Genomic DNA, 52,313 nt, shown 5'->3' with positions numbered 1-52,313 from the left:
CCAGTTGGTAATAAATTTGTTACCAAGTAGCTGAATAGATATGCCGTTGTGGCGGAATTGGCAGACGCGCTGGACTCAAAATCCAGTTCCTTCACGGGAGTGTGGGTTCGACCCCCACCGACGGCATAATGTAGAAAAGATTGAAGCGCCTTCAAGGATGGTTCAATCTTTTTTCTTTTAAAATTAATTAGTAACCTAGTATTGACAAGCATAGAAGGTATGTTTTATAATAATATGGTTATTGATATTATGATGGTATAGCCAAGTGGTAAGGCATGGGTCTGCAACACCCTGATCGTCGGTTCGAATCCGATTACCATCTTTAAAATCTGTTGAAAGGACTCAAGTTGATTAGTTAGATAGACTAATCTGTTGGGTTCTTTTTTAGTAAAATGGAGTAAAAGGGGTGAGGCAAATGATTAAAATGATTGCAACAGATATGGATGGAACTTTTTTGCGTGATAATAAAGATTATGATGTTCAACGATTTAGAGAACAATTAGCATATATGCAACAACATGATATTCGCTTTGTGGCTGCTAGTGGTAATCCGTATCGCCAACTTGTACGTTATTTTGAACCAATTCTAGATGAATTTTCAATTGATTTTGTCGCTGATAATGGTGCGCGAATTTATCAGCATGATACTATGATTTTTGATGCACCTATTACGAATAATCAATTAGCTAAGGTAATTGATTGGAATGCAAATAATCCAGCAAGTATTGATAACATGATTATCTTATCTGGGTTAAAAGGCACGTATGTAAGTAATCATGCAACTGGAACAACGCTAGCCGAGGTTAAAAATTTTTATACACCATTATTTCAAGTTGAAAAGTTATTAGAAATTGATGACATTATTTTTAAAATTACTTTTGTTTGGCCAAGTAAGCAAGTAAGCCCATATGTTACTAGTCTTCGTTCAATGTTTAGCGATGAGCTTCACGCAACTGGATCAGGGTTTGGGAGTGTTGACATTTTAGCTCAAGGTGTAAATAAAGCTACGGGGTTACAGATTTTACAACGTCAATATGGAATTGATAAAAGTGAAATTATGGCCTTTGGTGATAATGAAAATGATTTAGAAATGCTTAAATATGTTGGCCAAGGAATTTTAATGCCTAATGCATATGATGCCATGCAGTCGCAGATTCCTTTAAAAGCTGTGGCAGATAATAATCACGATGGAGTATTGGCTACAATTGACAGTTTGTTGGAGAATTTATAATGAAAATATTATTGTATTTTGAAGGACAAAAGTTGATTGCTAATTCTGGAATCGGTCATGCTATGCATCACCAAATGAAAGCCTTGGCTGCTAATGGTGTTGAATATACACTAGATCCAAATGATGATTATGATGTCTTGCACATTAATACGTATGGTATTAATAGTTGGAGAGTTATTCGCGATGCTAAACGTAAGCATAAACCCGTCATTTATCATGCTCATTCAACAGAGGAAGACTTTCGAAATTCATTTATTGGTTCGAACTTACTTGCACCATTTTATCGGCGTTATTTAGTTAGCCTATATCGACAAGCAGATGTTTTAATTACCCCAACCCCATATTCTAAAAAATTAATTGCTGGCTACGGATTAAAACAACCCATTTATCCGATTTCAAATGGGATTGAGTTAATGAAATACGAGCCAAAACTAGAAAAAGAACAAGCTTTTCGAACGCATTTTAATTTAGATGATGACACACAAGTCGTAATTAGTGTTGGGTTGTTATTTGCTCGGAAAGGGATTGTTGATTTTGTTGAGATTGCGCGGTTAAACCCTGAAATTAAGTTCATTTGGTTTGGCCATATTAATTTAGCGGCAATTCCAGCAAGTATTCGGCGGATTGTTAAAGAAGATCACCCAGATAATGTTATTTTTCCAGGCTATATTACTGGTGATGTAATTGAAGGGGCCTATAGTAGTGCCAATGCCTTCTTATTCCCATCGTATGAAGAGACGGAGGGGATTGTCGTATTAGAAGCCTTAGCATCGCAACAAAATGTGATTGTCCGTGATATTCCAGTATATGATGGGTGGTTAAAAGATGGGCAGAATGTTTTAAAAGCAAGTAATGTTCATGAATTTAATCAGCAATTACAGCGGGTATTAACCACTGATATGAGCACAATTGTTCATGCTGGATATCAAACGGCCATAGAGCGCGATTTAAAAGCTGTAGGAGCACAATTAAAACAAGTCTATGAGCAAGTGTTATAATGATAATACTTAAAGTAAATGTGTTTTAAAATCGCTCTGATAGTGTTTAGCTATCTTGAGGTATAAAAGTAAATACTATACTTTGCAAAAGCTGTAATAATATTTGGGAATATAACAATAGCCTCCTTGAAAAGATTTTCAAGGAGGCTATTGTTATATTGTGCATTTTAAACTTAATGTTGTTGTAAGAAAATAACTAGTACTGTTAACATTTGTAAACCAAAATATAATGGAACTTGTAAATTAATATCAAGCTCCAGATTGAAAAGAATCAACCATGAGCCAGCAACAATAATGATTGCCAAAAATGTCCATAGATTAAAGGGTAATAGCATGATGTTAATTAAAAGTGCAATACCAAATACTAAACTACTAATAGTTCGTAACTTTGAATGTGGGATAAATAACGGAATTAAAAAATATAAATAGCTAAAAATTAGTGGAATTAATGTAATAATAAATTTGCTTGTAACATAGTTATTTTGTAGATAAAAAATAGCAAGCGGAATAGTAAAAGCCGCTAATATTGCTAAACCAACTAAACCAATAATTGATTTTAGACGGATCCATTTTATTTGAAGAATTATAAGGTAACTCGTTAAAAGTAGTAATAGGCAGAAAACTTCAAAACTACCTTTAATAAGACTTGAAAATGTGACAACACCACTTAATATACACAATAACATGGCCCAAAATGAATGAAATTTTGAGCTGAAAATAAAATGCATTGCAAGAGCAATCAAGAAAGAATAAACGACAAGTATAAAACTACCGGCTGGTAATTGCCCATTAAGATGTTTACTGTAAATCAATGGGTAGGTCCACCAAATAATATTTTGACTTAAAATAGTTATAAATCCTAAGATAAGATGTTTTTGGACTACCGGTTGTTTTAGTTTTTCAATTAAATTAACCCCGTTTTGAGTACGGTGTAATGGCTGTGAAGTGAACGTATGCTTTTCCATTGGTTAACCTCCAAATTAATATATTACGTCTAATTCTAACAATCATCTTTGCATTTAACAACATAAGTGATATACTATTTAAGTATCATTCTTCATTGAGAGTGCGTGAGGGACTTGCCCGATGATCGCACACCAACCTACAACCATAGTTGCAAGGTGGTAAAACAAGATTTCCGATGAAGATAGTTGATTATTGAATTCTTTCAATGCGACTATCCGAGTCAAGGATGGTCGCATTTTTTTAAGGGAGAGAATCATGTCACAAGAATTTAACAAAGAACCACACCTATTTACTTCAGAAGCCGTATCAGAAGGTCATCCAGATAAAATTGCTGATCAAATCAGTGATGCTATTTTAGATGCCGTACTAACTCAAGACAAAGACGCACGAGTGGCAGTAGAAACATCAGTAACGACAGGGTTAGTTTTAGTATTTGGTGAATTGTCTACAACTGCTTACGTTGATATTAATAAAGTTGTGCGTGATAAAATTAAAGAAATTGGTTATAATCATGCTGAATTTGGATTTGACGGCGACAATACTGGTGTAATGATTGCCATTGATGAGCAATCACCTGACATCGCCCAAGGGGTTGATACCGCCATTGAAAATCGTGAAGATGGTGGGATTGATCCACTTGATCAAATCGGAGCTGGTGACCAAGGTTTGATGTATGGATACGCCACTGATGAAACAAGCACATATATGCCATTAGCGCATGCTTTAAGCCAACAATTAATGCTTAAACAAGCACAATTACGTAAATCAGAAGAACTGGCATATTTACGACCAGATGCTAAAGCTCAAGTAACAGTTGAATTAGATGAAAATAACAAGCCATTCCGTGTTGATACGGTTGTATTTTCAACGCAACATGATGCGGAAGTTTCATTAGATCAGATTCGTAAAGACGTTAAGGCACAAATTATCGAAAAAGTTATCCCAGCTGAATTACTCGATGAAAATACTAAGTACTTCATTAACCCAACTGGCCGCTTTGTTATTGGTGGTCCGCAAGGGGATGCTGGTTTAACTGGTCGGAAAATCATTGTTGATACTTACGGTGGAGCGGCCCGTCACGGTGGTGGGGCCTTCTCTGGTAAGGATGCAACCAAAGTTGACCGTTCAGCTTCTTATGCTGCTCGTTATATTGCTAAAAACATCGTTGCTGCTGGCTTAGCTAATAAAATTGAAATTCAATTAGCCTATGCAATTGGGGTGGCCCAACCGGTTTCAATCGCAGTAGAAACTTTTGGAACTGGTAAAGTTGATGATCAATTATTAGTTGCGGCCATTCGTCAATTATTTGACTTACGACCAGCTGGAATTATTAAAATGCTTGATTTACAACGCCCAATTTACGCTAAAACGGCTGCTTATGGTCACTTTGGCCGGACTGATCTTGATTTACCATGGGAAGCATTGGATAAAGTTGAAGCTCTCAAAGCATACTTCGCTTAAGCTTAAAATTAGTATTAGCTAACAAGTTTAAAATACACAAAAAAATCCCAGGAAAATTAATTTTCCTGGGATTTTTATTGCATTTGGGGCGAAAGACACCGTTTTTCAAAGCCGTGATGAAAGTCCTATTTTTAATTTTTGAAAGTATCTATTAACGTTTTTGAATTGCGATAATATATGGTGGTTGGTTGACTTGATTAATAAATTGATATTGCAAAACATGGTAGGCTTTTTGTGGTAATGCTTGTGCGAAATTTAGTAGTTGGTTAACTTCGTCTTGGCCACCTGGATGTCCATAGTAGACTACTAAGACAATTAAACCATTCTTTTTTAAGTGGGGGAGCATGCCATTAATTGCGGCTAAGGTTGTTTCACCTTGGGTAATAACATCTTTATCTGCCCCAGGTAAGTAGCCAAGGTTAAAAATTGCTCCTCCGACCGTTTGATTGGCTGGCAAATATTGGGTAACATTTTCGTGACCGGCTAAAATAAGTTCGGTATTAGTGATACCATCATCCTTTAATCGGGTTGTGGCTGAATTAATTGCGGCAACTTGAACATCAAAACCAAGAACATGGCCTTTGGGACCAACTAGTTGGCTTAAAAATTCGGTATCGTGACCATTACCGACCGTCGCATCAATTACATAATCGCCACGTTCGACAGTTGCGGCTAAGAGGGTATGACTATATGTAAGGGCATTTGCTAGTTTCATGAATTACCTCGATAATTTACTTTATTTAAGGGTTTAATTTAATTGCTATTAATTATAGCACGGTAAAGGGTTGTTCAAATGGTCATTAGTTGTTAAAATAAATGCATATACATTTTGCACTTAGTTAAAGTAGTAGTTAAAAAGACATGCGCAGAGAGTGAGTGGTTGCTGTAAATTCACGTTGTCATTTAATGAACTTGTTAGCTGAATCATTGAGTGCCGGGTTTGTTCTCCGATACAGAACACACGAGATACCAATTTTGGTATGAATTTCGGGTGGTACCACGACTTTATCGTCCCGTAACGTAGCTAATGAGTTACGTTACGGGGCTTTTTTATTTTATATATACAAAAGGGAGAACACTATGAGTTATCAACATAAAGATATCGAACAAAAATGGCAAAATTTCTGGGCCAAAAACGACACTTTCAAAACAGGTGAAGATACTTCCAAGCCTAAATTTTATGCTTTGGATATGTTTCCGTTTCCATCAGGTCAAGGCCTTCACGTTGGGCATCCTGAAGGTTACACGGCTACAGATATTGTTTCACGGATGAAACGTTCACAAGGGTTTAACGTTTTGCACCCAATGGGATTTGATGCTTTTGGATTACCAACTGAACAATATGCGATGAAGACCGGCCGTTTCCCAGCTGATATTACTAAGGAAAATGTGGCTAACTTCCGCAAACAAATGCAAACCCTTGGTCTTTCATATGACTGGGATCGTGAAATTAATACAACTGATCCTAAGTATTACAAATGGACGCAATGGATTTTTGAACAACTTTACAAAAAAGGTTTGGCTTACGAAGATAAAATTATGGTTAACTGGGCCCCTGATTTGATGGGTGGAACTGTGGTTGCCAACGAAGAAGTTATCGATGGTAAGACTGAACGTGGTGGGTTCCCAGTTTACCGGGTGCCAATGCGTCAATGGGTGCTTAAAATTACGGCGTATGCTGATCGTTTGATTGATGATTTGGAAGGCCTTGACTGGCCAGAATCAATTAAGGAACAACAACGTAACTGGATTGGTCGTTCAATTGGCGCGAGTGTCTTCTTTGATGTTGAAAACGCCCAAGACAAGATTGAAGTCTTCACAACCCGCCCTGATACTTTATTTGGAGCTAGTTATGTGGTGCTTTCACCTGAACATGCGTTGGTTGACCAAATTGCGACTGACGATAATAAAGACGCGATTGAAGCATACCGCAAAGAAATCGCTTCTAAATCTGATTTGGAACGGACGGACCTTAACAAAGATAAGTCAGGAATCTTCACGGGAGCATACGCAATTAACCCGGTAAATGGAGAAAAATTACCTATCTGGATTGCCGATTATGTGCTTGCTTCATACGGTACTGGGGCGATTATGGCCGTGCCAGCTCATGACACGCGTGACTTTGAGTTTGCTGAAAAATTTGCTTTAACAATTAAGCCCGTTATTGAAGGCGGTAATGGTGAAGAAGCCTACACTGGTGATGGCACCCACATTAACTCAGGGTTCCTTGATGGTATGGATAAAACTACTGCCATTGCAACGATGATTGAGTGGTTAGAAGAACATGACCGTGGTCACAAGAAAGTTAATTTCCGTTTGCGTGACTGGATTTTCTCACGTCAACGTTACTGGGGTGAACCAATTCCAGTTATTCACTGGGAAGATGGCGAAGCAACTTTAGTCCCTGAAGAGCAACTACCATTGCAATTACCATACATGGAAGATATTAAACCTTCTGGAAATGGTGAATCACCATTGGCTAACGCAACTGACTGGTTACAAGTTGAAGATGAAAATGGCCGTAAAGGATTACGTGAAACTAATACGATGCCACAATGGGCTGGCTCATCATGGTACTTCTTACGTTACATCGATCCTACTAACGACGAAGCCCTTGCCTCACCAGAAAAATTAAACTACTGGGGTAATGTTGACTTGTACATCGGTGGTCAAGAACACGCCGTCTTACACTTGTTGTACGCGCGTTTCTGGCACAAATTCTTGTACGATTTAGGTGTTGTTCCTACCAGCGAACCATTCCAAAAGTTAGTTAACCAAGGAATGATTTTAGGTGAAAACCACGAAAAAATGTCTAAATCAAAAGGTAACGTGGTTAACCCTGATGATATCGTTAACGAATACGGGGCGGATACTTTACGGATGTATGAAATGTTCATGGGACCATTGGAACAATCAATTGCTTGGTCTGAAGATGGTCTTTCAGGTTCACGGCGTTGGTTAGATCGTGTTTGGCGCATGATTGTTGATGAAGATGGTCACCTTAATGCAAACATCACGACTGAAAATGATGGTACTCTTACTAAGAGTTACCACCAAACAGTTAAGAAGGTAACCAATGACTTTGAAGGTCTTCGCTTTAACACGGCGATTTCACAATTGATGGTCTTTGTTAACGACGCTTATAAGGCTGAAAAGTTACCACTTGAATATATTAAAGGCTTTGTTCAATTACTTGCACCAGTGGCACCGCACATGGGTGAAGAATTATGGCAAATCCTTGGTGGTACAGACACAATTTCATTTGTTGCTTGGCCAACCTATGATGAAAGCCAATTAGTTGAAAATGAAATCGAAGTTGTCTTGCAAGTTAACGGTAAAGTTCGTAGCAAAATTACGGTACCAGCAGATATTGCTGGGGATGAACTTGAAAAATTAGCCTTGGCTGATGAAGCAATTCAAAAGCAAGTTGCGGATTTAACTGTACGTAAAGTAATTAATATTAAAGGTAAGTTAATTAATATTGTAGCTAACTAGATGAGGGATATTTTATCCAAATTTATAAGGAATAAGTTATAATAAAGACGATCAATTCGGAAATTGAATTGATCGTCTTTATTGATTAAAACAATAATTTAAGGCTAGTTTAAACTATTTGATGTAACAATATAGAATACTGTTTAATATTCGTGAAAATAGCTATTTTTTAGTAAAAAAATTCACAGAATACGGAGTTTAAGGCTTAAAAAGTGTATCATTAAAGAAGAAATTTAAAAGAAAGTTGGATGATAAAAGTGCCGATTTTAGATATTACCGATAAAGATGCAGTTTCACGGTTCCAAAATTTTGTACGTGGCTCAAAGTATGGTCAAATTACACAAGATTTAGGTTGGGCAGCCGTTAAAGATAATTGGGAACAATTCCATGCATACATTGAAGAAGAAGGTCAAATTGTTGCTGCTATTTCAATTTTGATGACTAAATTAGCAAACGGCTCACGATTTGCTTATGCATCAAAAGGCCCAGTTATGGACGTCCATAATTTAGACTTATTAGATCGTTTGGTAGCGGAAGTTAAACCTACTTTGCTTGAAAAAAATGTTTATGTTTTACGGATGGATCCAGAAGTGGCTTACGATGAAGCTTTTGATGCGCAAATTAAAGCACATGGTTACGAAACTCGCAATGTTCAAGCAGAAGGCCTTCATGGGACCATTCAACCACGAATTAATATTGTGGTTGACTTAGAAGGTAAGCATACACAAGATGAAATATTAGCTGGCTTTTCAAGTCGTGTCCGAACTAAAATTCGTAAAGGCTGGCGTGATGGTGTTACCACCCGCTACAGCAATGATGAAGCAGATTTAAAAATTTTCTATGATATCTATGAGGAAATGGCTCATCGGCATGATATTTCATACCGACCATATGACTACTTCCAAAGAATGTTAACAACATTTGGCCCCGATGATATCATGCGTATCTATGTTGCTGAAAAAGATGGTGCAACTTTAGCTGTCGGTTTAGGCTTTGCCTTTGGGGATAAAGTTTGGTACATGTATGCTGGTTCAATTTCAGGACCAATTTTTGAAGCACCACGGGTAATTCAAGTGGCCATGATGGAATGGGCCGTAGCTGAAGGTAAATCTGCCTACGATCTTGGTGGGGTTGGAGCAGCTGATCCAGAAGATAGTCTTTACCGCTTCAAGAGTGGTTTCTTAGGTAAAGATGAAGGTCCTCGTGTTTATATTGGTGAAATTGATTGTGTCCTTGATGATGCGGTTTATGATCAATTAGTTCGTCAAAAGGATGCTAAACATTTAATTGATAGTGTGGGTAGTGCCGAATAGTTAAATACTATAAAAGGGAATGTGACAAAAGTCGGGTAATATTGAAAAATACTAACAAAAATCTCAGGAAAATGAATTTTCCCTGGGATTTTTGTGTATTTTTTTAATATATGAGGCTTTTAAAACATGTTTCAGCCGTAAATTACTACATAAATTAGCTATTTAATAGTTTCTTTATCCCATTTGATGAAGCTAATAATTATTAATTAATGCGATATTGTTATTCAAGTCAAAATTAGATAAAATTAAGGAATTGTATAGTAATGAAAGTAGGAAGTTAAAATGCCTGAAAAACCGCTTCAAGTGGAGCAACAAAACATTCAAAATAATAAAAAACAAATGTTACGGGGCTCATTTTGGTTAGTCGCAGGTAGCATTATGTCGCGAATCATTGGAGCCTTATACATTATTCCTTGGGCTGCAATGTTTGGTGAAATGCAATATCAAGGAAACGCATTGTTCTCAAAAGGTTATAATTTATATGCATTGGCATTAATGGCAGCAACAGCTGGAGTGCCATCAGCTGTATCTAAGTTAGTTGCGCGTTATAATGCAGAAGGTGAGCATAAGTTAGCCTTGAAATTATATCGAACCTCGTTAATCATTGGGTTAATTACTGGAGTCGTGGCTGCTGGTGGAATGTGGATTTTTGCACCAGAATTATCAGGTGGAGATTCTAATGTGATTCCCGTACTACACTCATTGGCACCTGCAATTTTGATTATTCCAATTCTTAGTATGACCCGTGGTTTTTTTCAAGGTAATAATCAAATGGCAGCATCATCATTTTCACAATTTATTGAACAAGTCTTACGAGTTGCCTATATGCTTTTTATGACTTGGTTTATTCTAGTTGCTAATCATGGTAAGTGGCAAAATGCGGTTGTCCAATCAACTTTTGCAGCCTTTATTGGGGCTTTGGGTGGAATTGCCGTTTTAATGTGGGTTTTGTATCGGCAACGTGCATATTTTCATGATTTAAGTTTGCAAAGTAAAAATGCTACGACTATTTCTAATAAACGAATCTTTGCACAAGTTATTTTTCAAGCGATACCATTTGTGGTGGTTGGATCAGCCATTCCAATTTTTCAAATTATTGACCAATATTCATTCTTTGATATTATGCAACGCTTTAGCAACTTTACGTACGCTGAATTAAACAGTCAATATGCAATTTTTGATTTTAATGCCAATAAATTAATTATGATTGTGATTTCATTAGCAGTTGCGATGGGGAGTACCACAATTCCATTATTAGCAGCTGCACATACGCGTAATGATAAGCAAGAAATTGCTTCACAAGTTCGGTTTACTTTAGAATTATTTGTGGTTGTCATGATTCCAGCAGCAATTGGGATGGCAGCAATTGCGCGCCCGCTTTACATTACCTTTTATGGCTTTGGCAACAACACGATTGCCACGATGGGAACATTAATTTTACAATTCTCATCGTACTTAGGAATTCTGTTTGGCTTATTCACAATTTTATCAACGGTAACGCAAGGCCTATCAAATAATGCCTTAGCATTAAAATCATTAGCAATTGGAATTATCGTAAAACTGATTTTACAAGTACCAGCAACCGCTTCATTGGGAGCTATGGGACCATTAGTGGCATCCTTTGTAGGTTTTGGTATTGCAAGTGTCGTAATTTTGTACAACCTTAAAGCCATGTATGAAATTAATTACAAAGCAATGATGCCAATGATCATTTATGTGATTATTAGTGCAATTGTGATGGGGCTTGTTGCACTAACCGTTGTTTATGGTTTAGGTACAATCTTGACATCAACTGGTCGGGTAACTCAATTTGTGTTAGCAATGTTGGGGATGGCCGTTGGTGGTAGCGTCTATATATTCTTAGTTTTAAAATCTAAATTCGTCGAACAACTTTTTGGTCAACGGATTGTTGGCCTTAAACGTAAATTAAAAATCAAATAATGAAGAGGGGCACAATATGCAACACCAAGTTTTATTTTTAGGTAGTGATGAAAGCATCTATGGCTCAGCCCGTGAAATTCATGAGGCCTATGGTGTTAAGTCAACTATTTTAGCTGCTGCTACTCCTATGACGGCGACACGCAACAGTGAGATTGTTGATATTCAATTGGTACCAGGAATTAATGATGATCCCATTTTTATTACGGAAATTACTAAAATTGGGCAAGCACTGAAAGCCGCCGGTAAATCAACGATTTTAGTTGGTTCTGGTGATAAATATGCCGCATTAATTGCCAAACATAAAACGGCACTTAGTGAATATTTTGTAGTGCCATATGTTGATTATGACCGCATGATTGAATTAAACCACAAAGAAACTTTTGAACCACTGGCCGCAGCTTATGGGTTAGATATGCCAGCCACACAACGAATTTCTGCCGCTGATGTGACGCGTGAAGTAGTCTCACCATGGGGCTATCCGGTGATTTTAAAATCAGATAACTCGGTTGAATGGATGGATTTATACTTCCCAGGTCACAAGAAAATTTATTTCATTGACTCAACGGCCGAATTAAATGAAGTCATCAAATTGGCTTATGAAAATGGTTATACTAGTACCTTTACGATGCAAGATATGATTCCAGGTGATGATTCATACGAACGGAATTTAACGGCCTATATTGATCAAAACCATAAAGTTCGCGTTATCTCAATGGGGCATGCATTAATTGAAGATCCTGGTCCTCAAGGTCGAGGTAATCATATGGCGATTATGCCTGATTACAATGAAGATATTTACCGGCAATATGTGGGGTTCTTGGAATCGCTTAATATTACTGGGTTTGCTAATTTTGATTTGAAGTATGATGAGCGTGATCATAAATTTAAAGTATTTGAAATGAATGTGCGCTTAGGTCGTTCAAATTTCTGGGCTAGTTTAAACGGGGTTAACTGGATGCGCTACTTGATTAGTGACTATGATGGCACCCTTGGGACGGCCCCAGTTGTGTTTGCTAATGCTGATCAAAGCAAGTGGCAGGTTTGGATGGCAATTACCCCACGATTATTTAAAAAATACGCACGTGCAAATGAAGCAACTGAGCTAGCTCTTAAATTAATTGATCAAGGTAAATATGGTTATACTTACAAGTATGCTCCAGATTGGAATTATCAACGATTTATGAATTATTGGCGAGCTAATCGTAATTTTGCCAAGTATTATGTAAAATATTTTAAACCATAATAAAAAAGCCAACTATTAGTTGGCTTTTTTATTATGGTTTTGCTGTGCAAAATGAGCCATCGTTGCAGGAAGACAGTCACTGATATGACTTGGTAAAACAACATATTGTTTAGCAGCTAATTTGTCGGCAATAGCACTATGTATGTAAAGTGCCGCCGCAACCGTTTTAGCAGTTGTTTTAAATTGGCCTAAAAAGATCCCGACTAGCCCAGCTAGTGTGTCACCCATTCCACCAGTGGCTTGATACGGACCGCCAACTATGATTTTTTGGGCTGGTAAATGAGGTGTATAAAGTTCAGAATGATGTTTTTTAACAATTACGATTGCATTTAAGTTATCAACTATGGCTTGATTGGTGATATCGTTTTGATCTGCGATTTTAATGCCACTAACACGTTGCCACTCCATTTGATGAGGTGTTAATACGGTTAATTTAGTTATTGGAAGTGAGAGTTGATTATTAGCAAATAAGGTTAATGCTGAGCCATCGATAACCAGACATTGGTTAGGGGTGATAATGGCAAAAATATTTTTTAATATTGTCAATGCCTGCGTAGAAGTACCTAAACCAGGACCGATAACCACGACATCTTGGTTAATAATTAATTTTTGATAATCATCTTGATAGCTAATGACCATCGCTTCTGGTAGATACATATTCAAAGCGGTGATTGCTTGTGAATCAGTAACAACAGTTACAAGTCCACTTCCGCCATAGACGGCTGCTTTACTAGCTAGCATAATCGCTCCATGGTAATGTTGTAACCCTCCAATTAACATCACTCGAGCATAAGTTCCTTTATGCGAATCTAAAGGGCGCGGAGTAATTATTTGTTCGACTAACGCTTCGTCAATTATTTGCATCTTTTAGGCCTCCTACTGGTTAATTTTTCGTTTGATAACAATTAACTACATTATATCAAACCAGATTGTGATAAAATAACTTTAACTTATTAAATGGAGGATTAACCGATGATTGACTGGAAAGCAGAAATTGCAACACGCCAAGAAGATTTTTTGAATGATTTACAAACTATGCTACGGATTGAAAGTGTCCGTGATGATGCCCTTGCGACGAAGGATGCCCCTGTGGGTCCTGGTCCTAAAGCGGCCTTAGAAAAGTTCTTGGAAATCGCTAAAGAAGCTGGTTTCCGGACAAAGAACATTGATAATATCGTTGGTTATGCTGAAATTGGCCCAGAAGATGCTGAAGAATCAGTTGCTGTTTTGGCGCACGTTGATGTAATGCCAGCTGGAGAAGGATGGGCTACTAATCCATTTGAACCAGTTATCAAAGATGGTAAATTATTTGCTCGTGGTGCTTCAGATGATAAAGGTCCAGGAATGGCGGCCTTTTACGGTATGAAGATCCTTAAAGATTCAGGTGCATCCTTAAAACGTCGAGTACGCTTCATTGTTGGGACTGATGAAGAAAATGATTGGAAAGATATGGATCGTTACTTTGAAGTTGAACCACAACCAACAATGGGCTTCTCACCAGACGCTGAATTTCCAGTAATTAATGGAGAAAAAGGAAATGTGACTTATGAAGTTAAGTTCACAGGAACTAATGAAGGTGAATTTGAATTGATTAAATTCGAATCAGGTTTACGTCCTAACATGGTACCAGGTAAGGCCGTTGCGTTAGTATCTTCACCAGATGCAAGTGTACTAATCGATGCCTTCAATAAATTTTTAGCAACTAACCCACAAGTAACAGGATCAGTTGACCCATTACCAGATGGTGTACAATTTACGATTAATGGTAAACAGGTTCACGGTGCTTCACCTGAAATTGGTGAAAATGCTGGAACATACTTAGCAAACTTCTTAGATCAATTTGCTTTTGGTGGCACAGCTAAGGGGTACATTCATTTCTTAGGTCAAGCTGTTCACAATGATGCACTAGCAACTAAGCTAGGAATTAACTTTACTGATGACATTATGGGACCACTCACAATGAATATTGGAATTCAACGTTTTGAAGCCGGACAACCTGGTTTTGTAAACTTAAACTTCCGTTACCCTAAAGGTGTTGATTTTGAAAATATTGGTCGCGGAATTGCAAATCACTTAGATAGCTTTGATGCTGAAGTTGAGATTCAAGGTCATCACATGGCCCCACACTTTGTACCTGAAGATGATGAAATTGTAAAAACATTAATTGATGTATATAATCGTCAAACTGGGTTAGAGGGTAAGCCTGAAGTTGTTGGTGGTGGTACTTATGGTCGCTTGATGGATCGTGGGGTTGCCTTTGGGGCATTGTTCCCAGGCGATCAAGATACAATGCACCAAGTTAATGAATTTATGACGATTGAATCTTTAACTAAAGCGGCTGCCATTTATGGTGAAGCAATTGAACGTCTAGCAACAAAATAAAAAATAATGACAATTTGCTTAAAAACTGCTAAACTTTTATTAATGAAAGTTTAGAGGTAAGTTAAGCATGAAATTTCAATTACAGACAAGCGAGAATAATAATCAAAAAAACACGATTAGCTGTGTTTCTTTTGCATATGTTATTTTCACTGATTGAAACTCATGGAGTTGTTAAATCTTGAAAGTAGACTTATGTAAGATACGTAAGCCTGCTTTTTTTATTTTTTTGATAAAGCCGAATGTTATGGATATATTTGCGTTTAAAGTTCATCTTTAAGTATGATGAGCAGCTTTATTCAATTAAATAATTGATTTAAATTAGATAAACCTTAACTTTGATTAAAATTAATGGCTTAGAGCCGGAGGAACTAAAATGACAGCAAAGGTATCCGTTAAAGATTTGCACAAAGCATATGGTGACAATGAAGTGCTTAAAGGAATTAATCTTGAGGTCCAAGAAAACGAAGTAGTTGTAATGATTGGTCCATCTGGATCAGGAAAGAGTACTTTCTTACGGACATTAAATAAATTGGAAGAACCATCAAGTGGAGAAATTTTAATTAATGGCTTCAATTTGGTCGATAAAAATACAGATATTAATAAAGTACGTGAGAATGTAGGAATGGTATTTCAACATTTTAACCTATTTCCGCATTTATCAGTTTTAGAAAATGTGACGCTTGCTCCAGTTGAATTAGGTAAACTATCAAAGGAAGAAGCTAAGACCTTAGGGATGCAGTTGTTAGCACAAGTTGGCTTAGCCGAAAAAGCGGATGCTAAACCAACTCAATTATCGGGTGGTCAAAAGCAACGGGTAGCAATTGCTCGTGCATTGGCAATGAAGCCAAGTATTATGTTATTTGATGAACCAACTTCAGCTTTGGATCCAGAAATGGTAGGAGATGTGTTACAAGTTATGCGTGATTTGGCTGAAGAGGGTATGACTATGATTGTCGTAACCCATGAAATGGGCTTTGCCAAGCAAGTTGCTGATCGGGTTGTTTTCTTTGCAGATGGTTATATTCGCGAACAAGGAACGCCAGAAGAGGTATTTAATAATCCTCAAGATCCACGGGCACAAGATTTCTTGAATAAAGTTTTAAATGTCTAAGGCAAGAAAGAGAGAGTATATGATGAAAAAACATACATGGCTTAAATATAGTTGGCTAATGGTCACAATGCTATTTGGAATGATTATTTTTAATACAACAACTGCACAGGCTGATACTAAAGAACCACATTATGTAATTGCAACAGATACAACGTATGCACCATTCGAATTTCAAGGTCAAAATGGCCAATACGTTGGAATTGATATGGATATGTTACGTGCGATTGCTAAGAAGGAACATTTTACTTATAAATTAGTCCCCATTGCTTTTAACTCTGGTGCACAAGGTGTACTTTCAGGACAGTTTGATGCCATTATCGCGGGGATGACAATTACTCCTGAACGGGAGCAAGTTTATGACTTTGGAACTCCATATTATAAAACTGGGATTATTGCAGCAGTTAGTCCAAAAAGTAATATTACTGATTTAAAACAATTACGTGGTAAAACGGTTGCTTTAAAGACAGGAACTGGTTCAGCACAATATGCATTATCAATTCAAAAGAAATATGGATTTAAAGTAACATATTTTAATGATTCAAATACAATGTATAATGCAGTTGCATTGGGGAATGCTGCGGCAGCATTTGAAGATGATCCGGTTATGAAATACGCCATTAAAAACGGAGTTAAATTAAAAATTATTACACAACCTGCAAATGGTGGTGAATACGGATTTGCTGTTAAAAAAGGCCAAAATAAAGAATTATTGGCTAAATTTAATGCGGGTTACGCAGCTATAAAAAAAGATGGAACATATGATAAAATTGTGGCTAAATACCTTGGATCTAATGAATCTAAATTTGCAGGTAGTGCCAAGGAAAATGACTCAATTCTAGGTTTATTAAAGCAAAATAAAGATCAATTTATCAGCGGAGTTATTAAAACCTTGCAATTAACAGTCTTTGGAATTATTTTTGCTACTATCTTTGGGGTTCTAATTGGGGTACTTGCTGTTGTACCAAATAAATTTGCATATGGCTTGTCAAGTACAATAATCTATATTTTCCGTGGTTTACCATTACTTGTTTTGGCATTCTTTATCTACATTGGGTTACCTTCATTAACTGGAACTAAGATTCCAGCAATTGTAGCTGGATTAATTACGTTAACTTTAAATGAAGGAGCTTATATTGCGGCCTTTGTTGCTGGTGGTTTAAAGAATGTTGATGCTGGCCAAATGGAAGCTGCTCGCTCATTAGGATTGCCATATTGGAAGGCAATGCGCAAAATTATCATGCCACAAGGGATTAAATTAATGATTCCATCATTTGTTAATCAATTTATTATTACATTAAAGGATACTTCAATATTATCAGCCATTGGGATTATTGAATTAACACAGACTGGAACAGTGATTATTTCACGCAATATGCAAGGCTTCCGTGTTTGGTTTATCGTAGCATTAATGTACTTGATTATAATTACACTATTAACATTCCTTGCTAAGTGGGTTGATAAAAAGTTTTCTTCAAACTAAAAACTAAAATTTTTTAATTAAAACTAATGACAAGATTGCTAGAAAATGATAGAATTTTAATAATCAAGAAATTAGGAAGTGCTTATCAATGATCATGTCTTTAGAAAATAATAATAATGCGCGAAATTTACCTAATCAATTAGGTTATTTGCGACGATTATTTTCTGAGACTGGTTTATCAGTTTAGTATCTTAGAAAGTAGACGACGCTTTAGTCAGTCTACTTTTTTTATGTTCAAAAATTAAGCGAACATTAAGTTGCATATTGATGATATTGTTCTTAATAATTTATGTTTTAATGAAAAAAAAGTAAATTAGTTTGTTTTCATTAGTGTAAGTGAGTATGAAGTTGATGTGGAGGTATCAAAATGGGTATAAAAGTTAAAGTTACTGATTTGCACAAAGCATATGGTGACAATGAAGTGCTTAAAGGAATTAATCTTGAGGTCCAAGAAAACGAAGTAGTTGTAATGATTGGTCCATCTGGATCAGGAAAGAGTACTTTTTTGCGAACATTAAATAAATTAGAAAATCCAACAACTGGAAGTATTGCAATTGATGGAATTGATTTAACAGCTAAGGAAACTAATTTAAATAAAGTACGTGAAAATATTGGTATGGTATTTCAACATTTTAACCTATTTCCGCATTTAACGGTTTTAGAAAATGTAACGCTTGCTCCAGTTGAATTAGGCAAAATATCAAAAGAAGAAGCTAAGACATTAGGGATGCAGTTGTTAGCACAAGTTGGCTTAGCCGACAAAGCAGATGCTAAACCAACTCAATTATCGGGTGGTCAAAAACAACGGGTAGCAATTGCTCGTGCATTGGCAATGAAGCCAAGTATTATGTTATTTGATGAACCAACTTCAGCTTTGGATCCAGAAATGGTCGGTGAAGTTCTAAAAGTGATGCGTGATTTAGCTCAAGAGGGTATGACTATGATTGTCGTAACTCACGAAATGGGTTTTGCTAAGCAAGTTGCTGATCGGGTTGTATTTTTTGCTGATGGATACATTCGTGAAGAAGGTACTCCAGAGGAAGTCTTTGGCAATCCTCAAGATCCGCGAGCAAAAGATTTCTTGAATAAAGTATTAAATGTTTAAAAGAGAGTAGGGAGTAAGAAGATGGATAAAAAAGCTTGGATAAAGTATTTGATGTTAACCTTAACCGTTGTTTTAGGTATCATTGCTACTAATACCAAATTTGCAGCTGCAAGTGAAGAACCACACTATGTAATTACAACGGACACCACATATCCACCTTTTGAACTTCAAGATAAGAATGGTAAGTATGTTGGAATTGATATTGATATTTTAAAAGCTATTGCTAAACGTGAACATTTTACCTTTAAACTTGTACCAATGTCATTTAACTCTGGTGCGCAAGCAGTATTATCGGGACAAATTGATGGTATTATGGCTGGAATGGCGATTACGCCTGCACGAAAATTGGTTTATGATTTTGGTACTCCATATTATAAAACTGGGGTTATTACAGCTGTTGCTAAAAATAGTAGTATTAAATCACTTAATGATTTACGCGGTAAAACAGTCGCACTTAAAACTGGTACCGGAGCAGCCGCTTATGCATTGACGATTCAAAAGAAATATGGCTTTAAGGTAACATATTTCAATGATTCAAATACAATGTATAATGATGTTGCCTTAGGGAATACTGTGGCAACATTTGAAGATGAGCCTGTTATGAAGTATGCAATTCAAAATGGAGTTAAGTTAAAAGTTTTAACAAAGCCCGCTAACTCAGGATATTATGGTTTTGGAGTGAAAAAAGGCCATAATCAAGCCTTGATTGAAAAATTCAATGCAGGATTTGCAGCTATTAAAAAAGATGGTACGTATGATAAGATTGTTGCTAAATATATTGGCGCTGAAGAATCGACTTTTGCTGGCAGTGCCAAAGTCAATAATTCAATCTGGGGCCTTTTGAATCAAAATAAAAGTCAATTCTTAGCGGGAATTGGTCAGACCTTAATGTTAACTATTCTCGGTATTATTCTAGCAACAATCTTTGGAATGGTTATTGGCTTATTAGCAATCGTGCCAAATAAAATCAGTCATGGATTTGCTAGCACAGTTATTTATATTTTCCGTGGCTTACCATTATTGGTATTGGCGTTCTTTATTTATATTGGAATTCCATCATTAACAGGGCATAAACTTTCGGCACTATTTTCAGGGCTATTAACTTTAACTTTAAATGAAGGAGCCTATATCGCAGCCTTTGTTGCTGGTGGACTTAAGTCAGTTGATAATGGCCAAATGGAAGCCGCTCGTTCTTTAGGATTAAGCTATTGGAAAGCAATGCGTAAGGTTGTGTTGCCACAAGGTGTTAAATTGATGGTTCCGTCATTTATTAATCAATTTATTATCACATTAAAGGATACTTCGATTCTTTCTGCAATTGGAATTATTGAGTTGACCCAAACAGGTACCGTTATTATCTCACGAAATTCACAAGGTTTTCGGATATGGTTCCTTGTAGCAATGATGTACTTGATTGTGATTACTTTACTAACATTTTTAGCTAAGTGGGCGGATAAGAGATTCGGTAATAATTAAAATAAAAAATAGCTATAACATATTAAGATGTGTATTAAGAAGGTTGTGTGAAATAATCAGATTTCGGCATAACCTTTTTTCTATTAGGTAAAATGGAGTAGAAAAAAGACGTCCAGATAATCAATAAAACTAAAAAAAGACTGAATCATTTGTAAAAGCTTCAGTCTTTTTTTATTTAATGATTTTTAAGTATTATTTGCCCCGAATAAGCTAAGGTGATGGGTTGCCGTAAAATATTTTTAAGTGGTGAAGGTTTAGCATTAAATAACCAACGGTTCAAAATGACAGCAATGCCAATTAAAACAGGTTCTTGTGATTTATTTGTAATTGTAAGTTCATTATAGAAGCCATTTGGTTGTTTGACGGGTTTGACTGTCATCAAACGCAATTGTTTGTGATAAGCGTAGTAAGTTCCAGATGTCAAACTGCCCCGAATAAACCAATTTAGCTCACGGACATATATGACATCTAATAAGGTGCCTAATGATACACCAATCGAACCAATCACTTCATCTTGAAATTTAATAGTAAAACGTGGTAAAAGGCCAAAGGAAATTTGTTCAAGTTCAACGATAAGATGTCCGAGGTTATTATATACATGAATAAACGCATCTTCACGGCCAAAACTACCCGTAACTAAGTACTCGGCTTTACCACTAGTATCACGGACAGTCGTCGCGGTTTGTGAACTACGACTGCTGACTTGTTTTAAATATAACTTGCGCATTCCATGCCCTCCTTTAAATGCCTATCCATATTTACTTATATTTTAGCATGTAAATTATCAGTATGGATAATTGGTATCTAAATAAATTGAGAACGGTTATAATAATACTGTGGCCAATTTAGTGTCATGCACTACAAAGAAATGGAAACATGAATTTAATGAAATCATTGCTACATAACGATTGGCAAACCATTTTAGCACCGAATTTTGCCACTGAAGAATTTAATAGCTTAGCAACTTTTTTACAAATTGAGCGAGAAAAATATAATATTTTTCCACCAAAAGCAGAAGTCTTTAATGCTTTTAATTTAACTGACTTTGAAAAAACCCGAGTTGTTATTTTGGGACAAGATCCATATCATGAACTACATCAAGCGCAAGGATTGAGTTTCTCAGTGGCACCAGGAATTAAAATTCCGCCAAGTTTACGTAATATTTATCAAGAATTAAGCACTGATTTAGGTATTCAACCAGTCGAACACGGTAATTTAACTACTTGGGGACAACAAGGTGTTTTACTATTAAATTCAGTTTTAACAGTGCGTGAAGGGCAATCAAATTCTCATCGCCACCATGGATGGGAAGAAATCACCGATGCTGCAATTAAAGCATTATCGGATAAACCGCAACCTGTTGTATTCATTTTATGGGGCAAACCTGCACAAATGAAACAAAAGCTAATTGATGAGTCACAAAACTTGGTGATTACAAGTCCTCATCCATCGCCACTTTCAGCTTATCGCGGTTTTTTTGGTTCTAAACCTTTTTCACAGACTAATGCGTATTTAATAGCGCATGGGCAACAACCTATTGATTGGCATTTGCCAGCATAAATGCAATAATTTATTTTTTGGAGGAAGTAATCTGATGGGATTATTTGAAGAATTAGCAGTTAAGATTCAAGGAGCAAACAAACGGATTGTATTTCCTGAGGGAGAAGATGCACGTATTCAAGAAGCAGCAATCCGGTTAGCACAAGAAAAATTGCTTAAGCCAATTTTACTTGGAGATGAACAAGCAATTGCATTAACTGCAAATGAAAACCAATTTGATTTAAATGGTATTCAAATTATTAATCCAAAAACTTATCCTAAGGATCAATTGCAAGCTATGATTAAAGCACTTGTAGAACGTCGCAACGGTAAGACTGATTTTGAAACTGCCGAAAAATGGCTTACTAATGTTAACTACTTCGGTACAATGATGGTGTACATGGGTTTAGCTGATGGAATGGTATCTGGTGCTAAACACCCTACCGGAGATACAGTGCGTCCAGCTTTGCAAATTGTTAAAACAGCTCCTGGTTCAACGCGGATTTCGGGAGCATTTATTATGCAAAAAGATACGCAACGCTATGTCTTTTCTGATGCAGCAATCAACATTGATATCGATGCACAGACAATGGCTGAAATTGCTATACAATCAGCTAATACTGCTAAGGTTTTTGGAATTGAACCTAAAGTAGCAATGCTGTCTTTTTCGACTAAGGGATCTGCCAAAGCAGACCAAGTTACTAAAGTGACTGAAGCAACAAAGATAGCTCAAAAAATGGATTCGACATTGGCAATTGATGGTGAATTACAATTTGATGCCGCCTTCGTTCCTAGTGTTGCAGCTGCAAAAGCACCAGAATCAAATGTTGCTGGTAATGCTAACGTCTTTATATTCCCTGATTTACAATCAGGAAATATTGGTTATAAAATTGCCCAACGATTAGGTGGCTTTGAAGCAATCGGACCCATTTTACAAGGACTTGCTAAACCAATTTCAGATTTATCACGTGGATGTAATACGGATGATGTTTATAAAGTTGCTTTAATTACAGCAGCCCAAGCATTATAAGGTACTATAATAGCAGGTGCTACCAATAATATATACTTAAGATACCCGTTGTGGTGTTTTACCCCTAAAGTTAGAAATAGCTTTAGGGGTATTTTTATTGAATTAGCATCTAAGAATTTTAGGTTATTTTATGTAATTAGTGATTTATTTAACAAACTTTAAATTGAAATTAAATTATATAAAATACATATATATTACGTTGTTTATGTCTATTTAAAGGTGTTTTATCATATTAAAAAAATAAAATCAAAGGACTTGCTAAATTTAAATAGCTCGTGTATCATAATCATTGTTCAAAGGTGCACAAAGTATTTACACAACTTTATACAACGAGGATTGAAAAATGATAGAAGCTATTAAAAAAGAATCTAAAAAAGTTCTAACTGATAAAGAAAAAGCACAATTAACATTACAGGCTGAAATTCTTACAACTGATTTAGTACGTAAAGCAGAAAAGGCACTTGTTGAATTTTCAAGCTTTTCTCAGGAACAAGTAGATAAAATTGTTGCCGCCATGGCTTTAGCGGGTAGTGAAAATTCATTATTATTAGCACATGAAGCTCATGATGAGACCGGCCGAGGGGTGGTTGAAGATAAGGATACCAAGAATCGTTTTGCATCAGAATTTGTTTTTAACGCGATTAAAAATGATAAAACAGTCGGCGTTATCAATGAGGATCCTGTAACTGGAAAAGTTGAAATTGCGGCTCCACTAGGGGTACTTGCAGGAATTGTGCCTACTACTAATCCGACTTCAACTACTATTTTTAAAGCAATGTTGAGTGCTAAAACAAGGAATGTAATAATTTTTGCATTTCATCCCCAAGCCCAAAAGTCATCTGTCCATGCTGCCAAAATTGTTTATGAAGCCGCAATAGCAGCTGGTGCACCAAAAAACTTTATTCAATGGATTGAAAAACCATCAAGTTATAACACATCAGCTTTAATACAAAGTCCTGGGATTGCCTCAATTTTGGCTACAGGTGGACCGGGGATGGTAAATGCGGCTTTACGTTCGGGTAATCCATCAATGGGAGTTGGTGCTGGTAATGGAGCAGTGTATGTTGATTACACCGCTAATATTGACCGTGCTGCTGAAGATTTACTTTTATCAAAGCGATTTGATAATGGAATGATTTGTGCAACTGAAAATTCAGTAATTATTGATCAAGGGATATATAAAGCATTTCTTAAAAAATTAGCTGAACAGGGAGCTTATTTATTACCGAAAGCAGATTATAAAAAATTAGCTGACTTTGTCTTTAATGAGAAGCATGGTGTTAATGGTCAAGTAGCTGGAATGAGTGGTCGATGGATTGCTCAGCAAGCAGGGATTGATTTACCAGCTGATAAAGATGTTATTTTAGTTGAATTAGATGAAAAGAATATCGGTGAAAAACTTTCTTCTGAAAAACTTTGCCCAATTCTTTCCGTTTACAAGTCAAAGGATCGTCAAAACGCGATTGCAATTGTGCGTGCCTTACTTAACTACCAAGGGGCAGGTCACAATGCCGCGATTCAAATTGGGGCTCAAGATGATCCATTTGTTAAAGAATATGCAGATGCGGTTGAAGCATCACGGATTTTGGTTAACCAACCGGATTCAATTGGTGGTGTTGGTGATATTTATACTGATGCATTACGCCCAAGTATGACACTTGGAACAGGAACATGGGGGAAAAACTCATTGTCACACAACTTGTCAACTTACGATCTTTTAAACATCAAAACAGTTGCTCGGCGGCGTAACCGGCCACAATGGATTCGCTTACCAAAAGACATTTACTATGAAAATAATTCAATTACTTATTTACAAGAATTAGCTAATGTAGATCGTGCTTTTATTGTGGCTGATCCAGGGATGGTTCAATTTGGATTTGTTGATAAAATTCTTGATCAGTTTGCACTCCGACAAAATCATGTAAAAACATCAATCTATGGTGCTGTAAAACCTGATCCGACAATTAATCAAGCTATTGAGATTGCTAAGCAAATGGCTGAGTTCCAACCAGATACAATTATTGCTATTGGTGGTGGGGCAGCACTTGATGCAGCCAAAATTGCTCGGTTGCTATATGAATATTCAGCAACGCATCCAGGAGCGTTAGATAATGGTCTTGTAATGGCTGATTTATTCCGTAAATTGAAACAAAAATTTATGGATATTCGCAAACGGATTGTTAAATTCGAGCATCAAAGTTTAACACAAATGGTTGCGATTCCAACAACATCTGGAACCGGTTCGGAAGTAACACCATTTGCTGTTATTACTGATGATGCTACGCATGTTAAATATCCATTAGCTGACTATGAATTAACACCACAAGTAGCGATTGTTGATCAATCATTTGTAATGACAGTCCCTAAACAGACTGTAGCCTATTCAGGTTTAGATTCTTTATCACATGCACTTGAATCTTATGTATCAGTAATGGCTTCTGATTTTACTCGTCCTTGGGCTTTACAAGCAATCAAATTGATTTTTGAAAACTTGACGGCTTCGTATAATTATGATCCAACACATCCAAATAAAGAAGGCCAAGCTGCTCGTACTAACATGCATACAGCTGCTACATTAGCGGGCATGTCATTTGCAAATGCATTCTTAGGGATTAACCACTCACTTGCGCACAAAACAGGTGGTGAATTTGACTTACCACATGGTTTAGCAATTGCGATTGCAATGCCACATGTTATTGCTTTTAATGCTGTTAGTGGTAATGTAAAACGGACACCTTTCCCACGTTATGAAACGTACACTGCGCAAAAAGATTATGCTGATATTGCACGTTACCTCGGTCTTAACGGTGAAAACGATAGTGATTTAGTAGCTGCATTACTTAAAGAAATTGCTAAATTAGTCAAAAGTGTCAATATCAATCCGACATTATCAGGTAACGGTATTGATAAGCAACATTTTGAAAGTACCTTGGATAAACTTGTTGACCTAGTCTATAACGATCAATGCACCCCAGGTAATCCACGACAACCATCACTGGATGAAATCAAACAATTATTACGGGACCAATTTTAGTAGTAATTTACTTATAAAACGTGTCCTGAAAGGCGGTTTATAGCATGGAATACAAAAATCCCGATTGAATTATTTAAATTCAGTCGGGATTTTCTAGTTTTATACCGTATCGATGATTCTTTTGTTATAAGTCATTTTAGTTTGCTTAATGATTTAATTGCAAAGAAATCCGTCCATTTTAGAAATGTTTAGCAACTATAGCTGCAAATTCAGTGATTATATCAGCATCGCTAGTACTAAAGCGATTAAGAGAAGGTGAATCAATATCTAAAATTGCAACGATCTTATTATTGACGATAATTGGAGCTACAATTTCTGACTCTGAAGCACTATCACAAGCGATATGGCCCGCAAATTCATGTACATTAGGAACTACTAAAACTTCTTTTTTGGCAAAGCTAGTACCAACAACCCCATTACCTGGTGTAATATGCATGCAGGCTACTTTCCCCTGAAAAGGTCCAAGTATTAAATCATTAGCAGCCTCGTCAAAGAGATAAAAGCCAGCCCAGTTAAGATCAGGGAGAGTTTGCATCAAAAGAGCAGCCGCATTTGATAAGTTGGCAATGGTATTTGTTTCACCCGTTAATAAAGCATCGAGTTGAGCGGGTAATAAAGTTAAATCATCCATGAATGTACCTCACTTCTTTTTAATAAGTTAAATGTATTGTACCAATTACTTAGCAAAACACAAGGCTTGAAAACATGATTGTAATATTTTTAGTTAAAACATAAAATTTATGATAGCTTTTTGGCATGAATTTCACTAAGATTATCTTTAAATTATAGTTAGTGAGGCACTAAGATGGTTACGACATATGCAGAGGCAATTGATTTTATCCATGGACGTATGGTGTGGAAAAAAACACCGACATTTGATCGGATGGATGCATTATTGGATGCGTTGGGCAATCCACAAAATACTATAAAGGGTATCCACATTACTGGTACTAATGGTAAAGGCTCAACAACTGCCTATTTAAGAGATATATTAATTAATAGTGGTTTATCAGTGGGAACCTATACATCACCTTTTATTACTAAATTCAATGAGCGAATTTCTGTTAATGGTGAAATGATTAGTGATACAGAGTTATTAGAGTTAGTACAACAAATTGAGCCATTCGTTATTGCAATGGATGCTAGCGAAAGTGAAGGTGGACCAACTGAATTTGAGGTGATTACCGCAATGATGTTTTTATATTTTGCAACACATCCAGTTGATATTGTAATTATTGAGGTGGGAATAGGTGGCTTATTTGATTCAACCAACGTTTTTACACCTATTTTAAGTATTATCACTTCAGTTGGTTACGACCATATGCATGTTTTGGGAAATAGTTTGACGGCGATTGCGCAACAAAAAGCAGCAATTATCAAACCACATGTCCCCGTCATTTATGGAGGCCATGCAGATGATGAAGCTGGTACGGTAATAAAAGCTACGGCTCATCAATTAAACGTACCATTTTGGTCATTTGACGACATGACTATTACCTTAGAGAAGGGCCAAAATATTTGGCATGAGGCATTTAATTGGACACTAAAAGATGATATTTTATCAATGATAAATTCTCGCCATCTAACTGATCTTGAAGTTAATATGTTAGGAAAATATCAAGTTGAAAATGCTAGTTTGGCAATACTGGCATTTTATTATCTAACAAGTATAGATTTTGTAACATTTAATGAAACAGTTCTATTTAATTCACTTAAAGGTACTCATTGGCCTGGTAGATTTGAAACTTTACAAATTAAACCTCGAATCGTAATTGATGGTGCACATAATGTTGCGGCAATCAATGGATTACAAGAGTTATTCAAGCGTAAATTTAATCAAGTAGATAAAATAACTGTTATTTTTGCTGCACTTGCTGATAAAGAATTTGCTAAAATGGCTAATGAGTTAGCCCAAATTCCCAATGTTGAGTTAATCGCGACTGAATTTATTGGTCCGGGTAAACGAACGGTAGTTAATGAAGATGAAGTGGCTATTCAAGTCAATCAGCCAATTAAAACTGCCTCTAATTGGCAGGATGCATTGAAAATAGCTGCGAAAACAACTACTGAAAATGGGTTTATTTTGTTAACTGGGTCACTTTATTTTGTTAGTGAAGTTCGTGCTTATTTTGCCGAAAAAAATAAATATTTTGGTTAATTATCATGTGAGAGCGTACTTTATTTGTATCACGTAAAGGGAGAATTAATATGCAAATAAATAACATCTCTACAAGTCAGTTACAAGATCATGAATTATTACAATGGTATTTTAAGTCATACCAACTAACAGCGACTAAGCAAAATTATGAAATTAAAGTTTTTTTTGATAATTTCATTAGCTTAGAGGGCTTCAAACATGCGTCACTTGATTGCATTAAGGACTATGTTAATGGTGATGTCCAAGTGCGCCAAGGATTATTAGCGGCAATTGAGTTTGGTCAACGCGTTGCCCGGGCAATGCCTAAAATTCAAGGGCGGGTTTTAGGTAGCCAAAGCTTCGGTAATGAACTAGTGACTTCAATGCGTGGCCTTGAACAAGAACAATTGTGGTTGTATTCATTAGATACTCGGCATCAAATAGTAGCAACTGATGTAATTCACATCGGTTCATTAAGAACTTGCCCATTCCATATTCGAGACGTACTTAGACGTGCTTTGAAATACAATGCACAAAGTATCATATTGGCACATAATCATCCAAGTGGTCAGGCAGAACCATCTGAAAATGATCTACGATTATCAAAGGAAATAGCCAAGGCGGCAGATTTATTTGAAATAGCTGTTCTTGATTCATTTATCGTTGGTGCTGATGATTATACGAGCTTACGTGAAGAAGGAGCTTTTTCGGTATTTGATGAGTTAAAAGAGCTTGAAACAAATATGAAGATGAAATAAATTATATTTATATGGTAGAATATACCTATATGAGAAACGGAGGAGTATTCCATGGGAATTATTATCGCGATTATTGTAATTGTTATCTTAGTATTTATGTGGATTTCAATTTACAATGGATTAGTGCGTTCACGAATGAACACACAAGAAACCTGGAGTCAAATCGATGTTCAATTAAAGCGTCGGAATGATTTGATTCCAAACTTAGTAGAAACTGTTAAAGGTTATGCCAACTTTGAACAAGGTACTTTAGAAAAAGTAATCGGTTTACGTAACCAGATTGCTCAAACACCATCTGAAAATCATGCTGAAACAATGGCTTTATCAGATCAAATGACATCATCATTAAAAGGTATTTTTGCAGTTGCTGAAGCATATCCAGATTTAAAAGCTAACGTTCAATATAGCCAATTAATGGAAGAACTTTCAAATACCGAAAATAAGATTGCTTACTCACGTCAATTATTTAACTCAAGTACTGCAGCTTATAATGGTAAATTACAAACATTTCCAACTAATATGATTGCTAAGGTACATCATTTTGAACCAAGTCAATTCTTGGAAACACCAGAAGAAGAAAAAGCTGCTCCTAAAGTTTCATTTGGACCAGATGGTAAGTAATAGCGAGGCAAAGCATGTTATTTGAACAAATTGCTCAAAATAAACGGCGAACGATTTATCTATTAAGCGGCTTTATGTTCCTAGTAGTCCTTGTAGGGGCAGCTATTGGTTATATGTTTTTCCGTTCAGCGATGATTGGGGCTATTTTAGCGCTAATTGCTGGAGGAATATATGCTTGGATGATGATTGAACAGTCAACTGAGATTGTGATGAGCATGAATAATGCCCAAGAAATCACTGCAAAAGATCAGGCACCGCAATTATGGAATATTGTTGAGGATATGGCTATGGTTGCACAGGTACCAATGCCACGAGTATTTATTATCGATGATCCAAGTCCAAATGCTTTTGCAACGGGAAGTGACCCTAAACACGCTGCTGTTGCAGCCACAAGTGGTATTTTGGAACGGTTAACACGTGATGAATTAGAAGGGGTTATGGCCCACGAAATGGCTCACGTACGTAATTACGATATTCGTATTTCAACAATTGCGATTGCATTAACCGCAATCATTTCAATATTAGCTAACTTTGGAAGTAACTTTATGTTCTTTGGTGGGGCCCGTGAAAACGATGATGAACGTGAAAATAACGGTACTATGCAAATCTTTGGTATTGTATTTTCAATTTTATTAATCATTTTTGGTCCAATTGCGGCAACCATTGTCCAAATGGCAATTTCACGGAATCGTGAGTATTTGGCTGATGCAACCGCTGTTCAGTTAACACGTAATCCACAAGGACTTATTAACGCATTGAAAAAGATTGCGATGTCTGAGCCAATGGAAAGTGCTGATCCAAGTTCCGCCGCACTTTATATTGAAAATCCACTCAAAGGTAAATCAGCCGCAAATTTATTTTCAACGCACCCTGCAACTGAAGATCGGATTGCCCGGCTTGAACACATGTAATTAAATAGAGTTCGGTTAGTTTTAACAGAAAACAAAAATCGTCGGAAATTTAGTTTCCGACGATTTTTGTTTTATTAAAAGAATTCCGGTGTGACATTGGCTAATTTACTGTGCCAATCGACCGTCGGGTACTTACGAATTAAGGCTAATTCGAGCATCCGGAGAGCTAAGTTACCATTGCGAGTTAAAATTGGGCCGTGGAAATAGGTTCCAAAAACATTGCGATAAATGACTCCTTCACTACCATCCACGCCATTATTACCATTGCCGACGACAACTTGGCCTAAAGGACGTTCTTGCTCACTTAGATAAGTACGGCCTTGGTGGTTTTCAAACCCGTGATATTCTTCACCAGTTTCACTATTTTTGATGGTGACATTACCAATAAAGCGACTCGTTGCTTGATTTTCGGTGTAAATATTCATCGCACCAATCCCTTCAACGCGGGTATCATCAGCCATGATAAAGTAGTTACCGAGTAATTGATAACCGCCACAAACGGCGATGATTGGTCCATCATTTTCGATAAAACGGGTTACTTCATTACCGATTCGTTGTAAATCAGGAGCAACAATTGATTGTTCATAATCCTGACCACCCCCAAAAAGGGCAAAATCAAAGTTATCGGCATTAAAATCATCCCCGAGCGAAACTAATTGATCAGTGACGTCTACGCCAATTTGTTGGGCATAGTAACGTAAGGCAATAATATTACCGTAGTCACCATACGTATTCATCAAGTCACCATATAAATGGGCGACGCGTAAATTATATTGTTGTTCAGTCATTATTCTGTTACCCGTCCTTTAATGTATCCTTGTTCTAGCAAATGAGCTCGTAATTGTAACATTGCCGTATAAGTTGCCATAACATAAACCTTTTCAGTTGGTACAGCTTTAATAGCTTTGATAGCGTCATTTAAATCAGGATAGACTGCTTGTTTAGTAAACCCAGCCATCTTTAAACGTACGTTAAAGTCTTTGTAACGTTCACCACCAGTAATCACATTTTTAATGTTAGTTTGGTGAAGTTTTTCAAAGTTGGCGTCCCAAATCCATGAAGTGTCAATTCCATCAGCATAATTAGCATTAAGTAGGGCCATTAATGAATAATCATCTGTTTCAGTGGCAATCATATCAATAATTTGATTAGCACCAACCGGATTTTTAACTAAAACAATCGTGACGTCCTTACCATCAACGTTAATTGATTCTTGGCGTCCAAAAATTTGTGCATTTGATTCAAAAGCATGATGAATTTTTTCTGGAGTGACATCAAAGAAACGACCAACCGCATAGGCCGTTAAAGCATTGTAAATATTATATAAGCCACCAACTTCAATTTGGAATGTTGAACCATCAATATCAAAGTTAGAGAACTTGGGATGTAATTGATTGATTTTAGTAACTGCATAAGCTAGTTTTGGCCGTTTGAAATCATCTGTCACTGAGAAGTAATCACCTAGGTTAGCATATGTAATTGAATGATAGTGTAAAATTGAATTGTCAGTTGGTGATAGTACGCCATCGGTATTAGCTGGTGCTTTAAAATCGGCACTTTGATCAACATGATTAAAACCATAGAAAAGCTTCTTATTTGGTAGGTCATCACGACTAAAAATTGGTGAATCTCCATTAGCAATAATCGTGGCATCGGGTGCTAATTTAATTCCATCAACAATCTTTTGATACGTACTGTAAATTTCACCGTAGCGATCTAATTGATCACGGAAAATATTTGTTAAAACAAATACTTTTGGTTTGATGTATTTGGTAATTAAAACTACATTTGCTTCATCAACTTCAAGGACAGCTAACGGACGTTGATTTTTAGTGGTTTTAGCTGTTAATAATGTACCAGTAATCCCTTGAATCATATTTGAACCAGATGGGTTAGTAATGATATCAGGATATTTTTCACGCAATACGCGGGTAATCAAAGCGGTGGTCAAAGTCTTGCCATTGGTACCAGTTACCAAGACGACATCGAAGTCTTGAGCGAGGCTTTTTAAAATATCGGGATCGATGTTAGTAGCAATTTTTCCTGGTAATGAAGTACCACCACGATGTAATACATCATGAAGTAACCAATATGTTGATTTACCAACGAGACTTGCAAATGAGCTGCGAATTGTCATGTTTTGACTCCTTTAGATTTCCATATATGGCTATCATTATACATGTTTAAAATTATTGATGATACCCAGAGATGTACGTTTTGTAAAAAAATCAAAATTTTTAATGTGCTTTTCGTTACCTTTCGGCCTAATTTCCGCTATAATGGTAAATAGTATTGTATTAAATTTGAACGAGATAATTTATTATTTGAAAGGGACTAACGATGGCACAATTATTTTTCCGTTATGGAGCAATGAATAGTGGTAAAACAATCGAGATTTTAAAGGTTGCTCATAATTATGAAGAGCAAGGTAAAGCTGTTATTATTTTGACAAGTGGGTTAGATAATCGCTATGGTGAAGGATTAGTTGCTTCACGAATCGGGATGTCGCGCCCGGCACATCCAATTTTTGCTGATACTGATGTCTTTGCCTTGATTAATGAGTTAAATAAAGATGCATATGCCGTCTTAGTTGATGAAGCTCAGTTTTTGACCCGTGAAAATGTGTTACAGCTTACACGAGTCGTTGATGAGTTAAACATCCCAGTCTTAGCATTTGGTCTAAAAAATGACTTTCAGAATCATCTTTTTGAAGGCTCAGAAGCATTATTAATTTTTGCTGATAAAATTGAAGAAATTAAAACAATTTGTTGGTTCTGTGGCCGGAAAGCAAGTATGAATTTACGGGTTACTGACGGTAAACCAGTTTATGAAGGTGAACAAGTGCAAATTGGGGGTAATGAAAGTTACTATCCGGTATGTCGTGAACATTATTTTCACCCATTACTTGATACAATAGCAATTGAGGAATAGTTAATTTAGATTTTAACTACATAAAATAAACAGATGAACTATATAGGAGACCAATTTAATGGATGAGATTTTTCAAAAATTACAATCAGTAGCTGATCGATATGATGAAGTTGCTGAAATGCTTAGTGATCCAGCGGTGATTGCTGACACTAATCGTTTTATGGAACTTTCAAAAGAAGAAGGTTCATTGCGTGAAACAAATGAAGTGTACAAGCACTACAAGACTGTTGTTGAAACAATTGCTGATGATGAAGAGATGTTATCAGAAGGCCTTGATGCTGAATTAGCCGAAATGACTAAGGAAGAATTAAGTGAATTAAAGACTGAAAAAAATCAACTTGAAGAACAACTTAAAATCTTGCTTTTACCAAAAGATCCTAATGATGATAAAAACATTATTATGGAAATTCATGGAGCTGCTGGTGGGGATGAAGCATCACTATTTGCGGGTGATTTATTAAACATGTATATGCGCTATGCTGAAAGTCAAGGTTGGAAAAATGAAATTATCGATGAAACAATGACTGAAGTTGGTGGTTACAAATTGGTCGTAGTTATGATTTCAGGAACTAACGTTTATTCTAAGTTGAAATATGAAAGTGGGGCACACCGTGTGCAACGGGTACCCGCAACTGAATCAGCTGGACGAGTTCACACTTCAACAGCCACAGTTGGGGTGATGCCTGAATTTGAAGATGTTGAAATTGAAATTGAAGATAAAGATTTACGTGTTGATGTATTCCGTGCTTCAGGGGCTGGTGGACAACACATTAACAAGACAAGTTCTGCTGTGCGGATGACTCACTTACCGACTGGAATTGTTGTTTCTATGCAAGATCAACGTTCGCAACAACAAAATCGTGCCAAAGCCTTACAAATTATGAAGGCACGGGTTTATGATTATTTTGCGCAACAAAATGAATCAGCATATGCTGAAGAACGTAAATCAGCGGTTGGTACAGGGGATCGTTCAGAACGTATTCGAACTTATAACTACCCACAAAACCGGGTAACTGATCACCGGATTGGTTTAACATTGAACAAACTAGATCGAATTGTTAACGGTGAACTTGGTGATGTAATTGATGCGTTAGTAATTGCTGATCAAACAGCCAAGATGGAAGCGTTAAAAAATAATGCCTAATACTTATTTTGAAGCCCGTCAATGGGCTTTTTCTTATCTCGATGAAGCAGATGTCAATTTAGTTTTAATGATTCAAAATAAATGGACATATTCACAATTAATTTTACATTTACGAGACGAAATAGTTGACTTTGCTAACTTTAAAGCCGCTATATTACGGATTAATGCTGGCGAACCAGTCCAATATGTACTTGGTGAAGCTCATTTTTTCGGGCGTGATTTTATGGTCGATGAACGTGTTTTGATTCCTCGACTTGAGACAGAGGAATTGATTGAATTGATTTTAAACGATAATCCAATTACAAGCCAAAAAGTCCTAGATATTGGTACAGGCTCAGGAGCTATAGCAATAACTTTAAAAAGTGAGCGACCAAAATGGCAAATTACAGCAAGTGATATTTCATTGGATGCGCTAACAGTTGCGCAACAAAATGCAGATAAGCATCAAATTGATATCAATTTTATAGCTAGTGATATATTCACCAATATCAATGAGCGATATGATATTATTGTCTCAAATCCGCCCTACATTGCGGCCACAGAAATGGATATCATGGATCAAAATGTTATTGATTATGAACCACATTTAGCGTTGTTTGCAGACAATGATGGCTTAGCGATTTATCAGGCCATTGCTCGACAACTAACTGATTATCTAAAACCTAATGGACATGCATATTTTGAAATTGGGTTACATCAAGGGCCTGCGGTTGCTGAATTAATGAAAGGTGGCTTACCACATGCTCAAGTTGATGTAATTAAAGATTTAAGTAACCATGATCGTATGATTAGGGTATTTAAGAAACAAGAGAAGGAGTAATAATTTTGGAAACCAAAATGTTTAAAACCGCTACAACTGACTTAGCTGCGGCGGCAGAATTAATTAAAAAAGGACAAGTCGTAGCATTTCCAACTGAAACAGTTTACGGGCTTGGTGCCGATGCTACAAAAGAGAGTGCTGTCAAAAAAGTATTTGCGGCTAAAAATCGTCCCTCAGATAATCCTTTAATTGTCACGGTTGCAAATGTAGAAATGGTTAAACGCTTTGTATCTGAAATTCCGGTAATTGCTCAAAAATTAATTGCCAACTTTTGGCCCGGGTCATTGACTATTATTATGCGTTATGATGAAGGAGCTTTATCTCCTGTTGTTACAGGTGGCTTACCAACAGTTGCATTTCGTTTACCAGCAAGTGATGTAACACGCGAGTTCATTGCATTAGCGGATACACCAATTGTTGGTCCAAGCGCGAATACTTCTGGTAAACCATCACCAACGACGGCTCAACATGTTTGGCACGATTTGCAAGGTAAGATTGCTGGAATTATTGATGACGGAGCCGCTAGGGTTGGAGTTGAGTCGACGGTGATTGATATTACAACTGCTACTCCAACTATTTTACGACCAGGGGCGGTTACACAAGAAGCTTTAGAAGCGGTTATTGGTGAAGTTAATTCTGAACATCGAAAAGTTGGCATTGATGAGACCCCAAAAGCTCCTGGGATGAAGTATCGTCATTATGCACCAGATGTACCAGTATACATGGTACAATCTGACAAATGGGAAGCAGCGATAATCTGGGCTCAACAACAACTTGAACCGGTTGGAATAATGGCCCCAGATGCCGTTATTGAAGCTAATCATTTAGCTGGAATGGATTTTGTCTGGTCATTAGGTAATGATGTGACAACTGCAAGTGCTAAGTTATTTGCAGGATTACGTTATTTCGATGATCGTGACAACATTGAAACGATTTTGGTTCACCGCTTTGCAGATCAAGGTGTTGGCCGCGCATATAATAATCGTCTTGGTAAAGCAGCCAGTGATCAATATTTTGATGTAGACATGTAAATTTGCTAAATAAAATGTACTATAAAATATGAAATGCTAAAAAGGTTGAATTTCTAAAAAATTCAGCCTTTTTTAGTTTTATCTTAATGAAAGTGAAATAATTTGGCCTAGGCTCCGCTATTAGTAACCTACAAAATCTAACAATAGATAATATATGTTAGTCTCATTTGTAGAATTTAAGCCCTACCTCTGATAGCTTACTTAGATTATTGATAATAAGAAAAAAATAATAAACATTGGCTAATTATTAGTTAATTTTAGTTTAAACAACGACTACAGTTTGCTATACTTAACATTGATAAAATAAATAGTGAGGTACATACAATGGGGAAGCTTGAAGTTTTGGATCATCCTTTGATTCAACATAAAATGTCAATTGTTCGCGATAAAACTGTTGGAACTAAAGTGTTCCGTGAAATGGTAAATGAAATTGCGATGTTAATGGCATATGACGTAACTCGTGACATGCCATTAGAGGATGTAGAAATTGAAACACCAATCACAACAACGGTAAAGAAACGTTTAGCAGGTAAGAAATTAGCCGTCGTTCCAATTTTACGGGCAGGTCTTGGAATGGTTGATGGAGTTGTAAGTATGATTCCAGCAGCACGGATTGGGCACATTGGTATGTACCGTGATGAAGAAACGTTACAACCAGTTGAATATTTTGTGAAGTTACCAGAAGATATCGATCAACGCGAAGTTCTAATTGTTGACCCTATGTTGGCGACAGGTGGTTCTGCCAACATGGCTATTGAGGCACTCAAGAAACGTGGAGCTAAAATTATTAAATTAGTTGTGCTAGTATCAGCACCTGAAGGGGTTAAAGCTGTTCAAGATGAGCATCCTGATGTTGATATTTATACCGCAGCACTTGATGAAGGCCTAAACGAGCACGGCTATATTGTCCCAGGTCTTGGTGATGCTGGTGATCGCTTATTTGGAACTAAATAGTACTGAAGAGTTATGAAGAACTAGAATAAGTCTAGTTGAAAGATTCTATCAAAAAAGCCGCATTAACCAAAGTATGAGGATTGATCTCATGCTTTGGTTAACGCGGCTTTTAATATGCTAAGACAGCATATATTTAATTTATGTTTGTTAACTTTTATTTTTTGATTTTAACTTTTGAATTAATGAGTTGGGCTTGTTTGAAATATTTAGTCATAACATGACTAAATGTGCCCCAATAATAAAAGCATAATGAACCTGCAATTATAATAATAAAATCAAATGGGTAATGGATCCAGTCTTGGCCGTTAAATTCTTTTGAACCAATGAATGATATAAACGATATAAAGATTAAATAGCCAATCATCCATAAACTACCAGCGAAATCCTTTTTGGTTTTTTTGAAACCTGTCCGCCACTCGTAATAAAAATAAAGCGGTATACCTAATAAAATAACACAAATGACTTCGATAGTAGTTGGCCACATAGCCCAATAAGTTGCTAATGAAGCAAGTATAAACGAAAGTGGAGCCATAACCTTTAATATTCTACCACGAAATGGACGGGTAAATTCAGGTGCCATTTTACGTAAAGACATTACGGTAACAGGACCGGTTAAATAGGCAATCAATGTCGATGTTGATATAACACTAGCTAAGGTACCCCAAGAACGGAAAATAGAAACCATAATCATACTTAAACCAGCATTAACAAGCATTGCAACTCGGGGAGTTTTATATTTTTCGTTAATATGGCCTAAAAATTTTGGGATATGATTATTGGTAACCATTGCAGCTAATGTCCGACTAGATGAAGCCACAAATGAAACACCAGTACCAAAAGGTGAGACAAAGGCATCCATGTATAGCAATACAGAAAGCCAGTGTATCCCAAGTAGCATCGCAAGATCAGCAAATGGTGAAGAGAAATTAATGCCATGCCAACCATGTGCGGCAATCATCTTAGGATCTAAAGATGTAATAAAAGTACTTTGTAACAAGACATAAATAATCCCACTGATTAACAATGAATAGGTTATTCCTCGAGCAATATTACGCTTAGGATCTTTAATTTCGCTCCCCATATTAATAACAGTTTGGAAGGCATTAAATGAAAAAATGATTCCAGAGACCGTTGTTGCAGCAAATATAGGGGCCGTACCATAAGGCATGAACTCATGTAAATTAGATCCATAATTGTTAATATGAAAACCTGAAAGCATTAGCATTATTATTGTAAGAAGGGGTACACCAATTTTAAATATCGAAATTAAACTAGTAAAGTTAGTCAATAATTCAACTGACCAATAGTTTAATAACGTAAATACAATAATGAATAGGAAAACAACCATTAAACCTGCAGAAGTAATACTGCCGTTTGAAATGAAATTGTTGGTCCAATTTGCCCATGCCCAAGGCCACGAACTCATATATTGAACGGCCGCCACTGATTCGATTGGAATTAATGTGATTAATGAAATCCAATTTGCCCACGATGCAATAAATCCTAAAAGAGAACCGTGCGTATATTGGGCATATTTACTCATTCCACCTGATTGTGGAAACATTGTTCCAAGCTCAATGTAATTATAAGCAATTGAACCTATAATGATACCGCCAATAACCCAGGAAATAATCGCCGCAGGTCCGGCTAATTGGGCAGCTTCCCAAGCACCAAACAACCATCCCGAACCAATAAGGGATCCTAGGCCTAACATAGTTAATTGAAACAGGCCAATTTTTTTGGCCCCGGTTTTATTCTTCATGTTACCTCCTTTGTACATGCATGGTAATTACCATAGATAACTATCATACTAAAAAAGAATACAAAAATCTAATATATATTATAAAAACGTTAATTTAATTAGAATTTACTTTAATTAATTAAATAAAACATAAATCTTGGTAATTTTTATATAATAAATTTGCAATTTTATATAAAGTTGTGTTATATAAGATGTCTGAGTTGTGATAAACATAAATCATATTCCATTGGTGACGGATTACTAACATTATTGGCGAATATAGACTCAGTTTTGGTTTTAAAATAATTATTAATAGCTATTAAAAAATCTTTATTGCTTTTTAGAACTATATTTAGTATTATATTTATTAATAATTTTATTATCCTTTAACATTGTCCTGTGAGACACAGAAGGTACGTTTATATCTGATTAATAGCAATTATTTGATTAGCATACTACGACTGTGTTCCGGTACGAAACTGGGATGCAGTCTTTTTTATTTTTTGGAGGAATAGAGAATGGAACAAATGGAGCGCAATGTCGTCTTAGATATTAGTGATCGTCCTAAATTGGGGATGTGGTTAGGATTATCATTACAACATATGTTTTCAATGTTTGGGTCAACAGTGTTGGTACCTTTACTAGTTGGTTTGAACCCAGGGGTTGCCCTATTTAGTTCAGGAGTGGGAACATTATTATACATTTTAATTACTAAGGCTAAGATTCCTGCATATATGGGTTCTAGTTTCGCCTTTATCACTCCCATGTTGGCTTTAATGCATGGTGCCGGCTATCCAGCGATTGCACAAGGGATTTGGTCAGTCGGAGCAGTATATCTAATTGTCGCATTATTAGTAACTATTATTGGTTCAGAATGGATAAACAAAATTTTACCACCTGTAGTAGTTGGACCAATTGTTATGGTTATTGGTTTATCATTGGCTGGATCGGCTGCAACGAATGCAACAATGCGACACATTAGTGCTACTAAAAGTGTTTATGACATTCGAGTATTTATTGTAGCGATTGCTACTTTATTAATTACGATTGCATATAATATGTTTTTACGTAAATTTCTTGGTCTAATTCCAATTCTATTGGGAATAGTAACAGGATATGTTTTAGCTTGTTTTGCCGGTTTAGTTGATTTTGCTCCGGTAATGGCTGCACATTGGTTTGCTTTACCAGCTTTTGATATTCCATTTGTAAATTACAAACCAACCTTCCAATTAGGTGCAATTTTAGCGATGGCACCACTAGCATTAGTTACAATGACGGAACACATGGGCCACATCATGGTGCTTAACAAGTTAACCAATCGTAACTTCTTTCAAGATCCAGGGCTTAAAAGAACTTTAGCTGGTGACGGAACAGCATCGATTGTTGCAGGAATCTTTGGTGGACCTGCCGTAACTTCATATGGTGAAAATATTGGCGTTCTAGCTATTACACGTGTTCATTCAGTTTGGGTCCTTGGCGGAGCAGCAACGTTTGCAATTTTATTTGCCTTTGTTGGTAAATTATCAGCATTAATTCAATCAATTCCTGGGGCAGTAATTGGTGGAATTAGTTTCCTACTTTTCGGAGTGATTGCTTCATCTGGTCTACGTATCATTGTTGACAATAAGATTGATTTTAATATTAAGCGTAACTTGATGATTGCTTCAACAATCTTAGTTATTGGAATCGGTAATGCATACTTACAGCTTGGACAAACGCAATTCTCAGGTTTGGCAGTTGCGACAGTACTCGGAATTGTACTTAACTTAATTCTTCCTAAGCAAGCAGCATCAGAAAAAGAATAATTATTAAGTTTAGAAAAATTTAAACTTTGACACACTATTTTTTATTGAAAAATAGTGTGTTTTTTTTCAGAAAATATATAAATTGAAGTAGTGTAAAAGAATCAGTAAAGGATGGATGGTAACTTAATCACAAAGTTTAGTTGTTTAAAATTCAAAAATGTGATAATGCTAAAAATAATATTCGCCAACGTTAATGTACTAATCATCGGTACTAATAATAACTAAAAATAAATAATGATTAACATAAGATTATTCGGATATAATTTATAATTATTATGAGGAAATTATTCAATTTTGTGAAATGAATAATTTAGTTTTATGGAAATTAAAAAAAGTGAAAATTATATGAAAACGCTTACTGTGTTAAATATGTTGATGTATCGGCATTTAGAGTTAAATTTTATTAAAAAATATGATTGTATTTTTTATATCAAAGGAGTAGTATTTGGGGTGTATTTTGAGTAATGATTATCACAAGTAATAAAAAACGATAATTTATTTATTACAAAGTATTTCGTAGACTAAATTTTGAAGGAGAAAAGAGGTGAATTAGTGTGGGTGAAAAAGCTCCGACGTTTAACTTTTTGGGTTTAACTTTTAATATAACCAATTTAATTTCAATTACAGTCGTTATGTTAATTACGTTTTTCCTGATCTTGTGGTTGTCACGACGGCCGCAAATTCGTCCAAGCGGTAGACAAAATGTCCTTGAATGGATTATTGATTTTACAAATAAAATTGTTGAATCGTCATTGCCAAACCGCACGGGGCAAAATATGCGTGTACTAGCATTTGTTCTTTTTATATTTATATTTATTGCCAATCAATTTGGCTTGATTTTTCAAGTTAAATTGGGTGATTTTACTTATTTAAAGAGTCCAACTGCTGATCCGATTCTTACCATGACCTTAGCAATGATAATGATTGTTATGGCTCACTATCTTGGGGTAGCCACACTTGGATTTAAGAAGTATTTTAAAAATAACTATTTAAGTCCTTATGTGTTTTTATTCCCAGTTAACCTTATCGAGGAATTTACAAGTTTCCTTACTTTGGGATTGCGGTTGTTTGGTAATATTATGGCTGGTGAAATGTTGCTTAATTTAATTGCAAGTTTTGCATTCTCTCACGGGGTAATAACATTTATTCCTGGAATCATTCTTGAAGTTATTTGGCAAGGTTTCTCAGTATTCATTGGTAGTGTACAAGCGTACGTTTTTGTTACACTAGCAATGGTTTATATCTCTGAGAAAACAATAGTTGAAGAACTATAAGCTCATTTAATTTAAAAATTTAGAATATATAATATTCGGAGGATTTATCAAAATGGAAAACATTGGTCACTTAGCTCAAATTGGTGCTGGTATTGCAGCCGGTGGTGCCGCTATTGGTGCCGGTATTGGTAATGGTCACGTTATTGCAGCCATGATTGAAGGAACTGCCCGTCAACCTGAATTAGAAGGTAAGTTACGTGGAGCAATGTTTCTTGGGGTTGGTCTTGTTGAAGCGGTGCCAATCTTAGGTTTCGTTATCTCACTTCTTTTGCTTTTCAAGTAAGCAACTTTAAAATTTAGAAGAAAGTGAGGTGGCAGAATGTTTTCAGTTGATATTTTAGCAAGTAATCAATTATATGTTGGTGACATGGCATTCATTTTGGTTTCATTTGCAATTTTAGTAGTCCTAGTAAGAATATTTGCTTGGGGCCCGGTAACTAAGATGATGCAAGAACGTGCCGATAAAATCGCCGCAGATATTGATTCTGCTGAAGATGCCCGTAAAGAAGCTGAAGAATTGGCAGTTAAGCGTCAAGAACAATTAAAGGCTTCACGTCAAGAAGCAACAACGATTGTTTCAGATGCAAAGAATCAAGGTAATGAACAACGGCAAGCGATTATTGATAAAGCACAGACAGATGCAAGTTCACTTAAAGTTTCAGCACAAGCCGAAATTGAACAAGCTCGCCGTGATGCATTAGCTAGTGTTCAAAATGAAGTTGCTGATTTATCTGTGCAAATTGCAACTAAGATTATTCAAAAAGAGTTAAAGTTGGATGATCAAAAAGCGTTAATTGACTCTTATATTGAAGGGTTAGGTACACATAATGAAGCTTAATTCAATAACATTAGCTAAACGTTATTCACGAGCTTTATTTGAATTGGCTACTGAAAAAAAAGAATTAGAAATCGTTGCAAAAGATTTAAATACTGTGCGCGATGTTTTTGTAAGTAATCCTAATTACGTGCAACAACTATCTAGTCCTAGCTTGCCAAATAAAGCAAAACAAGTAGTAATTGATACTCTTAAACAAGATGCACATCCGTTGGTAGCAAATTTTATTCAAATGATTTTTGAATATCAACATCTTGATGCAGTGGTTTTGATTATTGAGTACTTTAATAAATTAGTTAATAAAAAGAACAAAGTTGTGTATGCTAATGCAATCACAGCTGTTGAAATTTCAACGGCTCAAAAAGAAAAATTAGCGACACACTTAGCCCAACATCTCGGCGCTAATAAAGTGGTTTTAGAGACAACAATCAACCCTAATATTATTGGGGGAGTAATTGTTGAAGCTGACGGTAGAATAATTGACGGTAGCTTAGCAACTAAAATCGATAAAATTCGCCGTATGTTGGTTAAATAAACATGAAGAGGTGAAACCGGTATGAGCATTAAGGCTGAGGAAATCAGTGCTCTCATCAAGCAACAACTAGCTAGTTACCAAGATGAGCTTATAGTTGAAGAAACTGGGACAGTGACCTACGTTGGGGATGGAGTTGCCCGCGTGCACGGTCTTGACAATGCTATGGCTGGTGAATTGGTTGAGTTTTCAAACGGTGTCTTTGGGATGGCACAAAACCTTGAATCAAACGATGTTGGTATCGTTATTCTTGGTAAATTTGATGACATTCGCGAAGGCGATACTGTTAAACGAACTGGACGGATTATGGAAGTTCCAGTTGGGGAAGCAATGATTGGGCGCGTTGTTAACGCACTTGGTCAACCAATTGACGGGCTTGGCGAAATTAAAACAACAAAGACACGTCCAGTTGAGCATAAAGCACCAGGCGTTATGGAACGCAAATCAGTTTTTGAACCATTACAAACTGGGATTAAAGCGATTGACGCTTTGGTACCAATTGGTCGTGGACAACGTGAATTGATTATTGGTGATCGTAAAACTGGTAAGACCTCGCTAGCAATTGATACTATTTTGAATCAAAAAGATCAAAACATGATTGTCATCTATGTTGCTATTGGTCAAAAAGATTCAACTGTACGGACGCAAGTTGAGACGTTACGTCGTTTAGGTGCTTTAGACTATACTATTGTCGTAACAGCCGGACCTTCTGAACCAGCACCAATGTTATATCTTGCACCATATACTGGGGCAGCGATTGGTGAAGAATTCATGGCCAATGGTAAGCATGTCTTGATTATCTATGATGATTTATCAAAACAAGCCACGGCATACCGTGAACTCTCATTGATTCTTCGTCGGCCACCTGGTCGTGAAGCATATCCAGGGGATGTATTTTATTTACACTCACGCTTACTTGAACGAGCAGCAAAATTAAGCGATGAATTGGGTGGTGGGTCAATGACGGCCTTACCATTTATCGAAACCCAAGCTGGGGACGTTTCGGCGTACATTCCAACGAACGTTATTTCAATCACTGATGGGCAAATCTTCTTGGATTCAGATTCATTCTATTCAGGAGTGCGGCCAGCGATTGATGCTGGTACTTCTGTGTCACGAGTTGGTGGGGATGCCCAAATTAAAGCAATGAAAAAAGTTGCCGGAACACTTCGGCTTGATTTAGCTTCATATCATGAACTTGAATCATTTGCCCAATTTGGGTCTGATTTGGATGCCGCTACACAAGCTAAATTAGCACGTGGTCGTCGAACGGTTGAAGTGTTGAAACAACCACTTCACAAGCCAATGCCGGTTGAACAACAAGTGTTGGTATTGTATGCCTTGACTCATGGATTTATTGATGACGTTGCGATTGAAGATATTCAACGCTTCCAAGACGAATTGATTGGCTACGTTCAAGCATCTCATAAGGCAATTCTTGATGAAATTCTTGAAACACATAATTTACCAGCTGAAGATAAAATGGATGTGGCTATCACTGATTTCAAGAAAACCTTCCAAGCTTCAGATGCTCAATAAAGCAAAGTGAAATTTGAGGAAGGAGAAATAGCATGCCAGCATCTTTACAAGATATTCAACGACGCATTACGTCAACTAAAAAAACTGGTCAAATTACCGGTGCTATGCAAATGGTATCAACCGCTAAGTTGAGTCAAATTCAACGGCATACCACTGGATACCAAGCCTATGTAACTCACGTTAAAGCCGTGGTAGCCCACTTGGCGCAAGCACATGTCTTAGCAAATGCTCAAGGTGAATTACTCGAGGTTCGCCCGATTAGCAAGACTGGTATCTTGGTGGTAACATCTGATCGGGGCTTAGTAGGAAGTTATAATAGTACAGTGTTAAAACAAACGCTGGATTTAATTTCTAAAAAGAATTTGACACCTGCCAACACTGAAATTTTGGCAGTTGGTGGCGTTGGAGCTGATTTCTTTAAGAAACGTGGTTTCAATGTAACTTATGAATACCGTGGTGTTAACGATGTTCCGCAATTCATGGAAATTCGTGAAATTGTGAAAGCTGTTACGGCCATGTTTGCCAGTGATGTTTTTGATGAATTAACAATTGCATATAATCACTTTGTTAATCGGATTTCTAATGAATACAGAGTGATGCCAATGTTGCCAATCACGGAAGATACCCTCCAAATTCATGCTAAACAAACTGGTGCAACAGCATCATTTGCGAGTTATGAAATGGCTCCATCACCAGAGGCAATTTTAAAAGCAGTCCTACCTCAATACGTTGAGGCGATGCTTTACGGGGCTATTTTAGATGCTAAAACTGCTGAACATGCAGCAAGTGCTAATGCAATGCGTTCAGCGACTGACAATGCTAAGGATGTTATTAGTAGTCTTGAACTACAATTTAACCGAGCACGTCAAGCAGCAATTACAACGGAAATTACCGAAATTACCGGTGGTATGGCTGCATTAGATTAATAAATTTATTTGCGAAAGGAATTAACATAATTATGAGTACTGGTAAAGTTTTACAAGTTATTGGGCCAGTTGTCGATGTTGAATTCCCGCTTGATGGCAAATTGCCAGACATTAACAATGCGTTAGTTATTGATAAGGGTGAAGGTGCTACCTTAACGGTTGAAGTTTCACTTGCCCTTGGAGATGGGGTGGTTCGGACTATCGCGATGGATTCAACCGACGGCTTGCAACGCGGAATGAGCGTTACTGATACTGGAGCATCAATCTCTGTACCTGTTGGTGAAGCAACCCTTGGTCGGGTGTTTAATGTCTTAGGGGAAACTATCGATAACGGTGAAGAATTTGGCCCAGATGCACCACGTGACCCAATTCATCGTGAAGCACCTGCCTATGATCAATTGGCAAACTCAACTGAAATCCTTGAAACCGGGATTAAAGTTATTGATTTGCTTGCCCCATATGTGCGTGGTGGTAAGATTGGTTTGTTCGGGGGTGCCGGAGTTGGTAAAACCGTTTTAATTCAAGAATTGATTCACAATATCGCTTCAGGGCACGCCGGAATCTCAGTCTTTACTGGGGTTGGTGAACGGACTCGTGAAGGTAATGATATGTATCACGAAATGAAAGAATCTGGCGTTTTGGAAAAAACTGCCATGGTTTATGGTCAAATGAACGAACCACCTGGTGCACGGATGCGAGTTGCCTTGACGGGCTTAACTATTGCTGAACACTTCCGTGATGTTAATGGTCAAGACGTGCTCTTGTTCATTGATAACATTTTCCGTTTCACCCAAGCTGGTTCCGAAGTTTCTGCCCTTTTGGGACGGATTCCATCAGCCGTTGGTTACCAACCAACTTTGGCAACTGAAATGGGTCAATTACAAGAACGAATCACCTCAACGAAGAAGGGGTCTGTTACTTCAATTCAAGCCGTTTATGTCCCAGCCGATGACTATACCGACCCAGCACCGGCAACGACTTTTGCACACTTGGATGCAACAACTAACTTGGAACGTGCCTTGACACAACAAGGGATTTACCCAGCCGTTGATCCACTTGCTTCAACATCATCAGCCCTTGACCCCCAAGTTGTTGGTCAAGAACACTATGATGTTGCAACTGAAGTGCAACACGTCTTGCAACGTTACCGTGAATTACAAGATATTATCTCAATTCTTGGGATGGATGAATTATCAGATGAAGAAAAGACGGTTGTTAACCGAGCTCGTCGGATTCAATTCTTCTTGTCACAACCATTCTCAGTTGCGGAAACATTTACTGGTTTAAAGGGTGAATATGTACCAGTTGCAGAAACAGTTCGTTCATTTAAGGAAATCCTAGAAGGAAAGCATGATGACCTTCCTGAAGATGCATTCCGTAACGTCGGAGTAATTGAACAAGCAGTTGAAAAGGCCCAAAAAATGGTTAAATAAGGAGGCTTTCAATGGCTGAACATACATTAGCAGTCAATATTGTGACTCCCGATGGTATAGTTTTCACCCGTGATGGGGTAAAATTAGCCGTAATTCATACTATTAGCGGGGCAATTGGAGTGATGGCTAATCATCAACCAATTGTGTCTGCTTTAAAGATTGATGCAATTAAAGTTACCTTTGCTGATAGCGATGATGAATTTATTGCTGTTAACGGTGGTTTTGCTGAATTTTCAAATAACACGTTGACTGTGGTAGCTGAAAGTGCTGAAACAGCCAAAGCAATTGATGTTCAACGTGCCGAATCAGCTAAGCATCGTGCTGAGCAACATATAAGCCATGCTAATGAAGTACATGATCCAAATGAACTTGCTCGAGCAGAAGTTGCCTTAGCTCGTGCCGTTAATCGAATTAAGATTGTTACTCGTAAGTAATAAAAAAGATTGGGATGCATTTTGCGTCCCAATCTTTTTTATTCGTATGAATATGGTATGATTAGCAAGTAGATTTATAGGAGGAAATTAAATGACATCAGGAATTGTTGCATTATTTCAAATTTGCCTTGAAGTAGTATTGATTTATGTAGCATTTTTAATTATGAATGCAATACCATTTGAACGTGTAATTGCTAAAGCAAATTATGCTCAAATTTTAAAAATTTTATTAGCAATTATCATTGGCTATTTGGTGAGCTTATTCTTTATAAATTTTGTAGAGCAAGTTCAGGCATTACGTGGTTTAGTTAATTAACTATAAAAGTAATAAAAAACATTGATACCGTTTGGAAGCCTGGCGTTTGTAATGGTATAATTATAATTATTTTGTAAAACAGTTAGGAATTAAGGAGAAAAAAGCATGGCAAAAGATATCGGGATTGACTTAGGAACAGCAAATGTGCTGATCTATGTTGAAGGTAAAGGTATCGTATTAAATGAACCATCTGTCGTGGCAGTTGATGCAAAAACTGATCGGGTATTGGCAGTTGGTTTAGAAGCATATCAAATGGTTGGCCGTACACCAGGTAACATTCGGGCTATTCGTCCGTTACGTGATGGCGTTATTTCGGATTTTGATGTTACTGAAGCAATGTTGACGTATTTTATTAATAAATTAAATGTTAAAGGTTTCTTGTCAAAACCAAATATTATGATTTGTGCCCCAACTAACATTACTGAAATTGAACGTAAAGCAATCATTCAAGCAGCTGAAAAATCTGGTGGTGCTAAAGTATTTCTTGAATATGAACCAAAAGTTGCTGCTGTTGGTGCAGGCTTAGATATTTTTAAAGCAACTGGTAATATGGTAATTGATATGGGTGGTGGAACTTCTGATATCGCCGTTCTTTCACTTGGTGACATTGTTGCATCAGATTCAATTCGAGTTGCTGGTGACAAGATGAACTCAGAAATTGTTGGTTACATTAAGCGTCACCATAGCTTAATTATTGGTGAACGGACAGCTGAAACAATTAAGATTCAAATTGGAACAGCGATTCCACAAAAGAATCCTGATACGATGGAAGTGCGTGGCCGGGATGCTTATGATGGGATGCCACGTTCTATTGAAATTAATGCTAATGAGGTTGAAGAAGCCTTACATGATACACTAGCACAAATTGTAAGTGCAGCACATGGTGTTTTAGCTCAATTACCACCAGAATTAGCATCTGATATTGTTGACCGTGGTATCATGTTAACTGGTGGCGGCTCATTACTTAAAGGAATTGATGAACTAGTTGCTGAAGCTTTACAAGTGCCAGTTGTAATTTCAGAAGCTCCGCTTGACAATGTTGCTCAAGGAGCAGGTGAATTACTAGAACATATGAACAGTAAGAAAAAACACCTTAATTAATGAGAAAAGTATTCATTGGTTTTGTGCGCTTATATCAGAAATTTATTTCACCGCTGTTTCCGCCTTCGTGTCGGTACTATCCGACATGTTCTAACTACGCCATAGTTGCGCTTAAAAAGCACGGAGCAATGCGGGGTACGCTAATGACTTTAGCACGAATTATGCGTTGTCAACCATTTGTACCAGGAGGATATGATCCAGTTCCAAATACATTTAACCTCCGACGAAATACCAATGCTACCGATATAGCTAAAGCGCAGCAAGAACATAAAATAGGTTAGGATTTTGTAAAGGAAAGAACTATGGGAAAAAAAGATCGGACAGTTCCTGTTACAATTGAGGAGCAAAAGAATGGGGCTCTGAATGTAATGATTGGGAAACGTAAAGTGGGCCAAATTATCACCAAAGAAGATATGGTAGTTGCTAAATTTGAAGATGGTGGTCAGTTAGAAGGTAAAAGCTTTGACGAGGTATTAGGACGAGTGATTGCCGAGTATAACTTACACAGTTAGAGGTTCCTTTGCTTTTCGAAAGTGAATTTGATATGGAGGCTTGAGTTGTATGCAAGCACGGATTAAAAAGACGACAAAGATTGATGAAGCTCGGATTGATTGGGGTATTATTTTTGTGGTCATGATGTTAGCCATTATTGGGCTAATATCGATTTATGTTGCAGCTTCACATGATCCCAATGTACGGAATGTGATGGCAATGATTAAACCACAAGCAATTTGGTACTTTATTGGAGTAGTAATTGTTGTGGTTATCATGCAATTTGATGCAGAACAATTATGGAAGATTGCTCCAGTTGCATATGGATTGGGAGTATTATTGCTCTTTGCGGTGTTATTTCTTTACTCACGAGCATATGAGGCTAAGACGGGGGCGAAAAGTTGGTTTGCACTGGGACCACTAACATTTCAGCCATCTGAGGTTATGAAGCCAGCATTCATTTTGATGATGGCAAGAGTAATTACTTTGTATAATTCTAAACATCCAGATCGCGATATAAAATCCGACTTTAAATTATTTGGAATTATGGTGCTTTGGTTATTACCAGTTATCATTTTATTAAAAGCACAAAATGACTTTGGGACAATGCTGGTATTTATAGCGATTTTTGGTGGTATGCTAATTGTTTCTGGAATATCATGGCGTATTTTAGGGCCAATGATTGGTTCATTTGCGGTGGTTGGTGGAACGGTATTAACATTTGTCACAACTGATTGGGGCCGCCAGGTTCTATATCATGTTGGCTTTCAACAATATCAATTCCAACGAGTTGACGTTTGGTTGAACCCATCAGGTGATACTTCTAATGCAGGTTATCAGTTATGGCAATCGATGAAAGCGATTGGATCAGGACAAATTACTGGTAATGGCTTTAATATAATGCATGTTCACGTACCGGTACAAGAATCAGATATGATTTTTTCGGTGATTGGCTCAAACTTTGGCTTCATTGGTGGTTTGATGTTAATCTTATTGTATTTTCTACTTATTTATCAGATGATTCGAGTGACTTTTGATACCCGCAATGAATTTTACGCTAACATTGCCACTGGGGTTGTAATGATGATTCTCTTCCACGTTTTTGAAAATGTTGGGATGAGTATCGGGTTACTACCGTTAACAGGGATTCCATTACCATTTATTTCTCAGGGTGGATCAGCACTCTTGGGGAACCTAATTGGTGTTGGTCTGATTATGTCAATGCGGTATCATTATAAGAGTTATATGTTTGCAAATCGAAGTTCATTTAGCAATAAATAGGAGAGCATGATGAGTGAAAAGTGGTATTGGACAGTTGAAGGCGCTGATGGAAGAGTTCGAATTGGTTTAACAGATCAAACACGGACAGAATTAGGCGATGTATCGTTTGTTGATTTACCTAAGATTGGGACAGTTTTAGCAATAGGTGATGCACTTGCTAGCATTGAAGCTACAAAAGCAGTCTTAGACTTTGATACGCCATTTGCTGGCACAGTAGTCGCAGTTAATACAGTTGCAATCGATAAGCCATCAATCTTGAGCAATTCCAGTCAAGATGATAATTGGTTGGTTGTTTTAAAGAACTAATTTTTAAAGATTATTAAAAATAAAAAAGCTAGCTGAGTTAAGTCTCAGCTAGCTTTTTTGGTTGCCATAAGACAATCCTAAATATGGAGCCGGCGGGGTTCGAACCCGCGTCCGAATATCTCACCACTATAATATCTACATTCATAGTAATTCTATTTATAATTCACTAAGTTGCACACGGAATTGACTTCGTGATCAACAAAGCTAACCCAGTTAGTTTCCGTTTTAATACTCTGGATAAAAGGAAGAAAACGTAGTCCACTATTAGTGGTCTAAAACACATCATGGACGAACATGCCTTAGACTACGCTAACTGGTTATTAAGCAGCTAATGCGTAAGTTTTGTTTGAATTGTTTGCAGTTATTCTGACTGAGTGGATTATAGGTTCACAACCCCTAAATGCAATCATAGCATGACCAATACCCGTCGAATCCAAAACGGCCCCAAAATATAATATATTTAATTGTATCATAGATGATGAAAAAATGCTGTCCCATTATAATATCTGTAATAAAATAACCCTTGATTCTATATTATAAACTGGATAATATTAATATAAATTATAAAATATAAATACATAATTTTTTTAGGAGAAGAAGCATGCGCATTTTAATGTTTGAGGAAGAGCAGGTTATTAGAGAACTATTAACACCGCTTATTTGCAAGCATCAGTGGGAAATTAAATATATATTTGATGATATAGCATTTATTAATGAAATAAATCGTAATTTAACGGAGTATGATGGCATTATTGTTGATATCAATAATAATAGCACTTTAAATATTTTGAAAAATATAAGTATTAATACATATATTTTTCAAAATATTTAACAGCCAATATAAATGATATTGATTCTTTAGAGAATGTGCATATTATCACCAAACCGTTTAATATAATGACATTAATTGGAAAAATTAAACAGATAATTAGGAATGATTTAGTATCAGACATTAAACATAGCCAACAAAAATTATCAAGATTAAGTGCTAGTCAATCAAAATTAAGTATATTTGATATTGAGACGGATCATTTTAAAATAAATTTTGCAACTCGTGAGGTAATGGTTGATAATCAAATTCTAGATCATTTGACGCCTAAAGAATATGAACTGTTAATAACTCTAATACAAAAACCCAAGCAAGTCTTTAGCCGTGAGCATTTACTTAGCTTGATTTGGAACTTGG

49 protein-coding genes, 2 tRNA genes, 1 other RNA gene and 1 riboswitch (1 of these 53 only partly in view) are annotated in these 52,313 nt (G+C 36.6%); of the genes, 43 read left to right on the top strand and 9 right to left on the bottom strand.

Features of this window, described 5'->3' with window-relative positions:
- Positions 1-42: 42 nt before the first annotated feature.
- From HF964_RS07220 to HF964_RS07205, 4 genes are all read left to right on the top strand, one after another.
- A tRNA-Leu gene (locus HF964_RS07220) sits at positions 43-126 on the top strand.
- A gap of 125 nt (positions 127-251) precedes the next feature.
- A tRNA-Cys gene (locus HF964_RS07215) sits at positions 252-322 on the top strand.
- Positions 323-415: 93 nt separating this feature from the next.
- On the top strand, positions 416-1,231 hold the full coding sequence (locus HF964_RS07210; RefSeq protein ID WP_168722371.1) for a Cof-type HAD-IIB family hydrolase: 816 nt from the start codon (positions 416-418) through the stop codon (positions 1,229-1,231).
- A complete protein-coding gene (locus HF964_RS07205; protein WP_168722370.1) occupies positions 1,231-2,229 on the top strand; it encodes an LTA glycolipid anchor biosynthesis glycosyltransferase, IagA/BgsA family in 999 nt (332 codons plus the stop codon). Before HF964_RS07210 ends, HF964_RS07205 begins: the two co-directional genes overlap by 1 nt.
- A 173-nt stretch (positions 2,230-2,402) precedes the next feature.
- Here the strand turns inward: HF964_RS07205 and HF964_RS07200 are convergent, their stop codons facing one another.
- Positions 2,403-3,194 carry a hypothetical protein gene (locus tag HF964_RS07200; protein WP_168722369.1) on the bottom strand — a complete coding sequence of 264 codons (792 nt, stop codon included), beginning with the start codon at positions 3,192-3,194 and terminating at the stop codon, positions 2,403-2,405.
- A gap of 89 nt (positions 3,195-3,283) precedes the next feature.
- Positions 3,284-3,377, top strand: a riboswitch (SAM riboswitch).
- A 73-nt stretch (positions 3,378-3,450) separates the two neighbouring features.
- On the opposite strand from HF964_RS07200, the gene metK reads away from it, so the two are divergent.
- On the top strand, positions 3,451-4,656 hold the full coding sequence (metK, locus tag HF964_RS07195; RefSeq protein WP_168722368.1) for a methionine adenosyltransferase: 1,206 nt from the start codon (positions 3,451-3,453) through the stop codon (positions 4,654-4,656).
- Positions 4,657-4,807: 151 nt separating this feature from the next.
- On the opposite strand, the gene mnmM is transcribed toward metK, so the two are convergent.
- The gene (gene mnmM, locus HF964_RS07190) at positions 4,808-5,371 is read right to left on the bottom strand and encodes a tRNA 5-(aminomethyl)-2-thiouridylate-methyltransferase MnmM (RefSeq protein WP_168722367.1); all 564 of its coding nucleotides are present in this window, start codon (positions 5,369-5,371) and stop codon (positions 4,808-4,810) included.
- 365 nt (positions 5,372-5,736) lie between these two features.
- Here mnmM and leuS point away from each other — a divergent pair, with 365 nt between their 5' ends.
- The 4 genes from leuS to HF964_RS07170 all read left to right on the top strand — a co-directional run bounded on the left by leuS (position 5,737) and on the right by HF964_RS07170 (position 12,648).
- Positions 5,737-8,151: a leucine--tRNA ligase gene (gene leuS / locus HF964_RS07185; protein WP_168722366.1), complete on the top strand. Its 2,415-nt coding sequence runs from the start codon at positions 5,737-5,739 to the stop codon at positions 8,149-8,151.
- 257 nt (positions 8,152-8,408) lie between these two features.
- Complete coding sequence (locus tag HF964_RS07180) at positions 8,409-9,464, top strand: peptidoglycan bridge formation glycyltransferase FemA/FemB family protein (protein ID WP_168722365.1); 1,056 nt, start codon at positions 8,409-8,411, stop codon at positions 9,462-9,464.
- 282 nt (positions 9,465-9,746) lie between these two features.
- A complete protein-coding gene (locus HF964_RS07175; protein ID WP_168722364.1) occupies positions 9,747-11,405 on the top strand; it encodes a putative polysaccharide biosynthesis protein in 1,659 nt (552 codons plus the stop codon).
- A 16-nt stretch (positions 11,406-11,421) separates the two neighbouring features.
- Positions 11,422-12,648, top strand: coding sequence for a carboxylate--amine ligase (locus HF964_RS07170; protein ID WP_168722363.1), 1,227 nt, complete (start codon positions 11,422-11,424; stop codon positions 12,646-12,648).
- Between the two features lie 15 nt (positions 12,649-12,663).
- Here the strand turns inward: HF964_RS07170 and HF964_RS07165 are convergent, their stop codons facing one another.
- Positions 12,664-13,512 (bottom strand): NAD(P)H-hydrate dehydratase, encoded by an 849-nt coding sequence (locus HF964_RS07165; RefSeq protein ID WP_168722362.1) that lies wholly within the window; start codon positions 13,510-13,512, stop codon positions 12,664-12,666.
- Between the two features lie 108 nt (positions 13,513-13,620).
- Here HF964_RS07165 and pepV point away from each other — a divergent pair, with 108 nt between their 5' ends.
- The 5 genes from pepV to HF964_RS07140 all read left to right on the top strand — a co-directional run bounded on the left by pepV (position 13,621) and on the right by HF964_RS07140 (position 20,202).
- Complete coding sequence (gene pepV, locus HF964_RS07160) at positions 13,621-15,030, top strand: dipeptidase PepV (RefSeq protein ID WP_168722361.1); 1,410 nt, start codon at positions 13,621-13,623, stop codon at positions 15,028-15,030.
- A 373-nt stretch (positions 15,031-15,403) separates the two neighbouring features.
- Positions 15,404-16,141 (top strand): amino acid ABC transporter ATP-binding protein, encoded by a 738-nt coding sequence (locus HF964_RS07155; RefSeq protein WP_168722360.1) that lies wholly within the window; start codon positions 15,404-15,406, stop codon positions 16,139-16,141.
- A 19-nt stretch (positions 16,142-16,160) separates the two neighbouring features.
- Positions 16,161-17,621 (top strand): ABC transporter substrate-binding protein/permease, encoded by a 1,461-nt coding sequence (locus tag HF964_RS07150; protein WP_420850130.1) that lies wholly within the window; start codon positions 16,161-16,163, stop codon positions 17,619-17,621.
- Positions 17,622-17,988: 367 nt separating this feature from the next.
- Positions 17,989-18,726: an amino acid ABC transporter ATP-binding protein gene (locus HF964_RS07145; RefSeq protein ID WP_168722359.1), complete on the top strand. Its 738-nt coding sequence runs from the start codon at positions 17,989-17,991 to the stop codon at positions 18,724-18,726.
- Positions 18,727-18,747: 21 nt separating this feature from the next.
- Positions 18,748-20,202 (top strand): ABC transporter substrate-binding protein/permease, encoded by a 1,455-nt coding sequence (locus HF964_RS07140; RefSeq protein ID WP_168722358.1) that lies wholly within the window; start codon positions 18,748-18,750, stop codon positions 20,200-20,202.
- Positions 20,203-20,377: 175 nt separating this feature from the next.
- On the opposite strand, the gene HF964_RS07135 is transcribed toward HF964_RS07140, so the two are convergent.
- Entirely contained in the window at positions 20,378-20,929 is a 552-nt protein-coding gene (locus HF964_RS07135) for an LURP-one-related/scramblase family protein (RefSeq protein ID WP_168722357.1), read from the bottom strand.
- A 158-nt stretch (positions 20,930-21,087) separates the two neighbouring features.
- Between HF964_RS07135 and HF964_RS07130 the strand changes: the two genes are divergently transcribed.
- From HF964_RS07130 to adhE, 3 genes are all read left to right on the top strand, one after another.
- Entirely contained in the window at positions 21,088-21,762 is a 675-nt protein-coding gene (locus tag HF964_RS07130; protein WP_168722378.1) for a uracil-DNA glycosylase, read from the top strand.
- A 34-nt stretch (positions 21,763-21,796) separates the two neighbouring features.
- A complete protein-coding gene (gene pta / locus HF964_RS07125; protein ID WP_168722356.1) occupies positions 21,797-22,771 on the top strand; it encodes a phosphate acetyltransferase in 975 nt (324 codons plus the stop codon).
- A 343-nt stretch (positions 22,772-23,114) separates the two neighbouring features.
- On the top strand, positions 23,115-25,805 hold the full coding sequence (adhE, locus tag HF964_RS07120) for a bifunctional acetaldehyde-CoA/alcohol dehydrogenase (protein ID WP_168722355.1): 2,691 nt from the start codon (positions 23,115-23,117) through the stop codon (positions 25,803-25,805).
- Between the two features lie 178 nt (positions 25,806-25,983).
- Here adhE and HF964_RS07115 read toward each other — a convergent pair whose 3' ends face one another.
- The gene (locus HF964_RS07115; protein WP_168722354.1) at positions 25,984-26,436 is read right to left on the bottom strand and encodes a GAF domain-containing protein; all 453 of its coding nucleotides are present in this window, start codon (positions 26,434-26,436) and stop codon (positions 25,984-25,986) included.
- 174 nt (positions 26,437-26,610) lie between these two features.
- Here HF964_RS07115 and HF964_RS07110 point away from each other — a divergent pair, with 174 nt between their 5' ends.
- Genes HF964_RS07110 through htpX form a run of 4 tightly spaced genes read left to right on the top strand, consistent with a single transcriptional unit; the run spans position 26,611 to position 30,232 of the window.
- Positions 26,611-27,963, top strand: coding sequence for a bifunctional folylpolyglutamate synthase/dihydrofolate synthase (locus tag HF964_RS07110; RefSeq protein WP_168722353.1), 1,353 nt, complete (start codon positions 26,611-26,613; stop codon positions 27,961-27,963).
- Between the two features lie 50 nt (positions 27,964-28,013).
- Entirely contained in the window at positions 28,014-28,700 is a 687-nt protein-coding gene (locus HF964_RS07105; RefSeq protein WP_168722352.1) for a JAB domain-containing protein, read from the top strand.
- A gap of 51 nt (positions 28,701-28,751) precedes the next feature.
- Complete coding sequence (locus HF964_RS07100) at positions 28,752-29,321, top strand: LemA family protein (RefSeq protein ID WP_168722351.1); 570 nt, start codon at positions 28,752-28,754, stop codon at positions 29,319-29,321.
- Between the two features lie 14 nt (positions 29,322-29,335).
- Positions 29,336-30,232 (top strand): zinc metalloprotease HtpX, encoded by an 897-nt coding sequence (gene htpX, locus HF964_RS07095; protein ID WP_168722350.1) that lies wholly within the window; start codon positions 29,336-29,338, stop codon positions 30,230-30,232.
- Positions 30,233-30,306: 74 nt separating this feature from the next.
- Here the strand turns inward: htpX and HF964_RS07090 are convergent, their stop codons facing one another.
- Together HF964_RS07090 and HF964_RS07085 are read right to left on the bottom strand one after the other, a co-directional pair.
- Positions 30,307-31,020 carry a type 1 glutamine amidotransferase gene (locus HF964_RS07090; RefSeq protein ID WP_168722349.1) on the bottom strand — a complete coding sequence of 238 codons (714 nt, stop codon included), beginning with the start codon at positions 31,018-31,020 and terminating at the stop codon, positions 30,307-30,309.
- Positions 31,020-32,369 (bottom strand): Mur ligase family protein, encoded by a 1,350-nt coding sequence (locus HF964_RS07085; RefSeq protein ID WP_168722348.1) that lies wholly within the window; start codon positions 32,367-32,369, stop codon positions 31,020-31,022. Before HF964_RS07085 ends, HF964_RS07090 begins: the two co-directional genes overlap by 1 nt.
- Before the next feature lie 203 nt (positions 32,370-32,572).
- Between HF964_RS07085 and HF964_RS07080 the strand changes: the two genes are divergently transcribed.
- The 5 genes from HF964_RS07080 (at position 32,573) to upp (ending at position 37,112) form a co-directional block, all read left to right on the top strand.
- A complete protein-coding gene (locus tag HF964_RS07080) occupies positions 32,573-33,163 on the top strand; it encodes a thymidine kinase (protein WP_168722347.1) in 591 nt (196 codons plus the stop codon).
- A gap of 58 nt (positions 33,164-33,221) precedes the next feature.
- Positions 33,222-34,307 carry a peptide chain release factor 1 gene (gene prfA, locus HF964_RS07075; protein WP_168722346.1) on the top strand — a complete coding sequence of 362 codons (1,086 nt, stop codon included), beginning with the start codon at positions 33,222-33,224 and terminating at the stop codon, positions 34,305-34,307.
- On the top strand, positions 34,300-35,127 hold the full coding sequence (gene prmC, locus HF964_RS07070) for a peptide chain release factor N(5)-glutamine methyltransferase (RefSeq protein WP_168722345.1): 828 nt from the start codon (positions 34,300-34,302) through the stop codon (positions 35,125-35,127). Before prfA ends, prmC begins: the two co-directional genes overlap by 8 nt.
- Positions 35,128-35,132: 5 nt before the next feature.
- The gene (locus tag HF964_RS07065; protein WP_210727012.1) at positions 35,133-36,158 is read left to right on the top strand and encodes an L-threonylcarbamoyladenylate synthase; all 1,026 of its coding nucleotides are present in this window, start codon (positions 35,133-35,135) and stop codon (positions 36,156-36,158) included.
- A gap of 324 nt (positions 36,159-36,482) precedes the next feature.
- On the top strand, positions 36,483-37,112 hold the full coding sequence (upp, locus tag HF964_RS07060) for a uracil phosphoribosyltransferase (RefSeq protein WP_168722344.1): 630 nt from the start codon (positions 36,483-36,485) through the stop codon (positions 37,110-37,112).
- A gap of 154 nt (positions 37,113-37,266) precedes the next feature.
- Here the strand turns inward: upp and HF964_RS07055 are convergent, their stop codons facing one another.
- On the bottom strand, positions 37,267-38,874 hold the full coding sequence (locus HF964_RS07055) for an APC family permease (protein ID WP_168722343.1): 1,608 nt from the start codon (positions 38,872-38,874) through the stop codon (positions 37,267-37,269).
- A gap of 497 nt (positions 38,875-39,371) precedes the next feature.
- Here HF964_RS07055 and HF964_RS07050 point away from each other — a divergent pair, with 497 nt between their 5' ends.
- The 15 genes from HF964_RS07050 (at position 39,372) to HF964_RS06980 (ending at position 51,127) form a co-directional block, all read left to right on the top strand.
- Positions 39,372-40,658 (top strand): solute carrier family 23 protein, encoded by a 1,287-nt coding sequence (locus HF964_RS07050; RefSeq protein ID WP_338091092.1) that lies wholly within the window; start codon positions 39,372-39,374, stop codon positions 40,656-40,658.
- Positions 40,659-41,212: 554 nt separating this feature from the next.
- Complete coding sequence (gene atpB, locus HF964_RS07045; protein ID WP_168722342.1) at positions 41,213-41,932, top strand: F0F1 ATP synthase subunit A; 720 nt, start codon at positions 41,213-41,215, stop codon at positions 41,930-41,932.
- 52 nt (positions 41,933-41,984) lie between these two features.
- Complete coding sequence (atpE, locus tag HF964_RS07040; RefSeq protein WP_168722341.1) at positions 41,985-42,215, top strand: F0F1 ATP synthase subunit C; 231 nt, start codon at positions 41,985-41,987, stop codon at positions 42,213-42,215.
- A gap of 36 nt (positions 42,216-42,251) precedes the next feature.
- Positions 42,252-42,770 (top strand): F0F1 ATP synthase subunit B, encoded by a 519-nt coding sequence (atpF, locus tag HF964_RS07035; protein WP_168722340.1) that lies wholly within the window; start codon positions 42,252-42,254, stop codon positions 42,768-42,770.
- Positions 42,760-43,302: an ATP synthase F1 subunit delta gene (atpH, locus tag HF964_RS07030; protein WP_168722339.1), complete on the top strand. Its 543-nt coding sequence runs from the start codon at positions 42,760-42,762 to the stop codon at positions 43,300-43,302. Before atpF ends, atpH begins: the two co-directional genes overlap by 11 nt.
- A 21-nt stretch (positions 43,303-43,323) precedes the next feature.
- Positions 43,324-44,838 carry a F0F1 ATP synthase subunit alpha gene (gene atpA, locus HF964_RS07025; RefSeq protein ID WP_168722338.1) on the top strand — a complete coding sequence of 505 codons (1,515 nt, stop codon included), beginning with the start codon at positions 43,324-43,326 and terminating at the stop codon, positions 44,836-44,838.
- 32 nt (positions 44,839-44,870) lie between these two features.
- Entirely contained in the window at positions 44,871-45,764 is an 894-nt protein-coding gene (locus HF964_RS07020; protein WP_168722337.1) for a F0F1 ATP synthase subunit gamma, read from the top strand.
- 32 nt (positions 45,765-45,796) lie between these two features.
- Positions 45,797-47,197: a F0F1 ATP synthase subunit beta gene (atpD, locus tag HF964_RS07015; RefSeq protein WP_168722336.1), complete on the top strand. Its 1,401-nt coding sequence runs from the start codon at positions 45,797-45,799 to the stop codon at positions 47,195-47,197.
- A gap of 11 nt (positions 47,198-47,208) precedes the next feature.
- The gene (locus HF964_RS07010; protein WP_168722335.1) at positions 47,209-47,631 is read left to right on the top strand and encodes a F0F1 ATP synthase subunit epsilon; all 423 of its coding nucleotides are present in this window, start codon (positions 47,209-47,211) and stop codon (positions 47,629-47,631) included.
- 91 nt (positions 47,632-47,722) lie between these two features.
- The gene (locus HF964_RS07005) at positions 47,723-47,947 is read left to right on the top strand and encodes a DUF1146 family protein (protein ID WP_168722334.1); all 225 of its coding nucleotides are present in this window, start codon (positions 47,723-47,725) and stop codon (positions 47,945-47,947) included.
- 105 nt (positions 47,948-48,052) lie between these two features.
- Entirely contained in the window at positions 48,053-49,048 is a 996-nt protein-coding gene (gene mreB, locus HF964_RS07000; protein ID WP_168722333.1) for a rod shape-determining protein, read from the top strand.
- A complete protein-coding gene (gene yidD, locus HF964_RS06995; RefSeq protein ID WP_168722332.1) occupies positions 49,048-49,329 on the top strand; it encodes a membrane protein insertion efficiency factor YidD in 282 nt (93 codons plus the stop codon). Before mreB ends, yidD begins: the two co-directional genes overlap by 1 nt.
- A 21-nt stretch (positions 49,330-49,350) precedes the next feature.
- Positions 49,351-49,560, top strand: a complete 210-nt coding sequence (locus HF964_RS06990; RefSeq protein WP_168722331.1) for a DUF2969 family protein — start codon at positions 49,351-49,353, stop codon at positions 49,558-49,560.
- A 49-nt stretch (positions 49,561-49,609) separates the two neighbouring features.
- Entirely contained in the window at positions 49,610-50,821 is a 1,212-nt protein-coding gene (locus HF964_RS06985) for an FtsW/RodA/SpoVE family cell cycle protein (protein ID WP_168722330.1), read from the top strand.
- A gap of 9 nt (positions 50,822-50,830) precedes the next feature.
- A complete protein-coding gene (locus tag HF964_RS06980; protein ID WP_168722329.1) occupies positions 50,831-51,127 on the top strand; it encodes a glycine cleavage system H family protein in 297 nt (98 codons plus the stop codon).
- 81 nt (positions 51,128-51,208) lie between these two features.
- On the opposite strand, the gene ssrA is transcribed toward HF964_RS06980, so the two are convergent.
- Positions 51,209-51,573, bottom strand: a transfer-messenger RNA (tmRNA) gene (gene ssrA, locus HF964_RS06975).
- A gap of 155 nt (positions 51,574-51,728) precedes the next feature.
- Between ssrA and HF964_RS06970 the strand changes: the two genes are divergently transcribed.
- Positions 51,729-51,959, top strand: a complete 231-nt coding sequence (locus HF964_RS06970) for a hypothetical protein (RefSeq protein WP_168722328.1) — start codon at positions 51,729-51,731, stop codon at positions 51,957-51,959.
- 65 nt (positions 51,960-52,024) lie between these two features.
- A protein-coding gene (locus tag HF964_RS06965) for a winged helix-turn-helix domain-containing protein (protein WP_168722327.1) crosses the window boundary here: on the top strand, positions 52,025-52,313 show its 5' portion. The gene runs 131 nt beyond the window's last position; only the first 289 of its 420 coding nucleotides appear in the window; it begins with the start codon at positions 52,025-52,027; its stop codon lies beyond the right edge, outside the window.

This window comes from Periweissella fabalis, from assembly GCF_012396505.1.
Classification (GTDB): Bacteria; Bacillota; Bacilli; order Lactobacillales; family Lactobacillaceae; genus Periweissella; species Periweissella fabalis.
This window is presented reverse-complemented; position numbering and strand designations above follow the sequence as displayed.

Excerpts from the sequence above, each read along its gene's own strand:
- HF964_RS07115 (WP_168722354.1), bottom strand. The coding sequence starts at position 26,436 with ATGGATGATTTAACTTTATTACCCGCTCAACTCGATGCTTTATTAACG.
- atpH (WP_168722339.1), top strand. The coding sequence starts at position 42,760 with ATGAAGCTTAATTCAATAACATTAGCTAAACGTTATTCACGAGCTTTA.
- HF964_RS07090 (WP_168722349.1), bottom strand. The coding sequence starts at position 31,020 with ATGACTGAACAACAATATAATTTACGCGTCGCCCATTTATATGGTGAC.
- upp (WP_168722344.1), top strand. The coding sequence starts at position 36,483 with ATGGGGAAGCTTGAAGTTTTGGATCATCCTTTGATTCAACATAAAATG.
- HF964_RS07135 (WP_168722357.1), bottom strand. The coding sequence starts at position 20,929 with ATGCGCAAGTTATATTTAAAACAAGTCAGCAGTCGTAGTTCACAAACC.
- HF964_RS07055 (WP_168722343.1), bottom strand. The coding sequence starts at position 38,874 with ATGAAGAATAAAACCGGGGCCAAAAAAATTGGCCTGTTTCAATTAACT.
- HF964_RS07205 (WP_168722370.1), top strand. The coding sequence starts at position 1,231 with ATGAAAATATTATTGTATTTTGAAGGACAAAAGTTGATTGCTAATTCT.
- metK (WP_168722368.1), top strand. The coding sequence starts at position 3,451 with ATGTCACAAGAATTTAACAAAGAACCACACCTATTTACTTCAGAAGCC.
- atpE (WP_168722341.1), top strand. The coding sequence starts at position 41,985 with ATGGAAAACATTGGTCACTTAGCTCAAATTGGTGCTGGTATTGCAGCC.
- HF964_RS07085 (WP_168722348.1), bottom strand. The coding sequence starts at position 32,369 with ATGACAATTCGCAGCTCATTTGCAAGTCTCGTTGGTAAATCAACATAT.
- HF964_RS06980 (WP_168722329.1), top strand. The coding sequence starts at position 50,831 with ATGAGTGAAAAGTGGTATTGGACAGTTGAAGGCGCTGATGGAAGAGTT.
- HF964_RS07105 (WP_168722352.1), top strand. The coding sequence starts at position 28,014 with ATGCAAATAAATAACATCTCTACAAGTCAGTTACAAGATCATGAATTA.
- atpD (WP_168722336.1), top strand. The coding sequence starts at position 45,797 with ATGAGTACTGGTAAAGTTTTACAAGTTATTGGGCCAGTTGTCGATGTT.
- HF964_RS07175 (WP_168722364.1), top strand. The coding sequence starts at position 9,747 with ATGCCTGAAAAACCGCTTCAAGTGGAGCAACAAAACATTCAAAATAAT.
- HF964_RS07155 (WP_168722360.1), top strand. The coding sequence starts at position 15,404 with ATGACAGCAAAGGTATCCGTTAAAGATTTGCACAAAGCATATGGTGAC.
- pepV (WP_168722361.1), top strand. The coding sequence starts at position 13,621 with ATGATTGACTGGAAAGCAGAAATTGCAACACGCCAAGAAGATTTTTTG.
- HF964_RS07020 (WP_168722337.1), top strand. The coding sequence starts at position 44,871 with ATGCCAGCATCTTTACAAGATATTCAACGACGCATTACGTCAACTAAA.
- HF964_RS06970 (WP_168722328.1), top strand. The coding sequence starts at position 51,729 with ATGCGCATTTTAATGTTTGAGGAAGAGCAGGTTATTAGAGAACTATTA.
- HF964_RS07130 (WP_168722378.1), top strand. The coding sequence starts at position 21,088 with ATGAAATCATTGCTACATAACGATTGGCAAACCATTTTAGCACCGAAT.
- HF964_RS07150 (WP_420850130.1), top strand. The coding sequence starts at position 16,161 with ATGATGAAAAAACATACATGGCTTAAATATAGTTGGCTAATGGTCACA.
- mreB (WP_168722333.1), top strand. The coding sequence starts at position 48,053 with ATGGCAAAAGATATCGGGATTGACTTAGGAACAGCAAATGTGCTGATC.
- mnmM (WP_168722367.1), bottom strand. The coding sequence starts at position 5,371 with ATGAAACTAGCAAATGCCCTTACATATAGTCATACCCTCTTAGCCGCA.
- HF964_RS07210 (WP_168722371.1), top strand. The coding sequence starts at position 416 with ATGATTAAAATGATTGCAACAGATATGGATGGAACTTTTTTGCGTGAT.
- atpA (WP_168722338.1), top strand. The coding sequence starts at position 43,324 with ATGAGCATTAAGGCTGAGGAAATCAGTGCTCTCATCAAGCAACAACTA.
- HF964_RS07200 (WP_168722369.1), bottom strand. The coding sequence starts at position 3,194 with ATGGAAAAGCATACGTTCACTTCACAGCCATTACACCGTACTCAAAAC.
- yidD (WP_168722332.1), top strand. The coding sequence starts at position 49,048 with ATGAGAAAAGTATTCATTGGTTTTGTGCGCTTATATCAGAAATTTATT.
- HF964_RS07170 (WP_168722363.1), top strand. The coding sequence starts at position 11,422 with ATGCAACACCAAGTTTTATTTTTAGGTAGTGATGAAAGCATCTATGGC.
- prmC (WP_168722345.1), top strand. The coding sequence starts at position 34,300 with ATGCCTAATACTTATTTTGAAGCCCGTCAATGGGCTTTTTCTTATCTC.
- htpX (WP_168722350.1), top strand. The coding sequence starts at position 29,336 with ATGTTATTTGAACAAATTGCTCAAAATAAACGGCGAACGATTTATCTA.
- HF964_RS07050 (WP_338091092.1), top strand. The coding sequence starts at position 39,372 with ATGGAACAAATGGAGCGCAATGTCGTCTTAGATATTAGTGATCGTCCT.
- HF964_RS07145 (WP_168722359.1), top strand. The coding sequence starts at position 17,989 with ATGGGTATAAAAGTTAAAGTTACTGATTTGCACAAAGCATATGGTGAC.
- HF964_RS06990 (WP_168722331.1), top strand. The coding sequence starts at position 49,351 with ATGGGAAAAAAAGATCGGACAGTTCCTGTTACAATTGAGGAGCAAAAG.
- HF964_RS06985 (WP_168722330.1), top strand. The coding sequence starts at position 49,610 with ATGCAAGCACGGATTAAAAAGACGACAAAGATTGATGAAGCTCGGATT.
- HF964_RS07080 (WP_168722347.1), top strand. The coding sequence starts at position 32,573 with ATGGCACAATTATTTTTCCGTTATGGAGCAATGAATAGTGGTAAAACA.
- HF964_RS07165 (WP_168722362.1), bottom strand. The coding sequence starts at position 13,512 with ATGCAAATAATTGACGAAGCGTTAGTCGAACAAATAATTACTCCGCGC.
- leuS (WP_168722366.1), top strand. The coding sequence starts at position 5,737 with ATGAGTTATCAACATAAAGATATCGAACAAAAATGGCAAAATTTCTGG.
- adhE (WP_168722355.1), top strand. The coding sequence starts at position 23,115 with ATGATAGAAGCTATTAAAAAAGAATCTAAAAAAGTTCTAACTGATAAA.
- HF964_RS07140 (WP_168722358.1), top strand. The coding sequence starts at position 18,748 with ATGGATAAAAAAGCTTGGATAAAGTATTTGATGTTAACCTTAACCGTT.
- HF964_RS07005 (WP_168722334.1), top strand. The coding sequence starts at position 47,723 with ATGACATCAGGAATTGTTGCATTATTTCAAATTTGCCTTGAAGTAGTA.
- HF964_RS07110 (WP_168722353.1), top strand. The coding sequence starts at position 26,611 with ATGGTTACGACATATGCAGAGGCAATTGATTTTATCCATGGACGTATG.
- atpF (WP_168722340.1), top strand. The coding sequence starts at position 42,252 with ATGTTTTCAGTTGATATTTTAGCAAGTAATCAATTATATGTTGGTGAC.
- HF964_RS07010 (WP_168722335.1), top strand. The coding sequence starts at position 47,209 with ATGGCTGAACATACATTAGCAGTCAATATTGTGACTCCCGATGGTATA.
- HF964_RS07100 (WP_168722351.1), top strand. The coding sequence starts at position 28,752 with ATGGGAATTATTATCGCGATTATTGTAATTGTTATCTTAGTATTTATG.
- pta (WP_168722356.1), top strand. The coding sequence starts at position 21,797 with ATGGGATTATTTGAAGAATTAGCAGTTAAGATTCAAGGAGCAAACAAA.
- prfA (WP_168722346.1), top strand. The coding sequence starts at position 33,222 with ATGGATGAGATTTTTCAAAAATTACAATCAGTAGCTGATCGATATGAT.